The sequence below is a fragment of the Micromonospora marincola genome (genome assembly GCF_056150385.1).
Genome location: NZ_JAXCFT010000003.1, coordinates 560,583 through 605,434, shown reverse-complemented (window position 1 = coordinate 605,434; position 44,852 = coordinate 560,583). Strand labels below are relative to the sequence as shown.

The window sequence follows — 44,852 nt, the reverse complement described above, 5'->3', positions numbered from 1 at the left end:
GGCATTGCGGCCACGCCGGAGGACCCGGCGCCTGTCGACGGCGCGCCGGCCCACCCGGTGCAGATCTGCCGGGCCAGGCAGGGCCGCTGACACCGGCGGGGCGGGGGGGGGGGGCCCGGGGGGGCCCCCCCCCGACGACCCGGCCCCACCGGTACGCGCGGCCCGCCGTCGCCGGGTGCCGCTGGGCACCCGGCTGCGCCGCGACTGGCAACTGCTGGCCATGGTGGCGCCCGGCTTCGGGATCCTGCTTGTCTTCAGCTACCTGCCGATCGCCGGCAACGTCATCGCGTTCCAGGACTACAACCCCTACCTGGGCGACAACCCCTGGCAGGCGTTCACGCACAGCAACTGGATCGGCTTCGGCCAGTTCCAGCTCCTCTTCGACGACCCGGCCTTCTGGGACGCCTTGCGCAACACGCTCGCCATCACCGCGTTCCAACTCGTGTTCTTCTTCCCGCTGCCGATCCTGCTGGCGGTCATGCTGCACAACCTGCTCTCCAGCCGGCTGCGCGGCTTCGTCCAGACCGTCGTCTACCTGCCGCACTTCTTCAGCTGGGTGCTTGTGGTCAGCTTCTTCGTCGCCATGCTCGGCGGCGCCGGGCTGCTGGCGCAGACCATGCGCGACGCCGGCATGCAGCCGTGGAACGTGATGACCAACCCGGACACGTTCATCGTCCTGGTCACCGCCGAGGCGGTGTGGAAGGACGTGGGCTGGGGCACCATCGTCTTCCTGGCCGCGTTGTCCACCATCGACCAGAACCTCTACGAGGCGGCAGCCGCGGACGGCGCCGGGCGGTGGCGGCGGCTGTGGCACATCACGCTGCCCGGCCTGCGTCCGGTGATCGTCCTGCTGCTCATCCTGCGCCTGGGCGACGCGCTCTCGGTCGGCTTCGAGCAGTTCCTGCTGCAACGCGACGCGGTCGGCCGGCAGGCCGCCGAGGTGCTCGACACGTTCGTCTACCACTTCTCCATCGCCACCGGAAACTACGGCTACGGCGCGGCGGCCGGGCTGTTCAAAGCCGTCATCGGCCTCGTGCTGATCCTGGCCGCGAACCGGGTGGCGCACATGCTCGGCGAGCGAGGGGTCTACTCGAAGTCATGACCGTGCTCACCCGCCGGCCGCCCGGCGCCCGCGCCCGCCGCCCGGCCTGGGAGGAGCCCCCGACCCCGGTCGGTCAGGGGTTCAAGGCCGTCCTGCTCACGCTGCTTGTGCTCGGGGTGCTCTTCCCGCTCTGGGTGGTGCTTGTGACAAGCCTCTCCTCCCGGCAGACCATCGCCGACGCCGGCGGCATGGTGGTCGTGCCGAAAGGCATCGACACCTCGGCCTACCAGACCATCCTCGCCGGTGGCGCGGTCACCTGGGCACTGTGGATCAGCACCCTTGTCACCATCTGCGGCACCGCGATCGCGCTCACCGTCACGGTGCTGGCCGCGTACGGGCTGTCCCGGCCGGGGTCGCTCGGGCACCGCTGGCTGCTCGCCTACTTCCTGCTCCCGTTCCTGGTCTACCCGCCGCTCGTGCCCCGCTATCTGGTGGTCACCGGGCTGGGGCTCAAGGACACCATCTGGGCGCTGGTCCTGCCGCCAGCGATCAGCGTGTTCAACCTCGTCGTGGTGCGCGGCTTCTTCCAGGGCATCCCGCAGGAACTGCTGGACAGCGCCCGCATCGACGGGGCCAGCGACTTCCGTACCCTGGGTCGGATCGTGCTGCCGCTGTCCCGCGCGGTCATCGCCGTGGTCGGCCTCTTCTACGCGGTCAGCTACTGGAACGTCTGGTTCGACGCGCTGCTGTTCATCGACCGCAACGACATGTACCCGATCCAGCGGGTGCTCCAGAGCTACCTGCTGGCCGGGCAGGCGCCGCACACCGCCGGCGGCACCACCGGGGTGAACATGCCGCCGACCGAGGCGGTCAAGATGGCGGTGGTGGTGCTGACCGTCGCGCCGATCGTCGCGGTCTACCCGTTCGTCCAGCGACACTTCATCAAGGGCGTGCTGATCGGCGCGGTCAAGGGCTGAGCGGTCGGCGCGCCGGGCGGTCGGGCTTTCCGGACGCCCGGCCGGTACGTTGCACAGATGTTCGCGATCGCGCTTACCGACGACGCCGAGCTGCGGCCACTTCAGCCGTGGCACGCCGACGAGTTCCTCGCCAACCTGGACCGCTGCCGGGAGCACATCGCCCCCTGGGTCGGCGCGTCCTTCGTGGCCACCGACGCCGACTCGGCCCGCCGGGTGTTGCAGAACTACGCCGACCGCTGGGCCCGCGACGACGGTGGCATCTGGGGCATCTGGCAGGGCGGCACGCTCGTCGGGGGAGTGCTGCTGGTGTCGCTGAGCACCGCGCGCGGGGTCTGCGAGGCCGGCTGCTGGCTGGAGGCGGAGGCCGAGGGGCAGGGCCTGGTCACCCGCGCCGCCCGGCTGGTCATCGACTGGGCGGTCGTCGAGCGCGGCATCCACCGCGTCGAGTGGGTGACCCGGGCCGGGAACGAGCGCAGCATCGCGGTCGCCCGGCGGCTCGGCATGCGCCGCGACGGCGTGCTCCGGGGGGCCGCGCCGACGCCCGAGGGCCGGGCCGACATGGAGGTCTGGTCGGTGCTGGCGCCGGAGTGGACCGCCTGAGGCGAATTCTTGTCACACCCGGACGTCAACATGTGTCCATGGCTGTTCCCGCACTGGCCGACCGGTCCCCGCAGCCGCGCGCCCTGCCGCTGCGCGAGGTCCGCACCCGGCTCACCCAGCTCGTCTCCCTGGCCGAGCTGACCGACACCGTCACCCTCGTCACCCGCGACGGCGACCCCCGCCCGATCGCCGCGATCGTGCCCGCCCCGGCCGCCCGCACCGGCGCCCAGGCCCGGGCCGACGCGGATCGGATCGCCGCGGTCAGCGCCGGCTGGGCCCGCCGCCTGGAGGACCTGCACCGGCAGTCCAGCCGGCGGCACGCCGCCGAGCTGCGGGCGCTCACCGACGCGCTCGCCGAGGCGTGGGCCGAGCTGGAGCGACGCGCGCCGGCCGGCGATCCGGCGCTCACCCGGCTCCGCGCCGCCCACGCCGACCTGCTGCGCCCCTGACCCGCCGTCTCCGACCGCCTTCGGCCGGAGACGGCGGACGCGGGGTCAGCTCCGGCCGCGTTCGGCGCGGTAGCGGCGGATCAGCTCGGCGGTGGAGGTGTCCACCTCCGCGAGGTCCGGGTCGGGCCCGGTGAGCTTCGGCGCGAGCTGGTTGGCCATCACCTTGCCCAACTCCACGCCCCACTGGTCGAAGGCATTGATGTCCCAGACCGCCGCCTCGGTGAAGACGATGTGCTCGTAGAGCGCGATGAGCTGGCCAAGCGTCGCCGGGGTGAGCTTCGGGGCCAGGATCGAGGTGGTCGGGTGGTTGCCCGCCATCACCCGGTGCGGCACCACGTCGGCCGCGGTGCCCTCGGCCTCCACCTGCTCGCGGGTCCGCCCGAAGGCCAACGCGGCGGTCTGGGCGAAGAAGTTCGACATGAACAGGTCGTGCATGTCGCCCAGGTCGTGGTTGGGGTGGCTGAACGCGATGAAGTCCGCCGGGATCAGCCGCGTGCCCTGGTGGATGAGCTGATAGAAGGCGTGCTGACCGTTGGTGCCGGGCTCACCCCAGAAGATCTCCCCGGTCGGGTACGTCACAGGTGAGCCGTCGACGCGCACCGACTTGCCGTTGCTCTCCATGGTCAACTGCTGGAGGTACGCCGGGAACCGGTGCAGGTACTGCGCGTACGGCAGCACGGCGTGGGTCTCCGCGCCGAGGAAGTCCGTGTACCAGACGTTCAGCAGGCCGAGCAGCGCCGGCACGTTGCGCTCGACCGGGCTGGCGCGGAAGTGCTCGTCGACGGCGTGGTAGCCGGCAAGCATCTCGCGGAACCGGTCCGGGCCGACCGCCAGCATCACCGACAGCCCGACCGCCGACGGCAGCGAGTATCGCCCGCCCACCCAGTCCCAGAAGCCGAACATGTTCTCCGGGTCGATGCCGAAGTCGCGGACCCGCTGCTCGTTGGTGCTTACCGCGACGAAGTGCCGGGCGACCGCGTCGTCGTCGGCGTCGAGCCCGGCGAGCAGCCAGCGCCGTGCCTGGTCGGCGTTGGCGAGCGTCTCCTGCGTGGAGAAGGTCTTCGAGACCACGACGAACAGGGTGCTCGCCGGGTCCAGGTCGGCGGTCTTGTCGTGGATGTCGGTCGGGTCGATGTTCGACACGAACCGGCAACTGATCCCCGCGTCCCGGTACGCCTTCAGCGCCTCGTACGCCATCACCGGGCCGAGGTCGGAACCGCCGATGCCGATGTTGACCACGGTGGTGATCCGCTCACCGGTGTGGCCGCGCCACGCGCCCGTGCGCACCCGGTCGGCGAACGCCGACATCCGGTCCAGCACGGCGTGCACGTCGGCGACGACGTCCTGGCCGTCGACGGTGAGCGAGGCGTCCCGGGGCAGGCGCAGCGCGGTGTGCAGCACGGCCCGGTCCTCGGTGACGTTGATGTGCCGGCCGGCGAACATGGCCGCGATCTTCCCGGTCAGGCCGACCCGCTCGGCGAGCGCGGCGAGCAGCGCGACCGTCTCGTCGGTGACCAGGTTCTTGCTGTAGTCCACGTGCAGGTCGGCGACCTCGCCGGTGAGCCGTTCGCCCCGCTGCCCGTCGGCGGCGAAGAGCTCACGCAGGTGGGTGCCGCGCATCGCCTCGGCGTGCTTGCGCAGCGCCTGCCATTCGTCGGTGGTGGTGACGTCCACAGCCATCGGGTCGATCTTCTCCTTCACGACGGGCGGTCGGCGGGCGTCCGCCCACGACCCCACAAGCCTGCCACCCGCGGCCGGCCACCGCGACGCGACCCGCGTCGCGGTGGCCGGCGCGCCTCCGGTCGCGACACGCGGTTGGGACAACTGTTCGACACGCCGACTACTGGCTGACAGTCCACGATCGCGGAAAGTAAGATCCTGCTGCTCGATCACACGCGGGAGGTGCCATGGCCGGCGTCGTCCACCCTCGTCCCCCGTCCGACCCGGAGGAAGCGGTCGGGGAGTCGGCCCTGCCGGAGCTCGTCGATCCGCACTGGATGCACCGCGCCACCGAGCTGGCCCACACCGGCTTCTGGTCGGTGGCGCGCCGGTTGCCCGCGCTTGTCCGCGAGGCGACAAGCCTGGCCTGGTCGACCAGCCGGCGGGACACCGCGGCGTCGCTCGGCCTCAACGTCGCCGCCGGCGTGCTCACCACGCTCGGTCTGCTCGCCACCACAGGCGTGCTCCAGCAGCTCTTCGCGGCCGGACCGACCCCGGCGCGGATCCGGGCGGCGCTGCCCGCCCTGGCGGTGGCCGCGGCGGCCGTCACCGGGCGCGGCGCGCTCACCGTCGCCGCCGGGTGGGCGCAGGCCCGGCTCATCCCGCAGATCAACTTCGCGGTGGAGCGGCGGCTGTTCGAGACCACCTCCGAGGTCGAGCTGGCGGCCTTCGACGACGCCGGCTTCGCCGAGGAGATGGACCGCGCCCGCGACCGCGGGCTGGTCGAGGCCGGGGCCCTGGTCAACGACACGGTCAACCTGGTCACCGGCGTGGTCGGCGTGGTCGCCACCGGCGCGGCGGTGACCATCATCCACCCGTTGCTGCTGCCCTGCCTGCTGGTCGCCGCAGCGCCGGAGGCGGTGACGGCGGTGCGGATGGCCCGCCGCCAACACGTCGACTGGCTGGCCCGGATCACCCGCCGCCGCCGCAAGTGGATGCTCGGCGACCTGATGGCCAACCGGCACACCGCGGCCGAGGTCCGCGCCTACCAGATGCGTGATTTCCTGCTCTCGGAATACCGCCTGATGACGCGCCTGGAGACGCGGGCCGAACTGCGCCTGGCCCGCGCGCAGACGATCACCCGGGGAATCGGGTTGTCCGTCACCGGGATCGCCACGTTCGGGCTCTACCTGGTGCTGGGCGCGCTGCTGACCGGCGGCGTGGTCGCCCTCGCCGCCGCGGCCACCGCGCTGCTCGCTCTGCAGTCCGCGCGCGGCAACCTGCGCACCGCGATCTTCGCCACCAACTCGCTCTACGAGGACGCCCTCTACTACCAGGACTACCGCGACTTCCTCGACCGGGCCGGGCGGCGGATCCCGGCCGGCGGCGACCGGCCGGTCGACGGGTTCGACCGGATGGACCTCGACCGGGTCAGCATGCGCTACCCGGACACCGACGGCGCCGCCGTCGACGAGGTCAGCCTCACCATCAGGCGCGGCGAGGTGGTCGCGCTGGTGGGCGAGAACGGCTCCGGCAAGACCACGCTCGCGAAGCTGATCGCCGGCCTCTACCGGCCCACCGGCGGCACGATCCGCTGGGACGGGGTGGACGCCGCCGAACTGGACCCGCGCCAGGTCGCCGCCCAGGTCGCGGTGATGAGCCAGGAATGGTGGAAGTTCCCGTTCACCGCCCGGCAGAACATCCGCGTCGGCCGCCACGACCGGGCCGGCCGGCCCGGCCCCAGCGTGGAGGCCGCCGCCCGGGACGCCGCCGCGCACGACATGATCAGCGAGCTGCCGTTCGGGTACGACACGCTGCTGGACCGGGAGTTCAAGGACGGCCAGGACCTGTCCGGCGGGCAGTGGCAGCGGCTGGTGGCCGCGCGCGGCCTCTACCGCGACGCCCGGCTGCTGGTCTGCGACGAGCCCTCCGCGGCGCTCGACGCGCGCGCCGAGCACGCTCTCTTCCAGCACCTGCGCCGGCACCCGGACCGGGCCGTCGTGCTGATCACCCACCGGTTGGCCAACGTCAGGCACGCCGACCGGATCTTCGTGCTTGACCACGGCCGCCTGGTGCAGTCCGGCGACCACGACACCCTGATGACCCAGGACGGCCCCTACCGGGAGCTGTTCGAGTTGCAGGCGGCCGGCTACCTGGCCGGCGCCGGCGGGCCGGCTGCCGACCGTTGACCGTTGACCTCCAGCGCACTCGAACCCCTACCGTGACCGGACCGGCCGCCGCCCGGTCAGTGCGGCGTCACCCCCTGGAGTTCCCATGCGCTACCGCGTCCTCGGCGGCACCGGCATCGAGGTCAGCGTCCACTGTCTCGGCACCATGATGTTCGGCGCGGTCGGCAACCCCGACCACGACGACTGCGTGCGGATCGTGCACGCGGCGCTGGACCACGGCGTCAACATGGTGGACACCGCCGACATGTACTCGGCGGGGGAGTCCGAGGTGATCGTCGGCAAGGCGCTGCGCGGCCGGCGTGACGACGTGGTGCTCGCCACCAAGGTGCACTTCCCGATGGGGGAGGGCCCCAACCGGGGCGGCAACTCGCGGCGCTGGATCGTCCACGAGGTCGAGGAGAGCCTGCGCCGGTTGGGCACCGACTGGATCGACCTCTACCAGGTCCACCGGCCCGACCACACCACAGACGTCGAGGAGACCCTCGGCGCGCTCACCGACCTGGTCCGCGCCGGCAAGATCCGCGCCTTCGGCTGCTCGACCTACCCGGCCGACGAGATCGTGGAGGCGCAACACGTCGCCGAGCGGCGGGCGCTCGGCCGGTTCCGCACCGAGCAGCCGCCATACTCCATCCTGGCGCGCGGGATCGAGACGTCGGTGCTGCCGGTCTGCCACCGTTACCGGATGGGCGTGCTGGTCTGGAGCCCGCTGGCCTCCGGCTTCCTGTCCGGGCGTTACCGGCGCGACCGGCCGGTCGACCTCACCACCGGTCGGCCGGCGCTCACCCCGGCCCGGTTCGACCCGGCGCTGCCCGGCAACGCCGCCAAGTACGCCGCCGTCGAGGAACTGGCGGCGCTCGCCGAGGGGGTCGGCTGCACGCTGCCGGAACTGGCCGTGGCGTTCACCGCGGCGCACCCGGCGGTCACCTCCACCATCATCGGACCCCGCACCATGGACCAGCTCGACGCGCTGCTCGCCGGCGCGTCGCTGACGCTCGACGACGTGGTGCTCGACCGGATCGACGAGATCGTGCCGCCCGGCACGAACCTCTACCAGCCCGACGGAGCGTGGTCCCCGCCGTCGCTCACCGATCCCGCCCTGCGCCGCCGCCCGCGCTCCGAACGCGCCGCCGCCTGACCGCGCCCACCTGCGGGGTGCCGTCCGCGCGTGCCCGCGTGCGCGGTGCCCGCCCCGCCGGTGCCGCCCGTTGAACTCGCTGCCTCTCGTTGAACCCGGTCGACGCGGGCCGGCCGAGCGCCCAGACTGTCCGGATGGAACACCGTGAGCTGGTCCGGGTGAGCAGACGGATGTCGCTTGCGCTGCGCCACCGACCCGACCGGTTCGGCCTGGCCCTCGACCGGGCCGGCTGGGCGCCGGTCGCCGACCTGCTCGCCGCGCTGCGGATCAGCCGCGCCGACCTGGACGCCGTGGTCGCCGGCAACGACAAGCAGCGTTTCGCCGTCGAACCCGGCCCGGACGGGATCGACCGGGTCCGCGCCAACCAGGGGCACTCCGTTCCGGTCGACCTCGGTCTTACCCCGGCCGTGCCGCCGGGCCGGCTCTTCCACGGCACCGGCGAGGCCGTGCTGGCCGCCATCCGGGCCGAGGGGCTGCGCCGGGGCCGTCGACACCACGTACACCTGTCGCCGGATGTGGCGACGGCCCGGCGGGTCGGCGCGCGGCGCGAGGGCGCGGTGGTGGTGTTGTCGGTCGACGCCGCCGCGATGGTCGAGCACGGCCACCTGTTCTACCGCTCCGCGAACGGGGTGTGGCTCACCGACACGGTCCCGCCGGCCTACCTGACGGTCAGCACGCCGTGACCGGGGTGCGCCGGGCTGCCTCGCCACCCGGTGCCTACCCCTGGCAGGGAGTGGTTGGCGCGGTCGGGGCTCGACATACTTCGAGTCATGAACGCGAGAGGACAGCTCGGCGACTTCCTCCAGGCCCGGCGCGCCCAGCTACGGCCGGAGGACACCGGCGTGGCGACGTACGGTGAGCGGCGCCGGGTCCGGGGGCTGCGCCGGGAGGAACTGGCCCTGCTGGCCGGGGTGAGCGTGTCGTACTACTCCCGGTTGGAGCAGGGGCAGGCCGTGAACGCCTCACCCGAGGTGCTCGACGCGCTCGCCCGGGCGCTGCGGCTCGACGACGCGGAACGCCGTCACCTGGGCGAGCTGGCGGCCGGCACCCGCCGCCGGCCCGCCGCGCGCCGCCCGGCCCCGGAGCGGGTGAGCCCGGCGGTCCGCCAGCTCGTCGCGACGCTCGGCGACGTGCCCGTGGTGGTGCTCGGTTACCGCGCCGACGTGCTGGCGTGGAACACCGCGGGTCATGCCCTGTTCGCCGGTCACCTGGCTCCGGAGATCCCGGAGCGACCGCACCAGCCCCCGAACATGGCCCGGCTGGTGTTCCTGGACGCGCACACCCGCGACCTGTACGCGGACTGGCCCAGCAAGGCCCGCGCGGTGGTGGCGACGCTGCGGATGGCCTCCGGACAGAACCCGGACGACCCGCTGATGCCCGCGCTCGTCGGCGAGTTGACGGTACGGAGTCCGGAGTTCGCCGCGATGTGGGCCGACCACCGGGTGAAGGCCGGCGGCGACAGCGTCTACCGGATGCGGCACCCGCTCGTCGGCGCGATGGACGTGACGCAGCAGACCCTGCGTACCGAGGACGGTCAGACCGTCGTCGTCGCCACCACCGAACCCGGCTCGGCGTCGCACGCGGCGATGACGCTGCTCGTGCACGGCGCCGTCACCACCCGTGCCGGCGCCCCGCAGCCGCCCGTCCGGCGCGGATAGCACCACCCAGATCGCTCGACACGAGGTGCTCCGCAAGGGGCGCCGGACCCGTCGTGCCCGTTTCCCACCCACCAACAGGACCGTCAGTAGGGGACAAGAATGCGGAAGAGAATGATGACCGTCGCAGTGGCTCTCGCCGCGGCCGGGTTCGGTGTCGCGGCTGTCGTGCCGTCGAGCGCCGCACCGGCCACGACCGGCCGGGCCCCGACCGTGGGGCCGGTCCGACCGTCCGCACCGCCGGTGCCGTCGCGGATCGCGGTCCACTTCGACCTGAGCAAGGGGCAGATGCCGGAGAACGTCGCCGTCGGCCCGGACGGCACCGCCTACGTCACCTTCGCAGCCGCTCGACAGGTCGCCGCCGTCACCCCGTCCGGCGGGACGCGGATCCTGGCGACCCTGCCGGCCCCCGCCGACGGCGGCGTCAACACGCCGGTGCTCGGGTTCGCGCTGACCACCGGCATCGTCCGGATGGCCGACGGTACCCTCTATTTCCTGTACGCGAGCGGCGATGCCACCTCCACCGGCCTGTACCGGCTGCGCCCCGGCGGGACCCCGCACCGCATCGCGGCCCTGCCGGCCGGCGGACTTCCCAACGGCCTGGCGTTCGACCCGGCGGCGGAGAGGTTCTACCTCACCGACTCGGTGCTCGGCACGATCTCGACCGTCGCCCTGGCGGGCGGCCGGGTCGAGGTGTGGTCCTCGGCGCCCGAACTCGCCGCGACGGGTTTCCTCGGCGCCAACGGCATCAAGGTACGCGCCGGCGCGGTGTGGGCGACGAACCTCGACCAGGGCACGCTGCTGCGCGTTCCGCTGCGGCACGGCCGGCCCGGACCTGTCCGGGTGGCGGCGACCGGCCTGGTCGGTATCGACGACTTCGCGTTCGTCGGCGCCGGTGACCACCAGGTCATCGCCACCCTGAACGGACCGAACACGGTGGTGGGCATCGACGCTGCGGGTCGTTCGCGAACGCTGCTGACCGCCGCCGACGGGCTGCAGAACCCGACCTCGGTGGCGGTGCGCGGCCGGACCGTCTACGTGCTCAGCGCCGCTTACACCACAGGCGTCGACCCCAATCTGGCACTTGCCACGCTGCCGGCCCGCTGACCGGTCCCTCGCCAGCGGTCGCACACCCGGGTCGCCCGCCGCCGTCCGATGACGGCGACGGGCGACCCGACGCTCCCGCTCACCCGTCGTTCTCACCTCAGCCGGTGCCGGCGCGGGGCTGACCGCCGCCCTCACCGCGGTGCCGGTGTCCCGGTGTTCCGGCTTGTCCCGGTGTCCAGGTGGCCCGGTCAGGCCGGGCGCTGACCGGCCAGGAAGTCGGCGAGCACCCGGGTGTGCGTGGAGAACGCCAGCTCGACCGGCTCGGTGAGCACCACCCACTCGGTCGCCTCGTCGGTCGGCGCCGACGGCGGCAGGTCCTCCACCGGCCGCTCGGGCAGCACGCCGAAGAGCATCATGGTGCCGCCGGCCGGCGCGCCGTGCACCGCGAACAGCCGCGCCGCACCGGCCTCGGCCCGCAGCCCGGTTTCCTCGCGCAGTTCGCGGACCAGCGCCTCGGACCACTCCTCGCCGTACTCGACGAAGCCGCCCGGCAACGCCAGCTCGCCCCGCGCCGGCTCGATGTCGCGGCGGACGGCCACCACGCCGAGGCCCGTGGGCGTGCGGACCGGCAGCACCGCCACCGCGACCGGCAGCGGGTTGCGCCACACCGTCTCCCCGCAGGCCGGGCAGACACGCGGCCAACCGGCGTCCGCCGGATAGGCCGCGCCGCAGAACGAGCAGTGCGAGTACGCCGTCACGCCGCAGCACGTTACCCGCCCGCATGGTTACCCGCTCGACCCGGCGGGAGCGGGTGGCGGTCGCCCGCTCGGTGCGGCGTTGTGGTCACGGGCTCGGTGCGGCGTGGTGGTCACGGGCTCGGCCGGCGTTGGGGGTTGGTCACCGGCTCGGGCCGGCCAGCGTGGCGCGCGCCTCCATCAGGGCGAAGCCGAGCAGGTTCGCGCCCCGCCAGGTCGCCGGGTCGGCGGCGCGCGGGTCGTCGGCGGCCAGGCCGATGCCCCAGACCCGGTCCGTCGGGCTCGCCTCCACAAGGACCCGCTCCCCGGTGCCGAGCAGGAACCGCCGCAACGGCTCGTGCTGGCCGAACTTGGCGACGCTGCCGGCCACCACGATCTCGTAGCGGCTGGCCGCCCACGTGGTCTCGTCGAAGCCGCGCACCCGCCGGCCGAGTGCCTTGGCCCGGTGCGGATGCGTGGCGGCGAGCACCTCTTCGGCGATCGCGTGGTCGCCGAAGAGGGTGGCCTTGTGCCACATCATCCAGTGCTCGGCGGTGGCGAACTCCCGACCGTCCACGGTGAACGCCGCCGGCCACCACTGGCTCAGGCAGCCGGCGCCGACGCTGCCGTCACGTTGCTGCCGGTGCCCCCAGAAGTGCAGGAATTTGACAGGCGCACCGGAAGCGAGCGCGACGGTCAACTCGGCGACGGATCGGATCAGCACACACGCATTCTGCCCGTCCCCACCGACATTCCCGCCCCGCCCGGGACGGGTCCGTCGAGTTAAGCGGGGCACCTTCCTCTACCGAATGCGTTAAGAAGGGGCCCCGCCTTACACCTCAGGGGTGTAGAAGGCGGTGACCCGCTCGGCTGCGGCGCGCGCCTGGTCGGCCGGGGTGCCGGCGTCCACACTTGCCGCCGTCCACCGGTCACTGGCCTCCACGACGAACCGGCGGCCCTCGTCGGAGCCCATCCATTCGGCCGCCGCGGTCGGGTCCACGCCGGCGCCGGCCGCCAGGTGTGCGGCGCCGACGTGCGAGGCGAGGCCGAGAAGCGCGAGGTCCCAGCCGATGCCGACCGCGCCCGGACCGTACTCGGCCCACCGGTTGTCGTCGACGTGCGCGACGTGTTCCAGCTCGAACCGGGTGCGGTCGGGGCCGGCCTCGCTCAGGCGGACCTCGATCCAGCTGATCTCGCCGCCGAACTCCCAGGTGGCGGCGAAGCCGTGCGGCGGGTCGCAGCGTTCGACGGTGCCTTCGGCGTTGCCCTCCAGCCGGTACCGGCCGCCGACGCTCAGGTCGCCGGAGACCGGCAGGAACCAGCGCGGGATCCGCTGCGGATCGGTGCAGGCGTCGAAGACGTCGGCGACCGGCGCGTCGTACGTCTGGGTGATGGTCAGCACCCGCGCCCGCCCGGCGGGGAGGATACGGTCGCCGATCCGGCGTTCGACGGCGCTGATCTGCCCGGTCACGTCGATCATGGGTTGGTCTTCCTCTCGTCGGTGTCGTCCTCGCGCAGTCGCCGTTCGCGGCGGCCCCGGGCCAGCTCGGTGGCGAGCGCGGCCAGCGGCGGCGCCCAGAAGCGGCGGAACCCGGCCAGCCACGCGTCGATCTCGCGAAGCGGGCCGGGGTCGACCGTGTAGAGCCGGCGGGTGCCCTCGGCCCGCACGGTGGTGAAGCCGTGCTCGCGCAGCACCTTGAGGTGCTGGGAGACGGCCGGCTGGCTGATGCCGAATTCGCGCCGGACGGTGTCGCCGAGGGCGCCGGCCGGCTGTTCGCCGTCGGCGAGCAGTTCCAGGATCCGGCGGCGGACCGGATCGCCGAGGACGTCGAAAGCGTGCACGACCCCTTTCTATCAGGCTCAGCTTATATAAGCGAGCGCTGTAATCTCATCGAATTCTCATCGAACTGTGCTCTGCTGGCCCTGATGCGTACGACGGTCCTGGTGGTCGACGACGAGCCGAACATCGTCGACATGGTGGCGACGGTGCTGCGGTTCCACGACTTCGAGGTGGTCACCGCCGGCACCGCGCGAGAGGCGGAGCGGCTGTCCGGCGAGAAGCCGCCGCACCTGGTGGTGCTGGACGTGCTGCTGCCCGACGGAGACGGCTTCGCGCTCTGCCGCCGCCTGCGCGCCGCGGGGCACCGGTTCGGCATCGTCTTCCTCACCGCGCGGGACGCGCCGCGCGACAAGATCGCCGGGCTCACCTGGGGCGGCGACGACTACGTGACCAAGCCGTTCTCGGTCGACGAGCTGGTCGCCCGGGTGCGGGCCGTGCTGCGCCGGATCGGCCCGGACGCCGACACCGGCGCCGGCCTGCTCCGCTACGCCGACCTGGAGCTGGACGAGGAAACCTGCCAGGCCCGCCGCGCCGGGCAACTGCTCGCGCTCTCGCCCACGGAGTTCAAGCTGTTGCGCTACCTGATGCTCAATCCCGGACGGGTGCTCAGCCGCACCCAGATCCTCGAGGCGGTGTGGAGCTACGACTTCGGCGGCGCGTCAAACGTGGTGGACACCTACATCGGCTACCTGCGCCGCAAGCTCGACCCGCTCGGGCCACCCCTGATCGTCACCCAACGCGGGTTCGGTTACGCGCTCCGGGCCGGCGGATGAGCCGGCTCCCGCTGCGGCGCAGCCTGCTCACCGGCATGGTGGCGCTTACCGCCGTGGCGCTGCTGGTGGCCGGCGTGGTGAGCGTCGCGGCGCTGCGGTCGTACCTCCTGGACCGGACCGACGACCAGCTCCGCGCCGGTGCGACGCTCGCCACCCAGCGGGTCGGGGCGTTGCAGGGCGAGCCCGGCGGGGTGGCCCGCGCGATCGTCGCGCCCTCCGACTACCTGGTGGAGATCCGGCACCCGGACGGCACGCTGACCCGGCTCGGCGGGTCACCGCCGGCCGTACCGTTGCTGGACCGGGCCCCCGCGCCGCCCGCCGGCGGCGCTCCGGGCCCGGCGACCACACTCGCGGACGGGGACTGGCGGGCGGTCACCGTGCGGGCCGGCGCGGCTGTCGTGCTCATCGCGCTTCCGCTGGCCCCGGTACGCGAGACGGTGCGCCGCCTGGTCCTGGTCCAGGTGGCCGGCGGCGGGACCGTGCTGGTGCTGCTCGCCGCGTTCGCCCGGGTGCTGCTGGTGCGCGGGCTGCGTCCCCTGGACCGGATCACCGACACGGCGACCGCGATCGCCGGGGGCGACCTGGACCGCCGGGTGCCGGTCGAGGGCGGTGACCGGACCGAGGTGGGTCGGTTGACCCGTGCCGTCGACGGCATGCTCGCCCGGCTCCAGTCGGCCATCGCCGCCCGGATCCGGTCCGAGGAACGGCTGCGCACCTTCGTGGCCGACGCCTCGCACGAGCTGCGTACGCCGCTGACCTCCATCCGCGGCTACCTCCACCTGCTGCGCCGGGACATGGTCGAGCCGGCGCGCCGTCCGGAGGTGCTGCGCCGGGGCGACGAGGAGGCGACCCGGATGAGCCGGATCCTCGACGACCTGCTCTACCTGGCCCGCCTGGACGCCGAGCCCCGGCTGGACCGGAGCGACGTCGACCTGGCCGAGGTGGCCCGCGAGTCGGTGGCCGACGCGCTCGCCGTGCAGCCGGGCCGCCCGTTGCGGGTCGACGCACCCGACGCGGCCCCGGTACGCGGAGACGCCGACGCGCTGCGTCAGGTGCTGGCGAACCTGCTCGCCAACGTCCGCGCGCACACCCCGGCGGGCACCCCGACCGTCGTCGAGGTGCGCCGTCGCGGCGACCGGGTGGAGGTGACGGTCCGCGACACCGGTCCCGGGATGCCGCCCGAGCTGGCCGCGCGGGCGTTCGACAGGTTCAGCCACGGCGGCGCCGGTGGCAGCGGGCTGGGGCTGGCCATCGTCGCCGAGATCGTCGCCGCGCACGGCGGCGAGCTGGGCCTGGACACCGCCGAGGGGACGGGCACGGCGGTCCGGGTCCGCCTGCCGGGGGCCGACTCTTGACGTTCTCTCATCCGGCTCCGGTCGGACGCCCAGCCGGCGCTGGTGTGCTCGCGCCATGCGAAAACTCACCCGCCGTCGGCTGCTGGCCGGGGTGGCGGTCCTGTTCCTCGTCGTGGCGGCGGTGGTCGCCGACCGGGTGACGGCCCGGCTCGTCGCCGGGCGGCTCGCCGACCGGCTCGCCTGTGCGGCCGGAGTGCCCCGGCCCTCGGTGGAGCTGTCCGGTTTCCCGGTGCTGCCGCAGGTGCTCGGCGGCCGGCTGGACCGGCTCCGGGTCGGCGTGACCGACGCCCGGGCCGGTGGCCTGCGGGTCGCCCGGGCCGACGCCGACCTGCGGAACGTCCGGTCCGGTGACGGGCCGGCGCGGATCGGCGCCGCGTCGGTGGCGGTGCTCGTCGGCTACGAGGCGCTGCCCACCGAGGCGGCGGGACGGACGCTGCGCTACCGCTACGCCGACGGGTTGCTCGGCATCGAGACGCAGATGTCGACCGTGCCGGTCACCCTGCTGGTCCGCCCGGCGCTGACCGGCGGGCGGCTCACCCTCACCCCGAACGAGGTGGAGGTGTTCGGGATCCGACGTCCGGCCGACAAGCTGCTCGACCGGCTCGGCGGAGGACCCGACCTGGGGCGTGACCTGCCGGCTCTGCCGGCCGGCCTGTCCTACCGGTCGGTGACGGCCACCGCCGACGGCCTCCTCGTCCGGATCGAGGGGCACGATCTCACCCTGCCGGCGGCCGGTGGCCGGTCCGGCGCGCGCTGTGGAGGAGCATGATGCGGGTCGACGACGGAAGCCTTGTGCACCGCGCCCTGGGCGGGCTGGGCCGGTTCTGCGCCCGCCGCCCCCGGACGGTGCTGGCGGGATGGCTGCTCCTCGCCGTCGCGCTTGTCGGCGCCGCGGCGGTTCTCGGGCGGCCGGTCGACAACGACGTGGCGCTGCCCGGCAGCGACGCCCAGCAGGCCCGGGACCTGCTCGACCGGGCCGGGTCGGGCGACGGCACGGACGGCCAGCTCGTGCTGTACGCCGACGGCGGCCGGCTCGACGACCCGGCCCGGCAGGACGCGCTCGCGCGGGTGACCCGGGAGGTCGCCGAGGTGCCCCATGTGACAGGCGTGGACGGGGTGAGCGCCGCCGCGGGCACGCTCAGCCCGGACGGGCGCACCGGCTGGCTGACCGTACGGCTCGACGTGTCGCCGCGGCAGGTGGACAAGGCGCTCGCCCGCGCGGTCACGGACGCGGCGGCGCCCGCCGGAGCGGCCGGCATCGAGGTCACCCCCGGTGGGGTGCTCGCCTCGGCGGCCGAACGCGGCGGTTCCCGCGACAGCGAGCTGCTCGGCCTGGCGGTCGCCGCGCTGGTGCTGCTGCTCGCCTTCGGTGGCCTGGTCGCCGCGGCGGTGCCACTTGTCACCGCGCTCGTCACGCTCGCGTGCGCGGTGAGCGCGGTGGGGTTGACCGGGCATCTGGTGGCGGTTCCGTCGGTGGCCGGGACGCTTGCCACCATGGTCGGTCTCGGCGTCGGCATCGACTACGCGCTGTTCCTGGTCACCCGGCACCGCCGGTTGCTGGCCGAGGGGGTGCCGGTGCCCGAGGCGGTGGCCCGCAGCGTCGCCGGCTCAGGCAGCGCGGTCGTGTTCGCCGGCGGGACCGTGGTGGTCGCCCTCGGCGGGCTGGCGGTGGCCGGCGTACCGATCCTCGGCACGCTCGGCTGGACCACCGGCCTGGTGGTGGTGGTCGCGGTGGCCGGCGCGGTGACCCTGTTGCCGGCGTTGCTGGCCCTGCTCGGGCACCGGCTCGACCGGCTGCGGATCCGCCGCCGGCGCCCGGCCCCGGCACCGCTCACCGCCGCGACCGGCCCCGCCGCCGCGACCGGCCCCGCCGCCGCGACCGGCCCCGCCGCCGCGACCGGCCCCGCCGCCGCGACCGGCCCCGCCGCCGCGACCGGCAGCGGGGAGCGGCGGATGACCGGTTGGGCTCGGCAGGCGGACCGCGTCACCCGCCGGCCGTGGCGCTGGGCGATCCTCGCGCTGCTGCTGCTCGGCGTGCTCGCCGCGCCCGCCCTCGACCTGCGGCTGGGTCAGGTCGACCCGGGGGACAGCCCGATCGGCACGGCCGGCCGGACCAGCTACGACCGCCTGGCGGCCGGGTTCGGGCCGGGCGTGAACGGGCCGTTGACAGTGGTCGCCGAGATGGAGCCGCCGGCCGGGTCCGGCGCCGACGCCCGGGTGAGCGAGCTGTCCGCCCGGGTGGCCGGCTCGGCCGGCGTCGCCCGGGTCGCCCCGGTCCGACTCGTCGACGACGGGCGGGTCGTGGTGCTTACCGCGTACCCCCGGACCGCGCCGAGTGATCCGGCGACCGCCGCGCTTGTGCGTACGCTGCGGACCGTCGGCCCGCCCGGGGCGACCGTGCACGTGGGCGGCGTGACCGCCACCCGGGTCGACCTGGCCGACCGGGTGGGGGAGCGGATGCCCCTGGTCATCGCGGTGGTGGTCGGGTTGGCCACGGTGCTGCTGTACGCGGCGTTCCGGGCGCCTGTCGTCGCGGTCAAGGCGGCGGTGATGAACCTGGTGTCGATCGGGGCCGCGTACGGCGTGCTGACCGCGGTCTTCGCCTGGGGCTGGGGCGCCGGGCTGACCGGGCTGTCCGGCCCGGTGCCGGTGGAGAGCTACCTGCCGATGATGCTGTTCGCGCTGCTCTTCGGGCTCTCCATGGACTACGAGGTGTTCCTGCTGACCGCCGTGCAGGAGTCCTGGCAGGCCACCGGCGACAACCGGGTGGCGGTCCGGGAGGGGCTGGCCGGCACCGGCCAGGTGATCACCTCGGCCGCGCTGATCATGGTGACGGTCTTCGCCGGGTTCGTGCTCCAGGACGATCCGGTGATCAAGATGTTCGGCCTCGGCATGGCGGTCGCGGTCGCGGTCGACGCCACAGTGGTCCGCGGACTGCTGGTGCCGGCCACCATGGCACTGCTCGGCCGGGCCAACTGGTGGCGGCCCACCCGGCGGCGCCGGGCCCGTGGTGTTAAGCGGGGCACCTTCCTCTACCGAATGCGTTAAGCGGGGGCCCCGCCTTACACCTCAGCCGCCGAGGCGGGTGGCGACGGTACGCCGTAGCTCGGGCAGCCGGTCGTGCAGCAGGCCGGGGCACTGTGTCGAGGCGAAGTCGCGATGGCCGTAGATCTCGGTGGGTGCGATGCCGTACTGCTGACAGGTGAACGCGCAGAACCAGACCAGGCTGTCCCAGAGCGCCTGCGGCGGCTGGACGTCGAGGTAGATGCCGTCGTTCTCGATGCCGATGGCCTGGCTGTTCTGCCCGACGCAGTGCGCGCCCTGCACCATGCTCTGCCCGTGCAGCAGCCCGTACAGGCTGCCGTGCCGGCCCTCGGTCAGGTGGCCGCCCCGGCTGTTGGTGAAGTGCTGGCCGGAGTCGAGCCACCCGTTGGAGTCCATGTGCAGGTCCTGGATGTCGCGGGAGTTCCGGTAGGCCTGGGCGAGGCTGTAGTCGGTCGTGTTCGGGAACGCGGTGTGATGAATGATGATCTTGTTGGGGCGGCTGGACACCACGCTCACCGGCGACGAGGGCGGGCGGGCGCCCCAGGTCGCGCAGTTGGCGATGGTCGGCTGGTCGACCCGGGCCGCGGCGGCCCGCGCCGCCGGACCGCCGCCGGCAGGGGCGAGCGCGCCGGCGCCGAGCAGGACCGCGCCGCGCAGCACGGCCCGCCGGGGGAGTGGAACGGACATCGGGGCCTCCTCGTGGGTACGGACACGGCGGCGGGACGGGCGGTCACGGCCCGCCCCGCCGGGGTGGGTCAGCAGGCGCCGTTGCAGGCCAGCACCCGGAGCCGGTCCAGGGTGCCGTTCCAGACGTTCTGGTCGCCGGGGAAGGTGCCGGAGGAGGACCACTGCCAGAAGGAGTACGTGCCCCAGCCGGCCGGCAGCGTGCCGACGCCGCTGGCGTAGCGGGCGATCCACAGTGGATTGCTCGCCGCGAACTGCGACGTGTTGCCGGTGCAGGTGCTCCACCAGTCGGTGGTGGTGTAGATGGTGGCCCACCGGCCGGTGCGGGCGTGGTACTGGTCGACGAACGAGGCGATCCAGCTCCGCATGGACGCCTGGCTCAGCCCGTAGCAGGTGGCGCCGTACGGGTTGTACTCGATGTCCAGCGCGCCGGGCAATGTCCTGCCGTCCTTGGACCAGCCGCCGCCGTGGTCGACGAAGTAGTTGGCCTGGGTGGCGCCGGTGGTGGTGTCGGGGCGGGCGAAGTGGTAGGCCCCGCGGATCATCCCGACGTTGTAGGAGCCGTTGTACTGCTGGGCGAAATAGGCGTTGGTGTAGTACGTGCCCTCGGTCGCCTTGACGTAGGCGAACCGCGCGCCGTTGGCCCAGGCGGCGGACCAGTTCACGTTGCCCTGGTAGCTGGAGACATCCATGCCGGGCAGGCCGGCCGGGGCGGCGTGGGCGGGGGCCGCGCCGATCAGGGCCGCCGCGGCGGCGGTGACGGTGGCGAGGACGGCGGCGCCTGTGGTGCGCAGCGCCGTTCGCAGGAGACGGTGCATCTTTCCTCCCTGGGGGGTTGCCGCCTGCCGGCGGCGGGAGTGTGACGAAAGGAACTGTCGACATTAGGGCACAGGACGGAGAAACTTTTCAATAGACGTATCGAAGATTCTCTCTGAATTTGGGGGCTCAGCCGAGCGCGGCGAGCACCTCGGCCGCGGCGCGCTCGCCGGCCGTCACCGCGCCCTCCAGATAGCCGCTCCACCGGGTCGCGGTCTCCGTCCCGGCCCAGTGCACCCGGCCCACCGGGGCCCGCAGCTCCGGGCCGAAGTCGCGCCACGAGCCGGGCGTCAGGACGCCGCCGAAGCAGCCCCGGGTCCACGGATCGGCCGACCAGTCGTACTCGATCAGGTCCTCGGGGTCGGCGGCGGCCGGGCCGAAGAGAGCGACGAGCGCGTCCCGCAGCGCGGATCGGCGCGCCGCCGCCGACAGCCGACGCAACGCCCGGGCCCGCGTGCCGTAGCTGAACGCGGTGAGCACGCCGCCCGGCCGCTCGGGCAGCGAGTTGTCCACCGTCTCGGTGAGCGGTCCGAGGTCCGTGGTGGCCACCCCGGAGCGGCCGGCGGCGCGCCAGAACGGCTCCGGATAGAGCGCGTGCACCTTCAGCGCGGCGCCCATCGGCATCCGCTGCGTCAGGCCGTCGCGCAGCGCCGGCAGCGGCGGGTCGTACCGGATCCGGCCGGCCAGGGCCGGCGCGAGCGCGACCACCACCGCGTCGCCCCGGTGCGTCTCGTCGCCGGCCCGGACCCGCACGCCGTCGCGGCCCTGCGCGACGGCGTCGACCGGGGCGTCGAGGCGTAGCCGCCCGGGCGGCAGCGCGTCGGCCATCCGCTGCGCCAGCGCGGCCGGTCCGCCGACGATCCGGTCCTGCTGGGCGCCGCCGGCCATGCCGAGCAGCAAGCCGGCGCCGCCGCCGCTGCGCAGGTAGAAGAGCAGGTGCAGCAGCGACACCTCGTCCGGCGAGACGGCCAGCAGCCCACCGGCGAGCAGACGGCCGGCGTAGCGGGCGGTGACCGGGTCGGGCGCCGTCGCGGCGAGCCAGCCGCCGAGCGTGGTCCGGTCCCACTCCGCCGCCCCGGCGGCCCGCCACGGCGCGGCCGGGTCGAGCCCGGCCGCCAGCTCGTCGAGCGTGCCGAGCAGCCCGGCCAGGCCGGCCGGCGGCGCGGTGGCCGGCCGCCCGTCCAGCAGCAACGTCGGCGCGCCGTGCGCCGGGGACGGGAAGGTCGCCAGGCCGTACGCGGCGACGAGCGCGTACATCCGGTCCTGGGTGGGGCCGATCCACTGCGCGCCGAGGTCGAGCCAGCCGCCGGTGGGCAGCGGGCGGCTCAGCGTCCGGCCGCCCACCCGGTCCCGGGCCTCCACGAGCAGCACGTCGACGTCGGCGGCGTGCAGCGCGAGCGCGCAGGCGAGTCCGGAGAAACCCGCCCCCACCACGATCACCCGGCCACCGCGCACGGCCCGGCATACCCCGATCCCCACCGAAATCCCGTCCGTCCGGCGTGTCGAAACCGGCGTCCGCCGTTCGTGTGAAGGTGGAGGGCGGCGCCGGGGGGCGCCGGGGGCGACGAGGAGGAACCCGTGAAGCAGTACCTGATCAGCATGTACCAGCCGACCGGCGTGGGCCGGCCGGACCCGGAGTTCCTGGCCGGGGTGATGCGCGAGGTCGAGGCCATCGGCCGGGACCTGCGGGAGGCCGGATGCTGGGTGTTCGGCGACGGGCTGCACGCGCCGGAGACCGCCACCGTGCTGCGCCCGGCCGGTGACGAGGTGCTGGTCACCGACGGGCCGTTCGTCGAGGGCAAGGAATACCTGGGTGGCGTCACCATCATCCGCGCCCCCGACCTGGACGCCGCGCTGGACTGGGGCCGCCGCTACGCCCGTGCCACCACGCTGCCGATCGAGGTGCGCCCGTTCCAGGGCGAGGGATGACCGAGGTCGAACGGGTCTTCCGCACCGAGTACGGCCGCGTGGTCGCCACCCTGGTCCGCTTCCTCGGCGACATCGACCTCGCCGAGGAGGCGGTCCAGGAGGCGTTCGCGGTCGCGGTACGCCGCTGGGCCGCCGACGGCCCGCCGCCCAGCCCGGCCGGCTGGATCGTCACCACCGCCCGGAACCGGGCGATCGACCGGCTGCGCCGCGAGTCCAGCCGGGCCGCCCGGCACGCCGAGGCTGCCCTGCTGTATGCCGCCGACCCGCCCGCCGAGGAGGGGCCCGTGCCCGACGACCGGTTGCGCCTGATCTTCACCTGCTGCCACCCGGCACTCGGCGCGAACGCCCGGGTGGCGTTGACGCTGCGCCTGCTCGGCGGGTTGAGCACCGCCGAGATCGCCCGCGCCTTCCTGGTGCCGGAGCGGACCATGGCGCAACGCCTGGTCCGCGCCAAGGCGAAGATCCGGGACGCCGGGATCCCGTACCGGGTGCCCCGCGACGCCGACCTGCCGGACCGGTTGCGCGGCGTGCTTGCCGTGGTCTACCTGATCTTCAACGAGGGGCACACGGCAAGCGCGGGGCAGCGGCTGGGTCGGGTCGAGCTGGGCGCCGAGGCGATCCGGCTGGGCCGCCTGCTGGTGGCGTTGATGCCGGACGAGCCGGAGGCGCTCGGTCTGCTCGCGCTGATGCTGCTTACGGAAGCACGGCGGGCCGCCCGGACCGGGCCGGACCAGGTGGCGGTGTCGCTGCCCGAGCAGGACCGGGGCCGGTGGGACCGGGCGCTGGTCGCCGAGGGGCAGGACCTCGTGCGCCGCTGCCTGCGGCGCAACCGGCCCGGCCCGTACCAGATCCAGGCGGCGATCAACGCGGTGCACGTCGACGCGGCCACCGCCGAGGCCACCGACTGGGCCCAGATCCTCGCCCTCTACGACCAACTGATGACCTGCGCGCCGGGGCCGGTGGTGGCGCTGAACCGGGCGGTCGCGCTGGCCGAGGTACGCGGACCGGCCGCCGCGCTGGTCGAGGTGAACCGGTTGGACCTGCGCGGCTACCACCCGTGGCACGCCGTCCGGGCCGACCTGCTGCGCCGCCTGGACCGGCCGGTCGAGGCGCGTGCGGCGTACGACGCGGCGATTGCCGGCACCGAGAACGAGGCGGAGCGGGAATTCCTGCGCCGCCGTCGCGACCAATCGAAGGAGAGCACGTGAACACACCGGAACTACTTGTCGACGGCCTGGCGTTCGGGGAGTCGCCCCGCTGGCTCGACGGCCGGCTCTGGCTGGCCGACTGGGGCGCCGGGGAGGTGCTGACCGTGGACGCCGACGGGCACACCGAGGTGGTGGTCAAGGTCGACGGCCTGCCGATCTGCTTCGACCGGCTGCCCGACGGGCGGCTGCTCGTGGTCGCCGGCCGGGACGGGCGGCTGCTGCGCCGGGAGCCCGACGGCGCCCTGACCCTCCACGCCGACCTGGCCGCCCTGGCCCCGTACCCGTGGAACGAGGTGGTGGTCGACGCGCGGGGCAACGCCTACGCCAACACGATCGGGTTCGACTTCCCGGGCGGGACGTTCGCGCCCGGCTCGGTGGCCCTGATCACGCCGGACGGCGAGGCCCGGCTGGTCGCCGGCGACCTGGCCTTCCCGAACGGCATGGCGCTCACCCCGGACGGGCGGACGCTCATCGTCGCCGAGTCGTACGCGGGGCAGCTCACCGCGTTCGACGTCGCCGCCGACGGGTCGCTCGGCGGGCGGCGGGTCTGGGCGGCGGTGGCCGACTCCGCGCCGGACGGCATCTGCCTCGACGCCTCCGGCGCGGTCTGGTACGGCGATGTGCCGAACGAGTGCGCCGTGCGGGTGGCCGAGGGCGGCGAGGTGCTGGACCGGATCGAGTTGGACCAGGGCTGTTTCGCCACCGCGCTCGGCGGTCCGGACGGGCGCACGCTGCACATGCTCACCATGCGGTGGGATCCGGCGGCGTTGGCCGGCGGGCCGCGGACCGGCAACGTGATGACCGTGCGGGTGCCGGTCCCGGGCGTCGACTGAGCGCCCTACCCGTCACGTAGCCGGCGCAGGATCCGGCTCAGTTCTGCCTGGTCACCGGGGTCGAGGGCGGCGAAGAACCGCTCCGCCTCGGTGGCCCGGGCGGCCTGGATGGCGGCGCCGACCCGGTCGCCCTCGGCGGTGGGGGCGACGAGCGTGGCCCGCCGGTCGCCGGGGTCGGGCCGCCGCTCGACCAGGCCACGTTCCTGGAGGCCGTCGACCACCTCGGTGGCCGAGCGGGGCGCGATGCGCAGGTGTTCGGCGAGCGCGCCGGGCCGCAACGCGCCGTGCCGCATGAGCACGCCGAGCGCCCGCGCCTGCCCGGGGCTGATCTCCCACGGCTCCAGCGCGCGCTTGGTCTGGTGGCGCAGCCGCCGGGTCACCGCCCAGAACGTCTCGGCCAGGCTCTCCTCGTCGCTGCCGGTCACGGGAATACGGTAGCAGTCGGTCCTGTTGTTCCCTCATGATGAGGTAACCTCAGCATTAACCGACAGAGGAGAACCCCCTTGGATCACATCCCCGACGGCCGCGGTGGCGGCCGAACCGTGTCCCCCGCCGAGAAGGCCCAGGCCCGCGACGTGTCGCTACGCCGCATCGGTGGCCTCTTCACCGCCCACCGTCGCCCGCTCGCCGCCGTGGTGGCGATCATCGTGGCGTCCTCGATCATCGCGATGGCCTCGCCGTTCCTCCTGCGTACCGTGATCGACCGGGCCCTGCCCGAGCGTGACCTGACGCTGCTGGCCTGGCTGGTCGCGGCCATGATCGCGGTGGCCGCCGTGACCGCCGTGCTCGGCGTCGCCCAGACCTGGATCTCCACCCGGGTCGGCCAGGAGGTCATGCACCGCCTGCGCACCGACGTCTTCGCCCACCTCCAGCGGCAGTCGATCGGCTTCTTCGTGCGCACCCGCACCGGCGAGGTGCAGTCGCGCATCACCAACGACATCGGCGGCATGCAGTCGGTGGTCACCTCCACCGCCACCTCGATCGCCGCGAACCTCACCACGGTCGTCGCCACCACCGTCGCCATGGTGGCGCTGAGCTGGCGACTCACGCTCGTCTCGCTTGTCGTGCTACCGCCCGCGCTCTGGCTCACCCGCCGGGTCGCCCGGCTGCGCCGGGAGATCACCGCGCGCCGCCAACGCGAACTGGCCGACCTCACCGTCACCATCGAGGAGGGGCTGTCGGTGAGCGGCGTACGGCTGGCCAAGACGCTCGGCACCGGCGCGGCGCTCGTCGACCGGTTCACCGCGTCCTCGGCCCGCCTGGTCGACCTGGAGCTGCGCTCCGAACTGGCCGGCCGCTGGCGGATGGCCGCCATGACCGTCGTCTTCGCCGCCATCCCCGCGGTGATCTACCTGGGCGCCGGCCTGCCCGGCACCGCCGGCACGCTCACCATCGGCACGCTCGTCGCCTTCACCGCGCTCCAGGGCAACCTGTTCCGCCCGCTGATGGGCCTGCTCAACGTGGGCGTCACGCTCACCGCCTCGCTCGCGCTCTTCGCCCGCATCTTCGAATACCTCGACCTGCCGGTGGAGGTCGCCGAGCCGGCCCGCCCGGCGTCGCTCGACCCGGCCACGGTCCGCGGCCACCTGCGCGTCGAGGATGTCACCTTCAGCTACCCGGGCAGCGACACCGCCGCCCTGGCCGGCGTCAGCCTGGACGTCCCGGCCGGCACCAGCCTGGCCCTGGTGGGGGAGACCGGCTCCGGCAAGAGCACACTCGCCGCGCTGATCAGCCGGCTGCACGATCCGGACGCCGGCCGGATCACCGTCGACGGCGTCGACCTGCGCGACATGCGCCTGGCCGACCTGGCCGCCGTCGTGGGCGTGGTCAGCCAGGAGACCTACCTGCTGCACGCCACCGTGCGCGACAACCTGCGGTACGCCCGGCCGGACGCCACCGACGCCGACCTCGAGGCCGCCGCCCGCGCCGCCCGGATCCACGACCTGATCGCCGCGCTGCCCGACGGGTACGACACCATGGTCGGCTCCCGGGGCCACCGCTTCTCCGGCGGCGAGCAGCAGCGCCTGGCCATCGCCCGGACGCTGCTGCGCGATCCGCGGATCCTGGTCCTCGACGAGGCGACGAGCGCGCTTGACACCGAGACCGAACGCGCGGTGCAGCGGGCGCTTGACGAGCTGGCCCGGGGCCGCACCGTGGTGACCATCGCGCACCGCCTCTCCACGGTCCGCGACGCCGACCGGATCGCCGTGCTCGACCACGGCCGGATCGTCGAGTCCGGCACCCACCACACCCTCCTCGACCACCAGGGCCGCTACGCCACCCTCCTCGGCTGACCCCCACCCCCTGATGCCGTGATCATGAAGTTGGCGGCGGTGTTGATCTCTGTTCTTGCCGCCACCCTCATGATCACCCCCTCCCGGGGCTCGTGTCGGGCGGGCGCGGGCGCGCCGGGTCGCGTCGGCTGTGCTCCTGCGCGTACTCGGCACGGCGGCGGGTCAGGTCGCGCTCGCACTCCAGCGCGATGCGCTGCTCCCAGTACGGCTGGAGCAGCCGGCGGACCCGCTCGTCCAGGTGCACCGTGACGTCCGGCTCGCAGGCGAACGTCACCGCCCCGTGCGCGTACGTCCACGGCGGCGGGTCCTCGGAGGCCAGCGCCGCGCTCAGCGCGGCGTGCAGCTCGTGCGGGCGGTGTGGCGGCACCGTCAGCGCGCAGCGGACCGCCAGGCGGCGCAGCCGCTGCGTCGCCTGCGGCTGGAAGTAGTCGACGTACCAGCCGAACAGCTCCGGCCGCGCGGTCCCGGAGGACCAGGTGTAGGTGGCCCGCACCTCGAACACGTAGACCTGGCCCTGCGCCGGCACCTCAAGCGGCCCCGGAAACCGCCTGTCGACAGTGGTCACCGGCATGACCGGCTCCTCGGTCCACCACAGTTGCCGCAGCGTGGGCTGCGCGCCGGCCCAGAACCGCCGCGCCCGTACACGTGCCGCGTCGCCGGCCGTCCGGGCCAGGCCGACCCAACGCGGTCGCCGTCCGCCCGGGTCCGGGTCCTGCGGGTTCGCGGTCATCACACCCCCTCTGCGCCGGGCGGCAGCCGTCCGCCGGGGCGTCGCGGCTCCGGCCCGGTCGGGTGAGGGGTGTACGGGTCGTCGCGCGCGGCGATCCGCGCTCCCAAACTAACAACGGAAGCCGCCCGGAGCGGTCAGCCGCGCGGCCGGCCGATCGGACGACGTGTCGCGTAGTCCGATCGGCGGGACTCGGTGGCGAGTCTGTTAGCGTTCTCACGCGGTCGGTCCCGTCCACGGGACCAACCGTCCAAACCGGAGCCCCATCGGAGGGTGATGTCTTGATTCCGCTAGGTCGCGGTTCGTAGCGTGAGGCTCCGCAACCCGTCGGCCGGTAGGGCGCCGCCGGCGGCTGCGGTCGTCACTGTGGGGTGTGCATGCTGATCGCCGGAGCCGTACCGGTCACGAGCGTCATGGCGGAGCTGCGCACCGAGCGGTCCCTGTTCCACTCCGAGGCCGACTTCCAGCACGCGTTCGCCTGGGCGGTGCGCCGCCTCGACGCGGGCATCCGCGTCCGCTTGGAGGTGCGGCAGGAGCAGGACGAACACCTGGACCTGCGCTGCCACGGCCCGGCCGGACAAACGGCGATCGAGTTCAAGTACTTCACCGCCCGGTTCAACGGCGTCGACCCGCACACCGACGAGGAGTACGCCCTGCGCAGCCACGCCGCCGCCGACGTGGCCCGGCGCAACTTCGTCTTCGACATCGAACGGCTGGAACGCTTCGTCCGCTCCGGCCCGGCGCGGACGAACGGCCTCGCCCTCCTGCTCACGAACGCCCACGGGCTGTGGCAGGCCCCCGCCGTCGACCGGCCGACCCGGGACCGCGAGTTCCGGCTCCACGAGGGCCGCCGACTCGCCGGCATCCTCAAGTGGGGCGTCGACGGACGCTACTTCCAGCCGAACCGGCGCCACCTCACCGGCGACTACCGGCTCGGCTGGCAGGACTTCACCGACCTCCCCGGACGCAACGGCCGGTTCCGCTGGCTCGCCGTACCGGTGAACGGCGCCGACACGCCGACGTCCGCCGAGCCGGGCGCGGGAAGGGACTGACCGCATGGGCGTGGAAGCTCGCCAGGCCGCCGGCCGGACCATCGAGTTCCTGAGGTCCCTCGCCGAGCGGCGGTACGACCGGGTCTGGACTCCGGACTTCCTGAGCCACACCCCGGACGTGCAGGGCTTCGTCATCTTCCACGGCGGCGCGCTCGTGCTCGTCTACGGCGCGGTGGCGCCGGGGGACCCGACCCGCTGGCTGTTCCGGATGGCCTGCGCTCCCGGCGCGGACGTGACGGACACGTCCGAGGCGATGGAATGGGTGAACATCAGGAACCGGCTCGCCGACGGCGGGCGCTACTACTGCGTCGTCACGGCCGACCGGAGCGCCTGCCACGTGGTGTTCGCGCTCGACGTCTGGAGACCGGTGCTGGAGGACGTGGCGTCGCCCGGTACGCAGACCGCCCGTGACCTGCTCGACGGCGCGCTCACGGTCTGCGTCCACAACGCCACCGCCGACTTCCGGGACCTGTCCGCCTATCTCCCGGCCCGGCAGTTGAACCCCACCGAGGACGATGCCGCCACGCTGTTCGCCTGGACCCGGCACTGAGCCGGCCGCCGGGCGTGCACCGGCGCCGCCGCGGGACGCAGCCCGGCGAGTTGGACGAAGATCTCCCGCTTGGCGGTGGCGAGGCCGCGACGGTCGAGGGCGTAACCGGCCAGCCAGAGCCAGCCGAGGTGCGTCAGCTCGGGGCCGACCGACACGACCCGGAACGTCAGCGCGCGGTCGCCGCCGAACTGCACCGAGGCGCGGCCGTCGATCCGGAGCAGCTCACCCGGTTGTGGGAGCACCGCTACCAGTGCCCCTGGTTCGGTGGACGGCACTCACGGGCGTGCATGGCCTGCCAGTCGCGCACGGCCCGCTTCAGCCGCTCGTTCTCCACAGTCAGCCGGCGAATCTGCCGGTACAGGTCGGTCAGCTCGTCGGCGACCTCGGTCTGGAACGCGCGTACCTGATCGCCGTCGACGCCCCGGCGGCGCCTGTCGAACGCGCGGTTCCGCGCCTCGTGCGGAGTCATCCGGGCCGGTAGGCCGGTTCCGTAGAGCTGGCCGGAGCGAAACACCTCGGTCACGTCGGTCCTTCCCGGTCGCGTCCGCGCCTTTGGGTGCGTTTCTGGTCGCCCTGGCGACAACAAACGCACTCAAAGACCCAGGGGAGCGGTTCGTGGGTCGGGACGGGCACGCGCACCCGTCCCGACCGGGGGAAGCCCCTGCACCTTGTTGCCACGCAAGGGGAGAGGCGCTTCTCAACTTAGCTGTCCTAGTCACCTGAGTCAAACAGCGAGTTGTTGTGAGGTGTCGTTGCGTGATCGAATTGGCGTGCCACGCAGGGGGAGCCATGCCGATTACCGCTGACTACATCCGGATCGCCGACGAGATCGTCGCCGACATCAGAGCCAAGAGGCTCAAGCCGGGCGACAAGCTGCCCTCGATCTCGCAACTCGCCGCGACGCACGGGGTCAGCCCGTCGACCGTCAAGCAGGTCTACGTCCGACTCGAAGCCCTGCGGGTTATCCGGCGGCATCAGGGCAAGGGCGTGTTCGTGAACGATCCGAAGCTCTGGATGCGCGAGCCGTAGACAGCGGCGTCAGTCCAGCAGGGCACTCGTCCACTTGTCGGTGTGGCGCTCGGTGTAGTCGGCGTCGGCGCGCCACGTGTCGCCGTGCCCGGTCCGCCAGTGCGTCGCCCACGGCTCGACCCCGAGCGCGGCCTGATCACGCAGGAAGTCGTGCATCGCCCGGGTCCGGACGGTCAGCAACGGCACCAGGTCGCGGCGCTGCCGTTCGTCCAACCCGTACGCGTCCACGAAGGCGCGCAGACGCTGCCCCGCGTCCGCCCGCTGCCAGTCATGATGCGCCGACAGTGGGACGAAGCCGTGCGCCGCGTAGGCGAGATCCCACAGCCGTGACCCGGGCCCGGCGTTGTCCCAGTCGATGACGACCCAGCGGTCCCCGATCACCAGGTTCCACGGCGCGAGGTCGTGGTGGACGATCATCTCGTCCCGGTCGGCCGGGATCGGGGCGTTCCATCGCGCGTCGGGCGGCGGCGTGAACGTCGCGAGCGCGTCGTGCAGCTCCCGCGCCAGCCGGCCCACCCGGGCGAGCTGGTCCAGCGGTGCGAGCAGGTCGAACCGGTGCGGCCAGGGCACCTCACCCGCCGCGTACGTGAGCACCTCCCGGCCCTTCCCGTCGATGCCGAGTGGCCGGGGCGCGCCCCGGAAACCAACCGACCAGAGGTGGTCGAGCAGCGCGTGCACCGCCGGGGTCCAGGGACCGGCCCGCCGGCGTACGGTGTCCCCGACCCGCACCACGCCCGCCGTCACGTTCCCGCCGGCGAGCGGGATCTCCTCGACGCTCATCCGGCAAACGTGCCACATCGACCATCGCGCCGCAGGCCCCCGCCGCCATCGGCGGAATCACCGCAGGTCTCGTCAGGCTGGCCGCTCAGTACCTGAGGGCGCGCGGGTTCGCGATAGCGTGATCGCGTCGGCGGATCGGCGGGGTGAGGGTCGGTGGGTGTGGTGAGCGGTCTGACGGCACAACTACCAGCTCTGCTCGGTGTCCTGATCGGAACCGCGGGCACGATGCTCGCCACCGGCCTGAACGAGCGGACCCGGTGGCGCCGGAGTCAGACCGTCCGGTGGGACGAGCGGCGTCTCGACGCGTACGTCGAGTTGACCAAGGCGGTCAAGGAGATCCACGCGGTGGCGACCCAGATGCTCGGCGCGCATCGTCCCGGGGCGAGGAGGCCGGCCCTGGACCGGGACGAGGGAGTGACCCGGCTGGCCGAGGTCGATGTGCGGCACACCCTGGCCTGGGAGGCGGTGCTCCTGCTCGGCGACGAGGCCACCGTACGCGCCGCAGCCGAGTGGCGGCACGCGGTGCGAGACATCGAGTCGGCGGCACGGGCACTTCCTGATTCGCCGACGGACGTGCCCGGGATGGTCCACCGGGCGGATGTGGGCCGTGACCGGTTCTATCGGGCGGCCCGCGAGAGCCTGGGTGTTCGCGGCGGCTCGGTGGAGCAGGTAAGGCACCTGCTGCCGAAGCCTGGTGGGACGGGGCCGGCGGCGCTGGCACAGCGGCGCCCGCCGGATCAGCGGCTCGGCCGAGACGGCACCTGACCCATCGAAGCGCTGCCACCACGGATGGTCGACGGCCTGATCCGCCCCGCAGCCGCCACCGCGTGTTCACCGGGGATTCGGGGCGCGGTCGCCGGGCGAGGGCTGTACGCCGGGCAGGATCCTCGACAGACTGGGCGCCAGCCATCCAACGATGATGGTCGATGTCCTTTCCGGTTCGCTCAAGGAGGATCCCTTGACCCCGTTCCGCGCCGCCGCCACCCGCGTACGCCGCGCCCTGGCCGCGTCCGCCCTGGTCACCGCCCTGGCTGCCGTCGCGCTCGTCGCCCCGGCCACCGTCTCCACCCGACTCGCCGAGCCCGCCCGGGCAGCCGTCTACAGCTCCTGCACCCTGTCCCGCTGCGCGGACGCCCGCACCGCCCGCTCCGGCTGGTCGGCGAAGAGCTTCCCGACCAGCCGCGGCTGGTATTCGTGGAGCGGCGGCACGTGCAACTTCGCCGGCGGGCAGTTCTACAACCGCGAGGGCCAACTGCCCACCAACGCCACCTACTACGAGTACGACGTCTACCCGCGCGCCTGCAACGCCTCCCGCGACGCGTACCGGATCGTGGTGAACAAGAGCACCGGGACGACCTGGTTCTCACCCGACCACTACGCCAACTTCTACCGGCTCTGACGCATGTCGGCGCCGGCCGGGCGTACGCTCCGGCCGGCGCCGACCGGAAAGGACGGACCGATGGGCGCAGCCTCCCCGCAGCCACCGGCCTGGCTCACGCTCGATCCCGCCTCGGCGCCCGAACCGGCAGGCGTGCCGATCCCCGGCGCGGCCACCCGCACCCGGGCGGCCCTGCACGACACGCTCGCCGCGTCGATTCCCCTGCCCGACTGGTATGGCCGCAACTGGGACGCCCTGGCCGACATCCTGGCCGACATCCTCGCCGGCCGGATCGAGCAGGGCCCGCTGACCCTCCTCGTGCGGGACGCGGCGAACCTGCTCGCCGACGAGCCGCCCGCCCAACTCGGCACGTTCCTCGATGTGCTCGGCGCGGCAGCCGCCGGCGGCCACGCCACCCTGCGGCTCGTGCTGCGCGACGCCCCCGACCGGCTGGCCGCCCTGCGTGACCGCATCACCGCCGCCCTGGGCGGTCACGTCGGCGCACCCGAAGCCACCTGACCCGTCCCCGTCATCTCCCGCCGCCCGCCGCCCACCGCAAACTCCTTGATCACGCCGAGGGGTGCCGGTGGGCGGGTGCGGGGGCGATCATGAGGTTGGCGGGGTTGGGGAGCGCTCTCTCGGTCGCTAACTTCATGATCAACGGGAGGGGGGAGGGTTGGGTGGGTGGGTCAGGTTGCGGGGTCGAGGATGGCCTGGAAGCGCTCCTCGGCCAGGTCTAGCTGGGCGAAGATGTGCTGCTTGACCGACGCCGACAAGGGCGTGTCGGGGCGGGCGATCAGCTCGCGGAAGACCGGCACCAGCGGGCGGTACTTGGCGGCCGACCGGGCTACCTTCGGCCCCACGGTGTGGATGACGCCCACCCCGTTGTCGGTGAAGTCCGACACCTTGATGACCCGGGCCCAGGGTTCCCGGTCGAGGCTCGCCGCCACGTGTTCCCGGTACTGCGTGTGCCGATCCCGGCCCGGGTCGTACGCCGGGTTGGTGACCGCCTCGACCAGCCGCGCCACCCGCGATCCGAAGCGGGCGGCGAGCGCGGCCAGCGCCGCCACGGTCACGTCGTCGTTCGCCCGTGGACCGGCGGCGGCCAACTCGGCGGGGTGGTCCTCCACCGCGTCGTGCAGCAGCCCGGCGACGATCACGTCCACGTCCCGGACCTGGTAGTGGTGCATCATCCGGATCGCGACCCGGAGCAGGTGGTTCAGGTACGGCTCGCGGACCCGCCGGTCGTCGCGGTGCAGGTCGGCGGCGAGGTCCAGCGCCTCGGTCAGCCGGGCGCGGGCGGTGTCGTCGAACGCGGCGATCTCCAGGCGGAAGCGGGCCAGCAGGCCGGGCTCGCCGTGGATCTCGGTGATCGCGTGCATCGGCATGGTGGCGAGGTACGCGGGGAACTCCATGGCTCCCTTATAGCTGATCTTCGCTGGACGCCGCCGTCGGCTTGCCGACGCCGTTACGGATGAGCCGCTTGGCGAGGCGTACGCAGGTGCCGTCCGGGGTGCCGACGATCGTCGCCTCGTCCATCACCCGGGCCATGATCAGCCGCCCGCGACCGCGGTCGCTGCCGTCGTCGCCGTCGGTCGGCCGCCAGCCGCCGTGGTCGCGTACCTCGATCTCCAGCCGGTCGTCGCGCAGCTCGACCTGGACCGTGGTGATGCCCTCGGGGGCGAAGCGGTAGCCGTGTTCGATGGCGTTGGCGCATGCCTCCCCGGTGGCGATGAGCACCGTCTCGACGTCCCACTCGTCGACGCCGTGGGCGTGCAGCCAGCCGCGCAGCCGCTCCCGGGTGGGCGCCAGCAGGCCGGGGTCGGCCGGCAGGTCGATGGTGAGGACCCGGCCGGTTGTCCCACCCGTCACGTCCGGTCCTCCGTCCCGTGCCCGTCCCCGGGCCTGGGCGCCACTCGCGCTGTCACCGACTGTTCTCACCCTCCTGTCCCCGATGGCCACTGTTTCATGCCATCGGCGACGGGGTTCGTCAAAGGTGATCATCGCGCATCGGGGCCGGCGTGTCAGCAGACACCCCGACGGGCCGCCGCCGGCGTCCCGAGCGGGGGGACACCGGCGGCGTGGGTACGACAGGTCAGAGCGGCAGCCGGCCGGCGCCGGCCCAGGCGTCGACGACCGGCGGGACCAGCGGCGTCGGCAGCGGCGGGGTGGCGCGCAGGGTGGGCGTCCAGCCCGCGTCGCCGCCGAGATCCGGGTCGTGTGCGGCGTTGTACGCGGCCAGCAGGCTCACCGGCCGGGGGAGGCGGTTGCCCTGCTTCACCCAGCTTCCGCGCTCGGTCAGCGCGGTGCCGCCCCAGTCGTGGATGAGGTCCGCCGGGTCGACCTCGTCGGTGAGGGTGAAGAAGTTGTTCTCCGCGTGAATAGCGGACTGCACGCCGACGCCGAGGGCGTACTCGAAGCCGGCGCCGCCGAGCCGGTAGTGGTTCTCGTGCACGTCCACCTGGCCGAACCGCACCCGCGGCAGCCGCTGGAGGTCCCCGTCGAAGAGGTTGTGGTGCACGCTGACCTTGAGCCGGCCGACGTCCGGGCCGACCGTGTTGGAGGAGCCGATAAGCATCAGCTTGTCCCGGCCGGTGAACCGGTTCCAGGAGGCGGTGACCAGGCTTGCGGTGTGCGTGACGTCGAGCGAGCCGTCGTGCACCTGCCAGGGCCGGCCGAAGTAGATCGGCTGCCCGCTGTCCGGGTTGTCGCCGTCGGTGAACGTGTTGTGGTCGACCCACACGTGCTCGCTGCGTCGCACCGAGATCTGGTCGTACTGGGAGTTCCAGTTGCCGGTGTCGCCGTCGGTGGGGGACCAGGCCGGGAAGCAGTCCCGGGCGTCGTCGAACTCCAGGTTGCGCACGATCACGTTGGCCACCCGGTCGATCATCAGGGTGAGGCCGGTGAGCCGGGCGCCGCGCAACCCGACGATCGTGGTGTTGGACCCGACGTTGATCTGCGTCTGCCGGGTCTGGTTGGCCACCGACCGGACCCGGGCCGCCTCCAGCGGCCCGCTCGGGTCCACCCGACCCCAGACCGCCGGGTCGTACGCGGCCAGGTAGGCCGGCAGCGTGTACTCCGGGTCGGCCAGGTCGGCGCAGTCGAGCGGCGTGCCGTCGGGGCCGGAGAAGCCGTCGATCGTGCCGGCCACGTACACGATCTTCGGGGTGGCGTCGGTGGCGTTCGTGGCGTTGTCGCCGCCGAGCGCGGCGATCAGCTCGGCCCGGGTACGCACGACGCGGGTCCGGTCGGCGGTGGCCGCGCCGCCGCCTGTGGTGCCGGCGCCCTCGGCGGCCCAGCCGTCGTCGGCGGGAAGGGCCTGGCGGCCGATCAGCTCGGCCGCCCGGGACGGCTTGGCGGGCGCGGCCGGCGCGGGCGCGGCGATGGTGAGGGTGAGCGTGGCGGCGAGGACCGCGACGCCGACTGTTCGGGTACGCATGGCTCGGTTCCGTCCTGTCAGGTGGTGGGAAGACGCACGTCTTGGGGTCGGACCGCCCAGGGCACCCCGGCCTCGGACGGCAGCACGCCGGTCTCCGCCGCCGCGCGCAGCACCGCGTTGACGCCCCGGATCACCCGCACCCGTTGCGGGCCGTCGCCCACCTGACGCACCAGGTCGCCGTCGAGCAGCGTCGGTTCGGGCGCGTCCCGCAGCGTGTCGAGCACGGCGGTGAACGGCTCGGTACGCGCCAGCGGCGCGATCAGCGGCACGCCCGTGGCGCGGTGGTCGAGCAGGTTCGCCAGCAGTCCCTGCCGGCCGGGCACGGTACGCGGGTGGGCGTCGCCGGGCAGGCGCAGCCGGTCGGTCGGGTATTCCAGCACCGCCCGCCCCCGTCCGCCGGTGACAAGCACGTCGCCGGCGACGTGCTCCTCGGCGGCCAGGGTCAACGCGGCAAGCACCGGCGGGCCGGCCTCCGGGGTGAGCCGCAGGATCGTGGTGTCGTCCACCTCGATCGGGCGGACCCGGTAGCGCTCCACCTCGATCCGGGCCGGCCGCACCGGCGCGCCGGTCACCGACTCGGCCACCGCCAGGCACTGCATCAGCGCGTGCGCGAGCGGGTTGGCGAGCGCCCCGTCGACCGCCGGCCGGCCGTCCACCGACCGGCGGCCGGCCCAGGGGGAGCGGGCATAGTAGGAGTCAGGGCGTTGCCAGGCGGCGACCGTGGCGATGCCGGTGACCGGGCCGAGCCGCCCGCCGTCAAGCGCGCCGGTGAGCGCGGTGAGCGCCGCCGAGCCGAGCGCCTGGAAGTTGACCTGCACCGCCCGGCCGGCGGCGGCTGACGCGGCAAGCAACGCGCCGTGTTCGGCCAGGTCGAGCACCGGCGGCTTCTCCAGCAGCAGGTCCGCGCCGGCGGCGAGGACGTCCCGCGCGATCGGCAGGTGGGTGTGCGGCGGCGTGCAGACCACCACCGCGTCCGGACGGGACGCGGCGAGCATCGCCAGGTGGTCGGTGAAGATCCGCGTCCCGGGCGGTGTGGGGGCGTCCGGCTCGTCCTCCGGCGGTCGCACGTCGACCAGGGCGACCAGGCGCAGCCGGCCGGCGGCGTGCAGCGCGGCGATCACCCGCCGGTGCCAGCGGCCGTGCCCGTTCACGCCGACGAGCGCCACCCGGGGCGGCGCGGTCACCGGGCGCCGGCCAGGGTGGCGCGGACGCCGTGCCGTTCCAGCGCGGTCAGCCAGCCGGCCACCTCGGCGCGGAACTCGTCGTCGGCGGCCAGGTCGGCGGGGATGACCTCGCGGACCGCGAAGATCGCGTCCACCACACCGGCCGGGGTGTGCCGGCCGCCGGCGAGCGCCGCGCGCAGCCGGTCGGCGAGCGGGTCGTCGAGCGGCAGCGGGCGGCCGTCGTCGGTGTGGCCGAGCAGGAACCGCAGCCAGGCCGCGACCACGAGCGCGCTCCACCGCGCGGACCGGCCGGCGGCCCGCAGGTCGACCGCCGTGTGCAGCACCCGCTGCGGCAGCTTCTGCGAGCCGTCCGAGGCGACCTGCGCGGTGCGGTAGCGGATCGCCGGGTTGCCGAACCGGGCGAGCACCTGTTCCCCGTAGTCGGGCACGGAGACGCCGGGCGGCGGGGTGAAGCTCGGCGCGATCTCCGCGGCGACCAGCCGGCGCAGCACCGCGTCCAGGTGCGGCAGCGCCAGCGCGTCGACCACCGTCTCCGCGCCGGCCAACGCGCCGAGGTACGCGGTGGCCGAGTGCACCCCGTTGAGCGCCCGCAGCTTCAGCCGTTCCCACGGGCCGGCGTCGTCGGTGAGGACCGCGCCGGCCCGTTCCCAGGCGGGCCGGCCGCCGGGGAAGTCGTCCTCGATCACCCACTGCGACCACGGCTCGGCGGCGACCGCCGCCAGATCGGTGACGCCGAGCGCCTGCCGCGCGGTCTCCCGGGTCTCGTCGGTGCTTGCCGGCACGATCCGGTCGACCATGGTGCCGGGGCAGGTGAGCTGCGCGGCCACCCGGTCGAGCGTCGCGTCGGGCACCCGGGCCAGGGCCAGGCACTGGTCGACGAGCGAGCGCAGCCGGCGGCCGTTGGCCGGCAGGTTGTCGCAACTGACAAGCGCGATCGGCCCGGCGTCGGCGGCGGCGCGGGCGAGCAGCCCGCGCACCAGCAGCCCGGGCACGGTGCGCGGCGGCCGGTCGGTGGTGAGGTCGGCGGTCAGCTCGGCGTCGGCGGCGAGCGCGCCGGTGACCGGGTCGAGCTGGTAGGCCTTCTCCGTCACGGTGAGCGTGACCACCCGGATCGCCGGGTCGGCGAGCAGGCGCACCACCGCGTCCGGGTCGCTCGCGGCGTGCCGCACCCCGGCGAGCGCGCCGATCACCCGGGTCGACGCGCCGTCGGCGGCGAGCGTGGTGACGCTGAACAGCGCGTCCTGGGCGGCGAGCGCCTCCACCACGTCGGTGCTGCGCGGCGCGACCCCGATGATGCCCCAGTCGCCGCCGGCCGCGCCGACCGCCGCCTCGGTGTGTACCGCCTGGTGGGCGCGGTGGAACGCGCCGAGCCCCAGGTGGACGATGCCGGCCGGCACGGTGCCGGGGCGCACCAGCGGCCGGCTCGCGTCGGGCAGCCGGCGCAGCGTGGCCAGGCCGAGCCGGTCCGTGCCCACGGTCACCGCCATGCCGGGCCGTCCGGGAAGCGGAACCGCGCGATCGACTCCGGCCGCATGGCGGCGCTGTAGCCGGGGGCGGTGGGCAGCAGGTAGCGCCCGCCCCGGGTGTGGACCGGGTCGACGAAGTGCTCGTGCAGGTGGTCCACGTACTCGACCATCCGGCCGTCCAGGCCGGTGCTCACCCGCAGGTGGTCGAAGACGGCGAGGTGCTGCACGTATTCGCACAGCCCGACGCCGCCGGCGTGCGGGCAGACCGGCACCCCGAACTTCGCCGCCAGCAGCAGCTCGGCGAGGACCTCGTCGACGCCGCCGACCCGGCACGCGTCGACCTGCATCACGCCTATCGCCTCGGCCTGGAGCAACTGTTTGAAGATGACCCGGTTGGCCGCGACCTCGCCGGTGGCGACCCGGCACCGGCCGCCGGACAGCTCGGTCACCGCGCGGGCGATCCGGGCATGGCCGAGCACGTCGTCGGCGTGCGTGGGCTCCTCGATCCAGTACGGGTCGACCTCGGCGAGCACCGCCATCGCGGCGATCGCCTCGTCGACGTCCCAGACCTGGTTGGCGTCCATCATCAGCAGCGCGTCCGGGCCGATCTCGGCCCGGATGATCCGGGCCCGTCGCAGGTCGTCGTCGAGCCGCCCGCCGACCTTCATCTTCACCGCGCGCCACCCCTGGGCGTACGCGTCGCGGGTGAGCGCGCGCACCTGCTCGTCCGGGTAGCCGAGCCAGCCCACGGACGTGGTGTACGAGGGGAAGCCGTCGCGTTCCAGCGCGGCCAGCCGGTCGGTGAGGCCGTCGCGTCCCTTGTCGAGGAGGGCGGCGGCCTCGTCCGGGGTGAGCGCGTCGGTGATGTGGTGGAAGTCGACGGTGGCCACCAGCTCGTCGGTGGGCATCTCGGCGAGGTACCGCCACATCGGCTTGCCGGCGAGCTTGGCGCGCAGGTCCCAGACCGCGTTGACGAGCGCGCCGGTGGCCATGTGGATCACCCCCTTCTCCGGGCCGAGCCAGCGGAGCTGCACGTCGGCGGTGAGCGAGCGCCAGAACGCCACCGGCTCGGCGGTGATCTCGGCGACGGTGCGCCCGCGCACGTGGTGGGCGAGGGCCCGCACCGCCGCGCAGGTGATCTCGTTGCCCCGGCCGTTGGTGAAAGTGAACCCGGCGCCGGTCGGGCCGCCGTCGGTGGTCAGCTCCACGTACGTGGCGGAGTAGTCGCCCCGGTTGATCGCGTCCGAGCCGTCGCCGCTGGCGGCGGTCGGGAAGCGCACGTCGTGCACCGTGACGTCGACGATCCTGGTCACGCGCTGTCACCTCCGAACTTGAAGACCTGCTTGGGCAGCCGGTAGGCCAGGTCGACGATCGTCTCGGCAGCCTCGTCCTCGGCCAGCCGGTGCTCGGCGACCAGGCGGGCCAGGAAACCGGCGTCGACCCGGCGGGCCACGTCGTGGCGTACCGGGATGGAGCAGAACGCGCGGGTGTCGTCGACGAACCCGGCGGTGTTGTAGAAGCCTGCCGTCTCGGTGACCGCCTCCCGGAACCGGCGCAGCACCTCCGGCGAGTCGAGGAACCACCAGGGCGCGCCGAGTCGCAACGCGGCGTAGCCGCCCGCGAGGGGTGCCAGCTCCCGGGTGAAGGTGTCCTCGTCGAGCGTGTAGAGCACCACGGTCAGCCGCGGGTCGTTGCCGTGCGCGTCGAGCAGCGGGGCCAGGCCGTGCACGTAGTCGGTGGCCTGCGGCACGTCACCGCCGACGTCGCGCCCGTGCCGGGCGTACAGCCAGCGGTTGTGGTTGCGCACCGCGCCGGGGTGCAACTGCATCACCAGGCCGTCGTCGAGCGACATCCGGGCGAACTCCAGCAGCATGTGCGCCCGGAACGCCTCCGCGTCGTCCGGGTCGGCCCGGCCGCGCCGCCCCTTGTCGTAGAGCGCCGCGGCCTCCGCCGGGTCGAGATCGAGGGTACGGGCGGTGGGGTGCCCGTGGTCGGAGGAGGTGGCCCCGGCGGCGGCGAACACCTCCCGGCGTTGCCGCAGCGCGGCCAGGTAGCCGGCGTAGGTGCCGGTGTCCTCGCCGGAGACCTCGGCGAGCCGGTCCACGTTCGCCGACCAGCCGTCGAACTCCATGTCCACCACGTCGTCCGGGCGGAACGTGGTGACCACCCGGCCGCCCGGCCCGCCCCAGCCGTCGGCGGCGAGCTTGGCGTGCCGGCCCAGGTCGTCCAGGGGCGACTCGGTGGTGGCGAGCACCTCGATGCCGAAGCGGGTGAACAGCTCCCGGGGCCGGAACGCCGGCTCGGCGAGGCGGGCGGCGAGCGCGTCGTAGGCGGCGTCGGCGGTGGCCGGGCCGAGCGGGGTGTCCACGCCGAACACGTTCCGGAACGTCTGTTCCAGCCACAGCCGCGACGGGGTGCCGCGGAAGAGGTGCCAGTGCGCGGCGAAGCGCCGCCAGATGGTGCGCCCGTCGGTCTCGACCGGGCTGCCGTCGACGCTCGGCACGCCCAGGTCGCCCGGCGGCACGCCCTGGCTGAGCAGCATCCGGGTGAGGTAGTGGTCGGGCACGATCAGCAGCCGGGCCGGGTCGGGGAACGGGCGGTCCTCGGCCAGCAGCGCCGGGTCGACGTGCCCGTGCGGGGAGATGATCGGCTGCGCGGCGGCCAGGGCGTACAGCTCGCGCGCCAGCGCGCGTTGGCCGGGCTCGGCGGGTAGCAGCAGATCGCTGGGGGAGATGATCGGCACGGGGGAGGGCTCCTCGGTCAGGGCAGGGTGAGCAGGTCGGCGACCCGGACGGGCGCGCCGGTCTCCAGCGAGCGGTTGGCGGCCAGGCCGGTGAGCAGGGCGAGCGCGCCGTCGTACGCGGTGGCGGCCCGGCCGAGCGGGTCGGTCTCGCCGCCGAGCAGCACCCGGGTCATCCGGGCGTCCGCGCCGCCGTGCCCGCGCCGGGTCCAGCCGTCCACCGGGATCCGGACCGGCGGTTGCCAGAACTGTCGCAGGGTGAGTCGGGCCTCGCCGCGCTCCACGGCGGCCTCGTCGCCGTGCAGCGCCGCGCCCTTGAGCGCGGACGCGCCGCCCGGGCTGACGTGGTCGCTTTCGGTCACCTCCAGTTCGAGGCGGCCCCGGCTGCCGTTGACCATCACCCGGTAGCCCTCCCAGGGGGCGTACGCGGTGAGGTGGTAGGTCATGGTGGCGCCGGTGGAGTAGCGGGCGAGCACCGCGAGGTCGTCCTCGATGGTCACGCCGGGGGCGAAGACGTTGCGGTCGCGGTGGTAGCCGTCCTCGGCCTCGGCGTCGAGGTACAGCTCCCGCAGCCGGGGGTGCTCGGCCAGCCGCAGCGCGAACGGGTCGTCGGCGGCGGCCGGGGCGCCGTGCGCGCGGTCGTAGTCGCGGGCGTAGCCGTGCCGGCGGCCGGCCTCGCCGTAGAAGAACAGCCGGCCGGCCGCGTGCACCTCGACCGGGCGCGCGTCCAGCCACCAGTTGACCAGGTCGAAGTGGTGGCTGGCCTTGTGCACGAGCAGCCCGCCGGAGGTGGCCTTGTCGCGGTGCCAGCGGCGGAAGTAGTCGGCGCCGTGGCGCACGTCGAGCAGCCACTCGAAGTGCACCGACCCGATCTCGCCCACCGCGCCGTCGGCGAGCAGCCGCCGGAGCTGCTCGTGCAAGGGGTTGTAGCGGTAGTTGAACGCGACGGTGACCTGCCGGCCGGTCTCCGCGACCGCGTCCAGGATGCGCCGGCAGCGGGGCGCGTCGACGGTCATCGGCTTCTCGGTGACCACGTCGCAGCCGGCCCGCAGCGCCGCCACCACGTACTCGTCGTGGGTGACGTCGACGCTTGTCACAAGCACCACGTCGACGCGCTCGGTCGCCAGCATGGCGGTGAAGTCGGCGGCGGCGTAGGTGGGCACCGGTGGGTGACCGAGCTCGGTGAGCCAGCGGTTGTGCGCGTCCATCCGGGCCTGGTTGACGTCGGCCAGGGCGACCAGCTCGGCGGTGTCGGCGTGGTCGAGCGCGAGCGCGCGGACGAACATCTCGGCGCGCGCTCCGGCGCCGACCAGGGCGTGGCGGACCCGTTTCCGGTCCGGTGGTGACATGGCGTCGGCCTCCCGCGGTGCTGCAAAGGTTTGCAGCCGAAGAAACCATGCCGGGCAACACGTCGTCAATGGTCGATGGGTTTCCCGTGCCATGAATCCGGATTCGTGCGGTTATATGCGCCCACCGGGAGTGCGGTCGCAATCGATCCGTAACAATGAAGCGTTGACACCGGAGCAACCGTTTGCATTAATTGGCGGCACCCGTGACCCCCACCACATCGGACCAGGGAGCCGCCGTGCCAGCCACCATCCGGGACGTCGCCCGGGCCTCCGGCGTGCACATCTCCACCGTCTCCCGCACGTTCTCGGCCCCGCACCTGGTCAACCCGGAGACCCGGGGCCGGGTGCTGGCCTGCGCGGAGGATCTCGGGTACCGCCCCAACCGGGCCGCCCGCGCCCTGATCACCGGTCGGACGCACAACATCGGCCTGATCGTGGCCGACATCGCCAACCCGTTCTTCCCGCCGCTGATCAAGGCGGCGGAGGGGCAGGCCCGGCACCGCGACTACCACGTCTTCGTGGCCGACACCAACGAGGACGTGCTCGCCGAGGAGGACCTGGTCCACGCGCTCGCCAAGCAGGTCGACGGCGTGCTGCTGTGCAGCCCACGGATGAGCAACAGCCTGATCGAGCAGGTCAGCCGCGAGGTCCCGGTGGTGGTGATCAACCGCCAGGTCGCCGGCCTGCCCTGCGTGATGATGGATGTCGGGCAGGGCACCCGGGCCGCGATCGAGCACCTGCTCGGCCTCGGCCACCGGCGGATCGCGCTGCTCGGCGGTCCGCGCGGCTCGTGGACCGCGCGGGAGATGCGCCGGGCCGCCTCGGCGGCGGCGCGCAGCGGCGGCGCCGAGTTGACCCTGCTCGGGCCCAACCAACCCACCGAGACCGGCGGCGGCGCGCTCGCCGAACCGGTACGCCGCAGCGGCGTCACCGCCGTGCTCGCCTACAACGACCTGATGGCGCTCGGCCTGATCGAAGGGCTCGACGCGCTGGGGCTGCGGGTGCCGCAGGACGTCAGCGTGGTAGGCGTCGACGACATCGCGCTGAGCCGACTCACCCGCCCCAAGTTGACGACGGTGGCCACACCGACCGCGGCCGCCGGCCGGACGGCCGTCGACATGCTGCTGCAACTCGACTCCGACGCGCCGCGCGGCGCCCGGGGCCGGGGCGCGGCGGCCGGCGACCGTCGCACCACCGCACAGGTAATGCTCCAGACCGTACTTGTCGTCCGCGACTCGACCGGGCCCGTGCCCGAGCCCGGTCGGGACGGCGCCGGGACCTGACCGGGTGGCCCGGGCCCGCATAGCGGTGCGGACCCGGGCGGCCCGTGGACGGCCACCGGTGACGTCGTCGCCTCCCACAGCCGAGGAGTGAGCGCAGATGCACCCCGCAACGTCCCCCACCGCCGGCGCACCCGCCGGGCGGAATCACCGTACCCCCCTGTCCCGACGCCGATTCGTCCGCGGCCTCGCCGTCGTCGCGTTGGCCGCGCCGCTCGCCCTCGGCGCTGCCGGCTGCGGCGACGACGATGGCGGCGGCGACGGCGGCCAGGTCAAGCTCTCCGTCTTCTGGTGGGGCGGCGAGGCGCGGGCCAAACTCACCGAGGACGCCCTGGCCCTCTACACCAAGAAGCACCCCGAGGTGACCTTCGAGAAGACCTGGCAGGCCAACCAGGGCTACTTCGACAAGCTCGCCACGCTTACCGCCGGCGGCAACCCGCCCGACCTGTTCCAGATCGACGACAACTACCTGGCCGAGTACGCCGGCCGCAGCACCACGCTCGACCTGGGCAGCTACCGCGACTCCGGCAAGCTCGACGTGTCGAAGTTCCCCAAGAGCCTGCTCGAGTACGGCGTGGTCGACGGCAAGCTCGCCGGGGTGGCCGCCGGGGAGAACACCCAGGGCCTGGTCTACAACAAGACGCTGCTGACGCAGAACGGGCTGCCGGAGCCGACCACCGGGATGAGCTGGGAGGAGCACATCGCCTGGGCCGAGCAGGTGGCGAAGAAGACCAAGGTGCCCGGCACCCAGGACCCCAGCGCCGACTACAAGGCGCTCTGGGTCTGGTTGCGCCAGCAGGGCAAGGACCTCTACCAGGGCAAGGAACTCGGCTTCACGGTCGAGGACGTGACGAAGTGGTTCGAGCTGTGGAAGGGCGCCCGCGACCGGGGCGCCACCCCGACCCCGGACGTCATCCACGAGGGCAACGCCACCGACATCACGAAGCAGCTCGTGGTCACCGGCAAGGCGGCCACCTCCTGGGTCTGGGCCAACCAGATGCCGGACCTGAAGAAGAACACCAAGGACGAGTTGGGCGTGGTGGCGTACCCGGGTGACCCGAGCGCCCAGTGGGCCCGTGCCTCGATGTACTGGTCGGTGTTCAAGGGCAGCAAGCACCGCGACACCGCGGTCGACGTGATCAACTTCCTGAACAACGACCCGGAGGCGGTGGCGCTGCTCGGCACCGACCGGGGCCTGCCCTCCAACATGGACCTCCGGGCGAAGGTCAGCGAGACCGCCACCGACCCGGCCATGAAGCAGTCCATCCAGGTCGAGTCCGAGCTGGCGCAGAAGTTCGGCCCGTCCCCGCAGGTCCCGATCAAGGGACACAGCAAGGTCAAGTCCGAGCTGACCAAGGCCGCCGAGAACGCCCAGTACGGCCGGGCCACCCCGGCCCAGGCCGCCGAGCAGTTCCTCACCGCCTGCAAGTCCGCGATCGCCTGACCTCCTCGCCGAGAAGAAAGGAACCGGCCCGTGGCCCTCACCACGGCGCCCGGCCGGACCCCACGTACCGGACCGGCCGGCCCCCGCCCCACGCGGCGCGGGGTCGGCCGGGCCCGGCTCGGTGAGGGCCTGGCAGGGTACGTCTTCCTCTCGCCCTGGCTCATCGGACT

At 73.7% G+C, this 44,852-nt stretch carries 47 protein-coding genes (1 of these 47 only partly in view); 26 read left to right on the top strand and 21 right to left on the bottom strand.

Features of this window, described 5'->3' with window-relative positions; genetic code table 11:
* Positions 1-181: 181 nt before the first annotated feature.
* From SM450_RS11205 to SM450_RS11190, 4 genes are read left to right on the top strand one after another with little or no spacing between them, the layout of a single operon-like run.
* Positions 182-1,102, top strand: a complete 921-nt coding sequence (locus tag SM450_RS11205) for an ABC transporter permease (protein ID WP_474619655.1) — start codon at positions 182-184, stop codon at positions 1,100-1,102.
* Positions 1,099-2,019, top strand: a complete 921-nt coding sequence (locus SM450_RS11200) for a carbohydrate ABC transporter permease (RefSeq protein WP_474619636.1) — start codon at positions 1,099-1,101, stop codon at positions 2,017-2,019. The genes SM450_RS11205 and SM450_RS11200 overlap by 4 nt, the downstream gene beginning before the upstream one ends.
* A gap of 57 nt (positions 2,020-2,076) precedes the next feature.
* Positions 2,077-2,619: a GNAT family N-acetyltransferase gene (locus SM450_RS11195; RefSeq protein WP_474619635.1), complete on the top strand. Its 543-nt coding sequence runs from the start codon at positions 2,077-2,079 to the stop codon at positions 2,617-2,619.
* 38 nt (positions 2,620-2,657) lie between these two features.
* Positions 2,658-3,068 (top strand): type II toxin-antitoxin system Phd/YefM family antitoxin, encoded by a 411-nt coding sequence (locus tag SM450_RS11190; RefSeq protein WP_474619634.1) that lies wholly within the window; start codon positions 2,658-2,660, stop codon positions 3,066-3,068.
* A gap of 45 nt (positions 3,069-3,113) precedes the next feature.
* On the opposite strand, the gene pgi is transcribed toward SM450_RS11190, so the two are convergent.
* Positions 3,114-4,748, bottom strand: coding sequence for a glucose-6-phosphate isomerase (pgi, locus tag SM450_RS11185; protein ID WP_474619633.1), 1,635 nt, complete (start codon positions 4,746-4,748; stop codon positions 3,114-3,116).
* Between the two features lie 227 nt (positions 4,749-4,975).
* Here pgi and SM450_RS11180 point away from each other — a divergent pair, with 227 nt between their 5' ends.
* The 5 genes from SM450_RS11180 (at position 4,976) to SM450_RS11160 (ending at position 10,813) form a co-directional block, all read left to right on the top strand.
* Positions 4,976-6,916 carry an ABC transporter ATP-binding protein gene (locus SM450_RS11180; protein WP_474619632.1) on the top strand — a complete coding sequence of 647 codons (1,941 nt, stop codon included), beginning with the start codon at positions 4,976-4,978 and terminating at the stop codon, positions 6,914-6,916.
* A gap of 85 nt (positions 6,917-7,001) precedes the next feature.
* Positions 7,002-8,051 carry an aldo/keto reductase gene (locus tag SM450_RS11175; protein ID WP_474619631.1) on the top strand — a complete coding sequence of 350 codons (1,050 nt, stop codon included), beginning with the start codon at positions 7,002-7,004 and terminating at the stop codon, positions 8,049-8,051.
* A gap of 134 nt (positions 8,052-8,185) precedes the next feature.
* Positions 8,186-8,734, top strand: a complete 549-nt coding sequence (locus tag SM450_RS11170) for an RNA 2'-phosphotransferase (protein WP_474619630.1) — start codon at positions 8,186-8,188, stop codon at positions 8,732-8,734.
* Positions 8,735-8,821: 87 nt separating this feature from the next.
* Positions 8,822-9,709: a helix-turn-helix transcriptional regulator gene (locus tag SM450_RS11165; protein ID WP_474619629.1), complete on the top strand. Its 888-nt coding sequence runs from the start codon at positions 8,822-8,824 to the stop codon at positions 9,707-9,709.
* A 114-nt stretch (positions 9,710-9,823) separates the two neighbouring features.
* A complete protein-coding gene (locus SM450_RS11160) occupies positions 9,824-10,813 on the top strand; it encodes an SMP-30/gluconolactonase/LRE family protein (RefSeq protein ID WP_474619628.1) in 990 nt (329 codons plus the stop codon).
* 188 nt (positions 10,814-11,001) lie between these two features.
* Here the strand turns inward: SM450_RS11160 and SM450_RS11155 are convergent, their stop codons facing one another.
* The 4 genes from SM450_RS11155 to SM450_RS11140 all read right to left on the bottom strand — a co-directional run bounded on the left by SM450_RS11155 (position 11,002) and on the right by SM450_RS11140 (position 13,329).
* Entirely contained in the window at positions 11,002-11,511 is a 510-nt protein-coding gene (locus SM450_RS11155) for an NUDIX domain-containing protein (RefSeq protein ID WP_474619627.1), read from the bottom strand.
* 139 nt (positions 11,512-11,650) lie between these two features.
* Positions 11,651-12,211, bottom strand: coding sequence for an NADAR family protein (locus SM450_RS11150; protein WP_474619626.1), 561 nt, complete (start codon positions 12,209-12,211; stop codon positions 11,651-11,653).
* A gap of 108 nt (positions 12,212-12,319) precedes the next feature.
* Complete coding sequence (locus tag SM450_RS11145; protein ID WP_474619625.1) at positions 12,320-12,967, bottom strand: SRPBCC family protein; 648 nt, start codon at positions 12,965-12,967, stop codon at positions 12,320-12,322.
* On the bottom strand, positions 12,964-13,329 hold the full coding sequence (locus SM450_RS11140; protein ID WP_474619624.1) for an ArsR/SmtB family transcription factor: 366 nt from the start codon (positions 13,327-13,329) through the stop codon (positions 12,964-12,966). The genes SM450_RS11145 and SM450_RS11140 overlap by 4 nt, the downstream gene beginning before the upstream one ends.
* Positions 13,330-13,413: 84 nt before the next feature.
* Here SM450_RS11140 and SM450_RS11135 point away from each other — a divergent pair, with 84 nt between their 5' ends.
* The 4 genes from SM450_RS11135 to SM450_RS11120 are packed head-to-tail and all read left to right on the top strand — an operon-like array spanning position 13,414 to position 18,503.
* The gene (locus SM450_RS11135) at positions 13,414-14,100 is read left to right on the top strand and encodes a response regulator transcription factor (protein WP_474619623.1); all 687 of its coding nucleotides are present in this window, start codon (positions 13,414-13,416) and stop codon (positions 14,098-14,100) included.
* A complete protein-coding gene (locus SM450_RS11130) occupies positions 14,097-15,455 on the top strand; it encodes a sensor histidine kinase (RefSeq protein ID WP_474619622.1) in 1,359 nt (452 codons plus the stop codon). The genes SM450_RS11135 and SM450_RS11130 overlap by 4 nt, the downstream gene beginning before the upstream one ends.
* 55 nt (positions 15,456-15,510) lie before the next feature.
* On the top strand, positions 15,511-16,224 hold the full coding sequence (locus tag SM450_RS11125; RefSeq protein ID WP_474619621.1) for an LmeA family phospholipid-binding protein: 714 nt from the start codon (positions 15,511-15,513) through the stop codon (positions 16,222-16,224).
* Positions 16,224-18,503, top strand: a complete 2,280-nt coding sequence (locus SM450_RS11120) for an MMPL family transporter (protein ID WP_474619620.1) — start codon at positions 16,224-16,226, stop codon at positions 18,501-18,503. The genes SM450_RS11125 and SM450_RS11120 overlap by 1 nt, the downstream gene beginning before the upstream one ends.
* 21 nt (positions 18,504-18,524) lie before the next feature.
* Here the strand turns inward: SM450_RS11120 and SM450_RS11115 are convergent, their stop codons facing one another.
* The 3 genes from SM450_RS11115 to SM450_RS11105 form a co-directional block, all read right to left on the bottom strand.
* Entirely contained in the window at positions 18,525-19,187 is a 663-nt protein-coding gene (locus tag SM450_RS11115; protein ID WP_474619619.1) for a peptidoglycan recognition protein family protein, read from the bottom strand.
* A gap of 68 nt (positions 19,188-19,255) precedes the next feature.
* The gene (locus tag SM450_RS11110) at positions 19,256-20,002 is read right to left on the bottom strand and encodes a lysozyme (RefSeq protein WP_474619618.1); all 747 of its coding nucleotides are present in this window, start codon (positions 20,000-20,002) and stop codon (positions 19,256-19,258) included.
* Between the two features lie 127 nt (positions 20,003-20,129).
* Positions 20,130-21,587, bottom strand: a complete 1,458-nt coding sequence (locus SM450_RS11105; protein WP_474619654.1) for a flavin monoamine oxidase family protein — start codon at positions 21,585-21,587, stop codon at positions 20,130-20,132.
* Between SM450_RS11105 and SM450_RS11100 the strand changes: the two genes are divergently transcribed.
* From SM450_RS11100 to SM450_RS11090, 3 genes are read left to right on the top strand one after another with little or no spacing between them, the layout of a single operon-like run.
* Positions 21,579-21,929, top strand: a complete 351-nt coding sequence (locus SM450_RS11100) for a YciI family protein (RefSeq protein ID WP_474619617.1) — start codon at positions 21,579-21,581, stop codon at positions 21,927-21,929. The two genes, SM450_RS11105 and SM450_RS11100, sit on opposite strands and share 9 nt — an antisense overlap.
* Complete coding sequence (locus SM450_RS11095) at positions 21,926-23,137, top strand: RNA polymerase sigma factor (protein WP_474619616.1); 1,212 nt, start codon at positions 21,926-21,928, stop codon at positions 23,135-23,137. The genes SM450_RS11100 and SM450_RS11095 overlap by 4 nt, the downstream gene beginning before the upstream one ends.
* Positions 23,134-23,970 carry an SMP-30/gluconolactonase/LRE family protein gene (locus SM450_RS11090; protein ID WP_474619615.1) on the top strand — a complete coding sequence of 279 codons (837 nt, stop codon included), beginning with the start codon at positions 23,134-23,136 and terminating at the stop codon, positions 23,968-23,970. Before SM450_RS11095 ends, SM450_RS11090 begins: the two co-directional genes overlap by 4 nt.
* 5 nt (positions 23,971-23,975) lie before the next feature.
* Here the strand turns inward: SM450_RS11090 and SM450_RS11085 are convergent, their stop codons facing one another.
* Positions 23,976-24,395 carry a MarR family winged helix-turn-helix transcriptional regulator gene (locus tag SM450_RS11085; protein WP_474619614.1) on the bottom strand — a complete coding sequence of 140 codons (420 nt, stop codon included), beginning with the start codon at positions 24,393-24,395 and terminating at the stop codon, positions 23,976-23,978.
* A 78-nt stretch (positions 24,396-24,473) separates the two neighbouring features.
* Here SM450_RS11085 and SM450_RS11080 point away from each other — a divergent pair, with 78 nt between their 5' ends.
* Entirely contained in the window at positions 24,474-26,264 is a 1,791-nt protein-coding gene (locus SM450_RS11080; RefSeq protein ID WP_474619613.1) for an ABC transporter ATP-binding protein, read from the top strand.
* Between the two features lie 73 nt (positions 26,265-26,337).
* Here SM450_RS11080 and SM450_RS11075 read toward each other — a convergent pair whose 3' ends face one another.
* Positions 26,338-26,994, bottom strand: a complete 657-nt coding sequence (locus tag SM450_RS11075; RefSeq protein ID WP_474619612.1) for a hypothetical protein — start codon at positions 26,992-26,994, stop codon at positions 26,338-26,340.
* Positions 26,995-27,368: 374 nt separating this feature from the next.
* Here SM450_RS11075 and SM450_RS11070 point away from each other — a divergent pair, with 374 nt between their 5' ends.
* On the top strand, positions 27,369-28,043 hold the full coding sequence (locus SM450_RS11070) for a hypothetical protein (protein ID WP_474619611.1): 675 nt from the start codon (positions 27,369-27,371) through the stop codon (positions 28,041-28,043).
* A 4-nt stretch (positions 28,044-28,047) separates the two neighbouring features.
* Complete coding sequence (locus SM450_RS11065) at positions 28,048-28,593, top strand: hypothetical protein (protein WP_474619610.1); 546 nt, start codon at positions 28,048-28,050, stop codon at positions 28,591-28,593.
* Here SM450_RS11065 and SM450_RS11060 read toward each other — a convergent pair.
* Together SM450_RS11060 and SM450_RS11055 are read right to left on the bottom strand one after the other, a co-directional pair.
* Complete coding sequence (locus SM450_RS11060) at positions 28,521-28,835, bottom strand: hypothetical protein (RefSeq protein ID WP_474619609.1); 315 nt, start codon at positions 28,833-28,835, stop codon at positions 28,521-28,523. The genes SM450_RS11065 and SM450_RS11060 overlap by 73 nt on opposite strands.
* A 2-nt stretch (positions 28,836-28,837) precedes the next feature.
* Positions 28,838-29,116 (bottom strand): DivIVA domain-containing protein, encoded by a 279-nt coding sequence (locus SM450_RS11055; protein ID WP_474619608.1) that lies wholly within the window; start codon positions 29,114-29,116, stop codon positions 28,838-28,840.
* A gap of 266 nt (positions 29,117-29,382) precedes the next feature.
* Here SM450_RS11055 and SM450_RS11050 point away from each other — a divergent pair, with 266 nt between their 5' ends.
* Positions 29,383-29,622: a winged helix-turn-helix domain-containing protein gene (locus tag SM450_RS11050; RefSeq protein WP_474619653.1), complete on the top strand. Its 240-nt coding sequence runs from the start codon at positions 29,383-29,385 to the stop codon at positions 29,620-29,622.
* 9 nt (positions 29,623-29,631) lie between these two features.
* Here SM450_RS11050 and SM450_RS11045 read toward each other — a convergent pair whose 3' ends face one another.
* Positions 29,632-30,402: a phosphotransferase enzyme family protein gene (locus SM450_RS11045; protein ID WP_474619607.1), complete on the bottom strand. Its 771-nt coding sequence runs from the start codon at positions 30,400-30,402 to the stop codon at positions 29,632-29,634.
* A 162-nt stretch (positions 30,403-30,564) separates the two neighbouring features.
* Here SM450_RS11045 and SM450_RS11040 point away from each other — a divergent pair, with 162 nt between their 5' ends.
* The 3 genes from SM450_RS11040 to SM450_RS11030 all read left to right on the top strand — a co-directional run bounded on the left by SM450_RS11040 (position 30,565) and on the right by SM450_RS11030 (position 32,299).
* Positions 30,565-31,167, top strand: a complete 603-nt coding sequence (locus SM450_RS11040) for a hypothetical protein (protein ID WP_474619606.1) — start codon at positions 30,565-30,567, stop codon at positions 31,165-31,167.
* Between the two features lie 193 nt (positions 31,168-31,360).
* Entirely contained in the window at positions 31,361-31,801 is a 441-nt protein-coding gene (locus SM450_RS11035) for a ribonuclease domain-containing protein (RefSeq protein WP_474619605.1), read from the top strand.
* A gap of 60 nt (positions 31,802-31,861) precedes the next feature.
* Positions 31,862-32,299 (top strand): barstar family protein, encoded by a 438-nt coding sequence (locus tag SM450_RS11030; protein WP_474619604.1) that lies wholly within the window; start codon positions 31,862-31,864, stop codon positions 32,297-32,299.
* 170 nt (positions 32,300-32,469) lie between these two features.
* On the opposite strand, the gene SM450_RS11025 is transcribed toward SM450_RS11030, so the two are convergent.
* From SM450_RS11025 to SM450_RS10990, 8 genes are all read right to left on the bottom strand, one after another.
* Positions 32,470-33,195: an HD domain-containing protein gene (locus SM450_RS11025; protein ID WP_474619603.1), complete on the bottom strand. Its 726-nt coding sequence runs from the start codon at positions 33,193-33,195 to the stop codon at positions 32,470-32,472.
* Between the two features lie 7 nt (positions 33,196-33,202).
* A complete protein-coding gene (locus SM450_RS11020) occupies positions 33,203-33,652 on the bottom strand; it encodes an ATP-binding protein (RefSeq protein WP_474619602.1) in 450 nt (149 codons plus the stop codon).
* Positions 33,653-33,875: 223 nt separating this feature from the next.
* A complete protein-coding gene (locus tag SM450_RS11015) occupies positions 33,876-35,219 on the bottom strand; it encodes a pectate lyase family protein (protein WP_474619601.1) in 1,344 nt (447 codons plus the stop codon).
* A 17-nt stretch (positions 35,220-35,236) separates the two neighbouring features.
* Positions 35,237-36,403: a Gfo/Idh/MocA family protein gene (locus tag SM450_RS11010; protein ID WP_474619600.1), complete on the bottom strand. Its 1,167-nt coding sequence runs from the start codon at positions 36,401-36,403 to the stop codon at positions 35,237-35,239.
* Entirely contained in the window at positions 36,400-37,890 is a 1,491-nt protein-coding gene (locus tag SM450_RS11005; protein WP_474619599.1) for a mannitol dehydrogenase family protein, read from the bottom strand. Before SM450_RS11005 ends, SM450_RS11010 begins: the two co-directional genes overlap by 4 nt.
* The gene (locus tag SM450_RS11000) at positions 37,881-39,182 is read right to left on the bottom strand and encodes an enolase C-terminal domain-like protein (RefSeq protein WP_474619598.1); all 1,302 of its coding nucleotides are present in this window, start codon (positions 39,180-39,182) and stop codon (positions 37,881-37,883) included. The genes SM450_RS11005 and SM450_RS11000 overlap by 10 nt, the downstream gene beginning before the upstream one ends.
* Entirely contained in the window at positions 39,179-40,612 is a 1,434-nt protein-coding gene (gene uxaC, locus SM450_RS10995) for a glucuronate isomerase (protein ID WP_474619597.1), read from the bottom strand. The genes SM450_RS11000 and uxaC overlap by 4 nt, the downstream gene beginning before the upstream one ends.
* A gap of 17 nt (positions 40,613-40,629) precedes the next feature.
* On the bottom strand, positions 40,630-41,958 hold the full coding sequence (locus SM450_RS10990; RefSeq protein ID WP_474619596.1) for a Gfo/Idh/MocA family protein: 1,329 nt from the start codon (positions 41,956-41,958) through the stop codon (positions 40,630-40,632).
* A gap of 236 nt (positions 41,959-42,194) precedes the next feature.
* On the opposite strand from SM450_RS10990, the gene SM450_RS10985 reads away from it, so the two are divergent.
* The 3 genes from SM450_RS10985 to SM450_RS10975 form a co-directional block, all read left to right on the top strand.
* Positions 42,195-43,241: a LacI family DNA-binding transcriptional regulator gene (locus SM450_RS10985; protein ID WP_474619595.1), complete on the top strand. Its 1,047-nt coding sequence runs from the start codon at positions 42,195-42,197 to the stop codon at positions 43,239-43,241.
* 97 nt (positions 43,242-43,338) lie between these two features.
* Positions 43,339-44,682 carry an ABC transporter substrate-binding protein gene (locus SM450_RS10980; protein ID WP_474619594.1) on the top strand — a complete coding sequence of 448 codons (1,344 nt, stop codon included), beginning with the start codon at positions 43,339-43,341 and terminating at the stop codon, positions 44,680-44,682.
* A 30-nt stretch (positions 44,683-44,712) separates the two neighbouring features.
* Positions 44,713-44,852 carry the start of a carbohydrate ABC transporter permease gene (locus SM450_RS10975; RefSeq protein ID WP_474619593.1) on the top strand. The gene runs 841 nt beyond the window's last position, so only the first 140 of its 981 coding nucleotides appear in the window; the start codon lies at positions 44,713-44,715; its stop codon lies beyond the right edge, outside the window.

What these genes read in the sequence shown, in the direction of transcription:
- SM450_RS11200 (WP_474619636.1), top strand. Translation starts at nt 1,099, where the DNA reads ATGACCGTGCTCACCCGCCGGCCGCCCGGCGCCCGCGCCCGCCGCCCG.
- SM450_RS11195 (WP_474619635.1), top strand. Translation starts at nt 2,077, where the DNA reads ATGTTCGCGATCGCGCTTACCGACGACGCCGAGCTGCGGCCACTTCAG.
- SM450_RS11190 (WP_474619634.1), top strand. Translation starts at nt 2,658, where the DNA reads ATGGCTGTTCCCGCACTGGCCGACCGGTCCCCGCAGCCGCGCGCCCTG.
- pgi (WP_474619633.1), bottom strand. Translation starts at nt 4,748, where the DNA reads ATGGCTGTGGACGTCACCACCACCGACGAATGGCAGGCGCTGCGCAAG.
- SM450_RS11180 (WP_474619632.1), top strand. Translation starts at nt 4,976, where the DNA reads ATGGCCGGCGTCGTCCACCCTCGTCCCCCGTCCGACCCGGAGGAAGCG.
- SM450_RS11175 (WP_474619631.1), top strand. Translation starts at nt 7,002, where the DNA reads ATGCGCTACCGCGTCCTCGGCGGCACCGGCATCGAGGTCAGCGTCCAC.
- SM450_RS11170 (WP_474619630.1), top strand. Translation starts at nt 8,186, where the DNA reads ATGGAACACCGTGAGCTGGTCCGGGTGAGCAGACGGATGTCGCTTGCG.
- SM450_RS11165 (WP_474619629.1), top strand. Translation starts at nt 8,822, where the DNA reads ATGAACGCGAGAGGACAGCTCGGCGACTTCCTCCAGGCCCGGCGCGCC.
- SM450_RS11160 (WP_474619628.1), top strand. Translation starts at nt 9,824, where the DNA reads ATGACCGTCGCAGTGGCTCTCGCCGCGGCCGGGTTCGGTGTCGCGGCT.
- SM450_RS11145 (WP_474619625.1), bottom strand. Translation starts at nt 12,967, where the DNA reads ATGATCGACGTGACCGGGCAGATCAGCGCCGTCGAACGCCGGATCGGC.
- SM450_RS11135 (WP_474619623.1), top strand. Translation starts at nt 13,414, where the DNA reads ATGCGTACGACGGTCCTGGTGGTCGACGACGAGCCGAACATCGTCGAC.
- SM450_RS11130 (WP_474619622.1), top strand. Translation starts at nt 14,097, where the DNA reads ATGAGCCGGCTCCCGCTGCGGCGCAGCCTGCTCACCGGCATGGTGGCG.
- SM450_RS11125 (WP_474619621.1), top strand. Translation starts at nt 15,511, where the DNA reads ATGCGAAAACTCACCCGCCGTCGGCTGCTGGCCGGGGTGGCGGTCCTG.
- SM450_RS11120 (WP_474619620.1), top strand. Translation starts at nt 16,224, where the DNA reads ATGCGGGTCGACGACGGAAGCCTTGTGCACCGCGCCCTGGGCGGGCTG.
- SM450_RS11115 (WP_474619619.1), bottom strand. Translation starts at nt 19,187, where the DNA reads ATGTCCGTTCCACTCCCCCGGCGGGCCGTGCTGCGCGGCGCGGTCCTG.
- SM450_RS11110 (WP_474619618.1), bottom strand. Translation starts at nt 20,002, where the DNA reads ATGCACCGTCTCCTGCGAACGGCGCTGCGCACCACAGGCGCCGCCGTC.
- SM450_RS11095 (WP_474619616.1), top strand. Translation starts at nt 21,926, where the DNA reads ATGACCGAGGTCGAACGGGTCTTCCGCACCGAGTACGGCCGCGTGGTC.
- SM450_RS11075 (WP_474619612.1), bottom strand. Translation starts at nt 26,994, where the DNA reads ATGACCGCGAACCCGCAGGACCCGGACCCGGGCGGACGGCGACCGCGT.
- SM450_RS11070 (WP_474619611.1), top strand. Translation starts at nt 27,369, where the DNA reads ATGCTGATCGCCGGAGCCGTACCGGTCACGAGCGTCATGGCGGAGCTG.
- SM450_RS11065 (WP_474619610.1), top strand. Translation starts at nt 28,048, where the DNA reads ATGGGCGTGGAAGCTCGCCAGGCCGCCGGCCGGACCATCGAGTTCCTG.
- SM450_RS11050 (WP_474619653.1), top strand. Translation starts at nt 29,383, where the DNA reads ATGCCGATTACCGCTGACTACATCCGGATCGCCGACGAGATCGTCGCC.
- SM450_RS11045 (WP_474619607.1), bottom strand. Translation starts at nt 30,402, where the DNA reads ATGAGCGTCGAGGAGATCCCGCTCGCCGGCGGGAACGTGACGGCGGGC.
- SM450_RS11030 (WP_474619604.1), top strand. Translation starts at nt 31,862, where the DNA reads ATGGGCGCAGCCTCCCCGCAGCCACCGGCCTGGCTCACGCTCGATCCC.
- SM450_RS11025 (WP_474619603.1), bottom strand. Translation starts at nt 33,195, where the DNA reads ATGGAGTTCCCCGCGTACCTCGCCACCATGCCGATGCACGCGATCACC.
- SM450_RS11015 (WP_474619601.1), bottom strand. Translation starts at nt 35,219, where the DNA reads ATGCGTACCCGAACAGTCGGCGTCGCGGTCCTCGCCGCCACGCTCACC.
- SM450_RS11005 (WP_474619599.1), bottom strand. Translation starts at nt 37,890, where the DNA reads ATGGCGGTGACCGTGGGCACGGACCGGCTCGGCCTGGCCACGCTGCGC.
- SM450_RS10990 (WP_474619596.1), bottom strand. Translation starts at nt 41,958, where the DNA reads ATGTCACCACCGGACCGGAAACGGGTCCGCCACGCCCTGGTCGGCGCC.
- SM450_RS10980 (WP_474619594.1), top strand. Translation starts at nt 43,339, where the DNA reads ATGCACCCCGCAACGTCCCCCACCGCCGGCGCACCCGCCGGGCGGAAT.